This is a genomic window from Halanaerobium sp. ST460_2HS_T2 (genome assembly GCF_003337665.1).
In the GTDB taxonomy this organism is placed as follows: Bacteria; Bacillota; Halanaerobiia; order Halanaerobiales; family Halanaerobiaceae; genus Halanaerobium; species Halanaerobium kushneri.
Genome location: NZ_QPJF01000004.1, coordinates 1 through 57,671, shown reverse-complemented (window position 1 = coordinate 57,671; position 57,671 = coordinate 1). Strand labels below are relative to the sequence as shown.

Sequence of the window (57,671 nt, the reverse complement as noted above, 5' to 3'; positions counted from 1 at the left end):
CTAAAGAGATAAATGTAAAAATTGAAATTATTCAGAGCAACCATGAGGGCGAGATTTGTGATTATTTACATCAAAATTATAAAAATTTGGATGGTATAATTATCAATCCAGGTGGTTTGACTCATACTAGTGTTGTATTGAGGGATGCACTGGCTTCTGTAAGAATACCGGTAATTGAAGTGCATATTAGTAATATCCACCGCCGGGAAGAGTTTAGAAAGAAATCTATAACTGCCGAAGCGGCTGTTGGTCAGATTACCGGACTTGGAGTATATGGATATCTTCTGGCTTTAGATGCTTTAAAAGAGGTTTTGCGAAAGGAGAAATATTAGTGGAAAAACGTATAAATAAACTTAGAGAAAAAATGAAAGAAAAAGATATTGAGGCTTTTTTGGTTACGAAAAAAGAAAATGTTCGCTATTTAAGTCAATTTACTGGAACTGCAGGTAAGCTTTTAATTACAGAAACTGATAGTGTTTTTATTACTGATTTTCGCTATTTGGATCAGGCTGCAGAACAGACTGATGGCTGTGTAATTGAAGAAATTAGCAGTAATTTCATTGAGGGTTTTGCAGAGTTAATAAAAAGAAAAAAAATTAACAATTTAAGTTTTGAAAGTCAGGACCTTAATTTTAAAACATATCAGAAATTGAAGAATAAATTAGAAGTAGAAAGTCTAAATCCTGTTGAATCAGTGGTTGAAGACTTAAGAATGATTAAAGATTTAAATGAAGTAGATAAGATAAAAAAAGCTGTGGAAATTGCTGATAGAGCCTTTGATTTTTTACTCGAATTTATTGAAGTTGGTAAAAGTGAAAAAGAAATTGCGCTTGAGCTTGAATTTTTTATGAAAAAAAATGGTGGGGAGGCAAATGCCTTTGATTTTATAGTAGCTTCCGGTAAAAGAGGAGCATTACCTCACGGAGTTGCTTCAAAAAAGATTATAGAAAAGGGAGATCTGATAACCATTGATTTTGGTACAGTTTTTCAGGGCTATCATTCTGATATTACCAGAACAGTGGCTGTCGGGGAGCCTGATTCCGAACTTAAAGAAATCTATCAGCTTGTTTTACGGGCCCAGCAAAAAGTGATTTCTAAAATCAGCAGTGGAATGGACTGTATTGAGGCAGATAAGATTGCTAGAGATTTAATTAAAGAAGCCGGCTATGGAGATAACTTTGGTCATGGTCTGGGCCATGGAATAGGGCTTGAAATTCACGAAAATCCAAGGTTATCTTATACTTCGGACGGGATTTTGAAACCAGGAATGGTAGTTACGGATGAACCTGGTATTTATATTTCTGGTCTGGGTGGAGTTAGAATTGAAGATGATTTATTAATAACTGAAGAGGGATGTGAAGTTTTAAATTCAGCTCCTAAAGAACTGATTGTTTTATAAACTTATACGGCTGAAATTAAGCAAGAATTAATTTAATTAACTTAATATTGTTCAGTTTAATAATTTGTTTAAAAAGCTAATTTCTGCTATAATTGAACTGCAACAAAAAATAGTGGAGGTGCTTTAAATGATTTCAACAAATGATTTCAATACAGGTTTAACAATAGAGCTGGATGGAGAGGTTTATCAGGTAATTGAATTTCAACATTCAAAATCCGGCAGAGGTAGTGCATTTGTTAGAACGAAATTAAGAAATGTTGAGGAAGGTTATACAATTAGCAAAACTTTCAAGGCAGGAGAAAAGGTTGAAACAGCTCATGTAGAGAAAAAAAAGATGCAGTTTTTATACTGGGATGGTAGTGATTATATTTTTATGGATAATGATACATATGAGCAGTTTCATTTAAGTGAAGAACAGCTTGGAGATAAGGTGAAATATTTAAAAGAAAATATGGAACTTGATATAGCTGTCTATCAGGGTAGGCCGATCGATATTGAACTGCCAACTTTTGTTGAACTAAAAGTTGAAGATACTCAGCCAAATATTAGAGGTAATACTGTTTCCGGTGGAAGCAAACCAGCTACAATGGAAACAGGCCTTGTTGTTCAGGTTCCATTATTTATTGAAGAGGGAGATATACTTAAAATTGATTCTCGAAGTAATGAATATATAGAACGAGTTAACAGTTAAATATTTTTGAGGGGGGAATTTAAAGATGAATTATGTAATCATTGGCGCGGGAGCTGCTGGAGTTTCTGCGGCAAAAGAGATTTTGAAAAACCGGGATAATGGGGATCAAATTTCTATTTTTACAGATGAAAATTATCCTTTTTATTATAGACCTCGACTTATAGAATGTCTTTCCGGTGAGGTTCAAGTTGAAGATATTATTATTAATGATCAACAGTGGTTTGAAGATAATAATATCGATCTTTATCTCAATCAAAAGATCATCGAGATTGACAGCCAGAATAAATTGGTTAAGAGTGAAAAAGATCAATTTTTTTACGATAAATTACTGCTGGCAAATGGTTCTCACTGTTTTGTTCCCCCATTTACTGGCGTAGAGTTGGATAATATTTTCACTTTAAGAACGGCTGCTGATTTAAAAGAGATTAATAAAGCCGCAGAAACTGCCCAAAAAGCTGTTGTCGTTGGTGGGGGACTTTTAGGTCTGGAAATTGCTTATAATTTTGCTAAAGCGGACCTGGATACAACTGTGCTGGAAGTAGCACCTTATTTGCTGCCGATGCAGCTGGATAAAAAGGGCGGAGATCTGCTGGAAGCTAAATTGAAACAAAATAATGTCAAAGTTGTTACTGATGCTAAAACTAAAGGTTTTAAAGGTCAGCAGAATGTAGAAAAAGTAATTTTAGAAAATCAGGAGATTGAGGCTGATCTTGTTTTAATCTCGACCGGTGTTCGCTCTAATACTTCTTTAGTTGAAAATTTAGATATTGATAAAAATAGGGGAGTTATTGTTAATAAAAGAATGCAGACTTCAAATTCTGATATTTATGCAGCGGGGGATGTGGCAGAGTTTAATGATAAAATCTATGGGATCTGGCCTCCTTCGCTGGCCCAGGGAAGAGTTGCTGGTACAGTTATGAGTGGTGGTCAGGCTGAATTTGATGGTTATGTACCATCTCATAAATTAAAGGTTGCCGGAATTAATGTAGTTTCTCTGGGAGAATTAAATAAAGAAGGAGAATTTGAGGAAGAAATTCTGGAAGATAATGAAACCTATGTTAAAGTAATAAAGAATAAGGGAGAAAAAATTGGGGCTCTAATTGTTGGACAGTATTCAGAACAAAATCAAATTCTGGCTGACATAAAAAGATGATTATTTAGTAAAATGAGGGAGGTTAAATTATGAGTGATGAAGAAATTAAAGATATTAAAGCAGAAGAAGTAGAAGCAGAAGAAATTGATGAGGGCAGTATTAAGATCGCTGACGAAGTAGTAGGAATAATAACTGGTCTGGCAGCAACTGAAGTAGAAGGTGTAGCTGGTATGAGTGGTGGTCTTGCAGGTGGAATTGCTGATATGCTGGGTAGAAAAAGTTTGAGTAAAGGTGTTAAAGTTGAAGTTAGTGATGAAACAGCTTCTGTTGATGTTTATGTAATTATAGAATATGGTAATTCTATTCCAGATGTTGCCTGGAAGATTCAGGATAATGTAAAACAGGCTATTGAAGGAATGACTGGTTTAAATGTTAAAGCAGTTAATGTTCATGTTCAGGGGGTAAATTTTCCTGAAGACGAAAAAGAGGAAACGGAAAATAAAGTAGAGGAAGTAGAGACCGAAGAATAATTTATTCTTTGAAAATGATTGGAGGTTAAGCCATGAAAATTATACAAAATATATTTTCCTTTTTAATCGCTTTAATTCTCATCGTTTTAACAATTACTCTTTCTCTATATAGTTTTGGACTTTTATCTGCTAATTTTATTCCTGATCTAATATCTGGCAGCTATAATAACTGGCAAATTGGAGTAGTATATCTACTATTTCTTTTAATGGCGATTTTTGTAATCTATCCTTATTTTACAGACCGCCAATTTAAATCAACAAGATTATTAAGTTCAGAATCTGGAGATATTACTATAACAATTTCTGCTCTTTCTAATCTGATCAAAGATCGAGTTAAAGAAAAAGAAAAATTTGAGGATATAAGAATTAAACTGGAAGAAAAAGAAGAAGGTTTAAAAATTATATTAAGCGGAAAGCTAACGGTACCTGGAGATCTACCGGCTATTAGTGAGAATATCCAGCATGATTTAAAAAATTATATTAAACAGACCACGGGAATTCAGGTGGAAAAGGTTCAAATTAGAATTGATGATGTAAGAAAAGATAGTAAACTGCCTGAAAATGTGGAATGAGGTGGTCTATAAATGGATAAAAATCAACTGAAAGAAGAGTTAGTTCAATTAATATATGTGAATCGCAAAAAAATCACCGGAGCTGTGATTGGTTTAATTATTGGGATTTTATTTTTAACAGTTGGGTTTTTTAAAACATTATTACTCTGTCTGACTACTTTGTTCGGCTATTACTTTGGTTCTCGCTGGCGTTTTGAAGAAGATTTAAAAGATTTTATACTAAGAATTATTCCAGAAAGATTTAAATAGAGTTAGAAATGAGGTATTTTCTTTATGCAAAAAGTTTCGAGACACAAACAGAGGATCTGGGTACTCCAGATTCTTTACGGACTGGACATCAGAAAAAAGCTTGATCTTGAAAACTCAAAAAAAAGCTACAGAGATTTTATGAATGAAAAAAGTGCTTTGGCTGATGATTTATATGCTGAAGAGCTGCTTGATGGTATTATTATGGAACTTGAACTCCTGGATGCGCAGATTGATCAGTATGCTATAAACTGGAATATAGAAAGAATGTCTGCAATTGATAGAAATATTTTAAGAATTGCTGCTTATGAAATTCAGCATGATATTCCAACAAAAGTAGCTATTAATGAAGCTGTAAAGATTGCCAAAAAGTATGCAGATGAGAGTTCACCATCATTTATTAATGGGATACTGTCTAAATTTGCTTAAAAAGGGGGCTTAAAGCCTTCTTTTTTTGTTTTTTAAATATTTTTATGGTATATTTTATTTAGTAAACTATGGTAGTTAGAGCAATAAAAAGGTTTTGGTAACTGGAACTAATAAGATTAAATAAGTTAATGGGGTGTGGAGATGGAATATTCAGCAAGAATTGCAAAAATTGAAGAATCAAAGACAATCGCTGTCAGTACAGCCGCCAATAAATTGACAGCAGCAGGAGAAGATGTGGTAAGTTTTGGTGCAGGAGAGCCAGATTTTCCTACACCGGACTTTATTAAAAAAGCTGCAGCAGAAGCGATGAAAAAAGGATATACAGGTTATACCTCTGCTTCAGGGCTGCCAGAATTAAAACAGGCAGTAGTTAATAAATTTGCTTCTGATTATTCTTATAAATATTCTACAGAAGAAGTAATTGTCTGTAATGGTGGTAAGCAGGTATTATTTAATGGTTTATCAGCTATTTTAGCAGAAAATGATGAGGTTTTAATTCCTAAACCTTACTGGGTTTCATATCCAGAGCTAGTAAAATTAGCTGGTGGGAGACCTGTTCTGGTTGAAACAGAGGCTAAAAATAAATATAAATTAAAAGCAGCTGAATTGAGAAAAAATATTACTGAAAATACAAAAGCAGTTATTATTAATTCACCTTCTAATCCGGATGGACATTTTTATACTCAGTTAGAATTAGAAGAACTGATAGGTGTTTTGATTGAAAAGGATATTTTTGTTATTAGTGATGAAATTTATGATAAACTTTTATATGATGACAGAGAATTTAAATCAATGATTGAACTTTTCCCTCAGCTAAAAAATAGACTTTTAGTAGTCAATGGAATGTCTAAATCATATTCCATGACCGGCTGGAGGGTGGGTTTTGGGTTTGCAAATCAGGAGTGGATTAAAAATATGGCTAAAATTCAGAGTCATACTACTTCCAATGTAAATACCATTGCTCAGTATGCAAGTGCAAAGGCTCTGAATAATGATAAACTGGATCAAATTATTAAAAAGCGGAAAGATATTTATCAGCAGAGAAGAGATCTTACAGCCGAGTTGCTGGCTGATATTAAAGGTTTAAAAGCAATCAAACCTGCAGGAGCTTTTTATTTCTTTATTGATATTTCGGGATTAAAAAACAGAAAAATTAATGGCGAGAAAATTAAAGGATCACTCTCTTTTGCTGATTTACTTTTAGAGGAAAAGAAAGTAGCTGTAGTACCAGGAATTGCTTTTGGAATGGATAATTTTATCCGGATTTCATTTGCTCTGGGAGAAGAAAGGATTAAAGAAGGAATTAAGAGGATAGGAGATTTTGTAGCAAGTCTCAATTAGTTTTAAGTAAATAAAAAAAGAGCAGAGAAATCTGCTCTTTAAATTCATTATTAAATTAAAATGGTGCGAAAGGAGGGATTCGAACCCTCACGGTCGTGAGACCACTAGACCCTGAACCTAGCGCGTCTGCCAGTTCCGCCACTTTCGCACTGACAAATAATATTTTAACTTAAATATTTAAATTTGTCAAGGTGATTTTTTCAAATATTGTTTATGAAAATAAAATCTTACATTAAAACTTTAAGAAAAAAATAACTTGACTCCAGTTCGAATTATTTCTGAAATTAAGGAGGATTTAAGGGAGCGGTTAAAGAATAATATATAGAAGCAGGCTTTTTTTGCTCAAGTTTTAAAAATTCAGGAGGGAAAATATGTACGAAATTTTAGAAAAGGAAGTTCTGGCACCCACAATTAAAAAGTTAAAGGTTAAAGCACCTTTGATTGCCAAAAAAACTAAACCAGGTAATTTTATTATATTAAGAGTGGATGAAAAAGGGGAACGAATTCCACTCACTGTTGCAGATTACGATCGTAAAACTGGTGTAATTTCTATTATTTTTCAGGAAGTTGGTTATTCTACAAAATTATTAGGTAAGATGGATAAAGGTGATCAGATACAGGATATAGTTGGGCCTCTTGGTCATCATATTGATCTGGAAGGATATGAAAAGGTAGTATTATTGGGTGGTGGTTCAGGGACTGCTCTCTTATATCCTAAGGTCAGAGGTTTTTATGAGCAGGGAGCTGAAGTAATCAGCATTACCGGGGCCAGAACCAAAAATTTAATTATTTTAGAAGAAGAATTAGAGAAGTATAGTGACAGATTATTTATTGCAACTGATGATGGTAGTTACGGTCATCATGGCTTTGTGACTGATATTTTAAAAGATTTATTGGAAAAAGAAGATGACATAGATTTAGTAGTTGCCATTGGACCTGTGCCAATGATGAAGGCAGTGGCTGATTTGACTAAAGAGTATGGAGTAGAAACTATTGTTAGTTTAAATACTATTATGGTTGATGGGACAGGAATGTGTGGTGCCTGCAGGGTAACTGTCGGTGGAGAAAGGAAATTCACCTGTGTTGATGGACCTGCTTTTGATGCTCATCAGGTTGATTTTAATGAATTAATGAACAGGCTTAATTTTTATCAAAATGAAGAAGATTTAGTATATGATACAGCAGTCGAGGAGGATAATTAATGGCTTTACAAAAAAAGAAGACGCCGATGAAAGAGCAGGCGCCTGAAGAGAGAATTAAAAATTTTAAAGAGGTTCCTTTTGGCTATAGTGACAATGAAGCAGTTGTTGAAGCGGAAAGATGCTTACAGTGTAAACATCAACCCTGTGTTGAAGGATGTCCAGTTCATGTGCCAATACCCCAGTTTATCCAGGCTGTAATAGATGGTGATGTAGTTGAAGCAAATCAGATTATTAAAAGCAAAAATAATCTTCCAGCTGTCTGTGGACGTGTCTGTCCTCAGGAGGAGCAGTGTGAAGATGTATGTGTAATGGGAATCAAAAATGAGCCGGTAGCTATTGGTCGCCTGGAGCGTTATGTTGCAGATTATAATATGGAGCGGGGCACAGATAGTACCAGTGCGGAAGAGATAGAAAAAATGAAGGTACCAGAATTAGAAGGCAGAAAGGTTGCGGTAATTGGAGCCGGTCCTGCAGGTCTTACTGCGGCTGCTGATCTTGCAAAATATGGGCTTGAAGTTACAATTTTTGAAGCTCTACACGAAACAGGTGGAGTGCTGCGCTATGGGATTCCTGAATTCAGACTTCCCAAGGCTATTGTTGATCAGGAAGTTGAAGCAATCAAAGAACTCGGTGTAGATATTCAATTAAATGTAGTTGTTGGTAAGTCAATTACAGTTGATGAACTATTTGAAAAAGGCTATGAATCACTATTTATTGGTGTTGGTGCTGGTCTGCCGAGATTTTTAAATATTCCTGGTGAAAACTTAAATGGAGTTTATTCTGCCAATGAGTTTTTAACCAGAGTTAATCTGATGAAAGCCTTTAAATATCCAGAATATAAAACACCAGTAGTTGTTAAGGATAAAGTTGCAGTTGTTGGGGCTGGAAATGTTGCGATGGATGCAGCTCGAACTGCTAAAAGACTGGGAGCAGAAGATGTTTATATAGTATATAGAAGAGCTGAAGAGCAGATGCCTGCACGTAGTGAGGAAATACATCATGCTCGGGAAGAAGGGATTGAATTTAAACTTTTAAATAATCCGGTTGCAATTCATGGAAAAGAGGGCAGAGTTTCTCAAATGGAATGCCAGCAGATGGAACTTGGAGAAAAGGATGATTCAGGTAGAAGACGGCCAATTCCAATTGAAGGTTCTAACTGGATGCTGGATCTGGATACTGTAATAATAGCTATTGGTCAGAATCCAAACCCGCTTTTAACTTCTAATACAAAAGATCTAAAGACGAAAAGCTGGGGTGGAATAGAGGTCAATGAAGATCAGCAGACCAGTCGGGAAGGTGTATATGCTGGAGGAGATGTTGTTACTGGAGCTGCCACTGTTATTAAAGCAATGGGTGCCGGCAAAACAGCTGCAGAAAATATTAAGAATTACTTGTTAGAGAAATCTAAAAAATAGAGTGGTTGATTTTATGTCAGATTTATATCAGGATAATCTATTTACAAAAAAAGAAAAAAAGATCTATACAGTAGAGGAAATTACAGAGTATCTTCAGGCTTTAATTAAAGAAGATGCTCTTCTTTCTGACTTCTGGATAAGTGGTGAGATCTCTAATTTTTATCATCACAGTTCCGGTCATATGTATTTTACTCTAAAAGATAAAAATTCCCAGCTGAAAACAGTTATGTTTAAAGGCTATAATTCTTCTCTTGACTTTGAGCCTGAGGAGGGAATGCAGGTTGAAGCCAGGGGGAATTTAGATATTTATGCCCAGCGAGGAGAATATCAATTTTATGCCAGGGAAATGGAAAGAGCCGGCAAAGGAAAACTTTATCAAGCCTTTGAAAAATTGAAAGCCAGATTAGAAAAAGAAGGCCTCTTTGCAGAAAGCAAGAAAAAAGAAATTCCATTTCTGGCCAGCAAAATAGGAATTGTAACTTCTCCTACCGGGGCAGCAATTAGAGATATTCTTTCAGTGATGAAAAGGCGCTCTGGTAATTTTTCTGTCTTGATAGTTCCGGCTCATGTTCAGGGAGATCTGGCTAAGGGTGAAATTACAGCCGGGATTGAATATTTAAACAGCCGCGATGATATTGACCTGATTATTATCAGCCGGGGTGGAGGTTCAATCGAAGATCTCTGGCCCTTTAATGAAGAAGAGGTGGCCCGGGCGATTTATGCTTCCAGACTACCTGTAATCAGCGGTGTTGGTCATGAAACTGATTTTACAATTTCAGATTTTGTAGCTGATTTAAGAGCTCCGACACCTTCTGCAGCAGCGGAACTGGCAACTGCAAATCGAGAAGAAATTTTAAATAGGCTCAATAATTTATCACAGAGGCTTGTAAACAGCAGTGCTACTAAGCTTAGAGAATTAAAAAATCATTTAAAAGGTATTTCTGAACGCAGAATATTTGCCTCACCGGAAGAACTGTTTAGAGATTATGAACAGGAACTTGACAGTATAGAAACAAAATTAAACCATCAGATTGAAAGGAAATATAATGATTGGGAAAATAAATATCAATTATTTTATCAGAGGTTGAATAATTTAAGTCCACTTAAAACTCTGGACCGTGGTTATACCATTCTTCAGGATCAGAATAAAAAAACAATCAGCTCAATCAGGCAAACTGCTGCTGGTGATCAGCTTAGAGCACGCTTGAGTGATGGTCTTTTAGAACTGGAAGTAAAAGCTAGTAGAAAAGTTGGTGATATAAATGAGTGAAAATAAAAAGGAAGCTAAAATTAAAAAAGAAATTGAAGGAATTAATAGAGAAAAACTTGATTTTGAATCAGCTCTGGAGAAATTACAAAAAATTGTAGAAGACCTTGAAAAAGGTGGTTTATCACTGGATGAAACTCTGGCTGAATTCAGTCAGGGGATGAAGCTGCTTAAATTTTGCCATCAAAAACTTGATAAGGCGGAAAAGAAGATTGAATTAATGCTTAAAGATGATGGGGAGTTTACTGAGGAGATACCTTTTGAAACTGAGATTAAGGAGGATTAAATTTGCAGGCAATAAAAGAAATATTGAATCTAAAAGCAAAAGAAGTTGAAGCTACTTTAGAAGAGCTGATGAATTTAAGAGAAGAGATAGCTCCCCGATTAACGGAGGCGATGAAATATACTCTGCTTTCAGGTGGTAAAAGGATTAGACCGGTTTTATCACTTTTAACTGTGGAATTGCTGGAAGGGAATTACCAGGCTGCTTTAAAGGCGGGTTCTGCTCTGGAAATGATTCACAGTTATTCTTTAATTCATGATGATCTACCTGCAATGGATGATGATCAGCTGAGGCGGGGTAAAAAAACAAATCATCTTGTTTTTGGAGAAGCTACAGCAATATTAGCAGGTGATGCGCTTCTTACATATGCTTTTGAGCTTTTATCAGAACTTAAAATTGAGCCTGAAGCTAAAATAAGAATAATTGCGAATACTGCAAAATTTTCTGGCTATCAGGGAATGGTTGGTGGTCAGATTCTGGATTTAGAGGCTGAGAATAAAAAACTTAGTCTTGAAGAGATGCAGCAAGTTCACAGAGCAAAAACAGGTGCCTTGATTAAGGCTTCTGTCTTAAATGGACTTTACTGTTCTAAGTTTACTGAGCCAGAAAAAAAAGCACTGTTAAATTATGCAGAAAATATTGGTGTTTTATTCCAGATTGTTGATGATTTAATTGATCTTACAGGTGAAACAGAAAAAATGGGGAAGGTTGTTGGTAGAGATCAGGAGTTAAATAAAGCCACTTATCCTAAACTAATGGGAACAAAAGCTGCTCAAAAAGCCGCCCGGGAATATGCTCAGAAGGCAAAAGCAGAATTAAAAATTTTTGGTGATGAGGCTCAGAATTTAAAGGATTTAGTTGATTATATTCTGAACAGAGAGCATTAATTGAAGGGTTATTATAAATGTGTTATAATTAGTTAAAATGCAGATGGTGCAGTATTCTAGTCAGCATACTATCTTTGAAGGCGGGCCTAAAAATCCGTCAACGGGCATATCGATGAAGTTCTTTGTAATGGCTGCTGACGCCCAGTCGGGGGCCATTGCAGAGAGATAAGGGTTTGGGGCGATCCACAACGGCATGTGGGCGTTGACCCCTTTCTCGCGGAGGCCTGGTCGAGTTATATTAATGGATACATAGCAAGGCCAGGTTCACCTGTTTTTAACCGCAAGGTTAAACAGTGTAGCCTGCTTTGAAGTGGTACTGGAGACAGTAGCAAAACACAGGTGCCAGGATCCAGCTCTGGGTTGAACCTGCTGGAAACCAGTACTGCAAAAGAAGCTAGGAGATAGTTTAAATGCTGTCAAGGAAAACTTCTAGACTGTCTATAAAGGGATATAATAGGGATTAAAGTGTGTTCTGAGTGGTAATTCAGCTCTGTAGAGGGAGACCCTACAGCGGGAATTTAATGAGAAATCTCCTGGATGGTGACAGATGGGAATTCCCGGGGAAAACCTGCTGGACCTATGACACAGCATTTATCTATTATATTACCATCTGTTATTTTATTAATTGAGGTGAATATTTTGGCTAATTTAAAGAGCAGTATTATTATTGCTATTATGACTTTTTTTATTGCGGTAAGTGTCTCATCAGTCTCACAGACACAGGTACAGTTTGTACCATTACCGATGGCAGTAATAATACTGTTAATTATTATTATAATAGGTGTTTTGTCTGATATGGTTGGAGTTGCTGCTACAGTATCGCGAACTGAACCATTTAATGCTAAAGCTGCCAAAAAAATATTTGGAGCTAAAACTTCTTTATATCTTGCAAAAAATGGTGACAAAGTAGCAAGTTTAATGTGCGATATAGTTGGAGATATTTGTGGAACTATCAGTGGAGCAATTAGTGCAGTAATAGCTATTGATTTAATTAATTATTATGGTTTTTCAAATTTATGGACCAATCTGATAATAATTGGTCTGGCTTCCGCTTTAACTGTTGGTGGTAAAGCTTTTTTTAAGTATTATGGAATGAAAAACTCTACAAAAATAATTTTTCTGGTTGGCAGATTACTGGCGTTTTTTTATCTGTTTTATGATAAAATTTACGGTTTTTTAAAAAAGAGGTGGATTTAATGAGTGACTATTTAGCAAAAATAAATGGAATAGATGATTTAAAAAGATTAAAAGGATCACAGCTTAAAGAACTGGCGGCTGAAATTCGAGAGTTTTTACTAAATAATATTTCGGAAACTGGTGGTCATCTGGCTTCAAACCTGGGAACAGTAGAACTGACCATTGCTCTGCATCATTATTTAAATAGCCCCACGGATAAAATAATCTGGGATGTTGGCCATCAGGCTTATACTCATAAAATTTTAACTGGTCGCAAAGATTGTTTTGCAAATTTAAGGCAGAAAGATGGACTTAGTGGTTATCCTAAGTGTACTGAATCTCCTCATGATATAATAGGTGCCGGACACAGCAGTACATCAATTTCAGCTGCGGTCGGACTGGCTATGGCACGAGAAAACTTAAATCAAATGGGAGATATATATGCAGTAATTGGTGATGGAGCTCTAACCGGAGGGATGGCTTTTGAGGCTTTAAATCATGCCGGTCACATTGGTGCTGATATTAATGTAATTTTAAATGATAATGAAATGTCAATTTCCAATAATGTTGGAGCTATTTCTAATTATTTATCAACTTTAAGAAATGACCCTAAATTAAAACGAGTAAAAGAAGATATAGAATTTTTAATTAATAAAATTCCTCGTTTTGGTAATACTGTTTCGAATACGGTTGAGCGGGTTAAAAGTGCCTTAAAATATAGTTTTATTCAGGGTGTGCTTTTTGAAGAATTTGGCTTTAATTATTTAGGTCCTGTTGATGGTCATAATATTATTGAATTAATGAAACACTTTAAACAGGCGGAAACAATAGATGGACCTGTTCTTTTACATGTAATAACCAAAAAGGGAAAGGGTTATCCCCCGGCAGAAAAAAATCCAGACAGGTTCCATGGAGTTGGAGCTTTTAATATTGCAGATGGAAGTTCTCGAAAAACAAAGTCGAAAGCCAGTTACAGCAAAATTTTTGGTGAAACTCTAAGTAGGCTGGCTGCTGAAGATAAAAAGATTGCTGGAATAACTGCCGCTATGCCCTCTGGAACTGGTATGGAGATATTTGCTCAATCTTTTCCGGAAAGATACTATGATGTTGGAATTGCAGAACAGCATGCGGTAACAATGAGTACAGGACTGGCCAGAGGTGGAATGAAACCTGTCTGTGCGATTTATTCAACTTTTTTACAGCGAGCCTATGATCAGGTTATTCATGATGCTGCTATTCAGAATTTAGATTTAACTCTGGCTGTTGATAGAGCAGGTATTGTTGGTAATGATGGGGAAACACATCAGGGGTTATTTGACTACTCATTTTTGCGTCCGATCCCCAATCTTGTTATGATGGCTGCCCGGGATGCAGAACAGCTGCAGCATATGCTATTTACTGCTGTTAATTATAAAGGTCCAGCTGTTCTTCGCTATCCTAGAGGTGCAGCTGCTGGAGATTATATACCTCATCAGATAGCAGATTTAAAAAAATTAGAAATCGGCAAGGCAGAAGAGTTGATTAAAGTTGAATCAGAAATGGATCTGACAATCCTTGCTATAGGGTCAACAGTATATCCTGCTCAAAAAGCAGCCAGAATTTTAAATGAAAATGGCCATAAAACGGCTTTAATTGATGCCCGCTTTGTTAAACCTCTGGATGAAGAAATGATTATCAGAGCGATTAAAAATTCAAATAATGTTATTACAGTAGAGGAACAGGTTCTGGCAGGCGGTTTTTCCTCTGCAGTTCTCGAACTGGCTGCCGATAGAGGTGTCACTTTAAAAAACATTAAAAGAATTGGTGTTGGAGATGAATTTGTCAGTCAGGGTGGAATGGAAGAAATGAAAGAAGAATATCAGCTGGATGGTAGAGGTATTCTTGAAAATGCACTTTCTTTGCTGGCACCGGCTGAGGAGGTAAATAAGTTATGGCCAGAAAAGAAAGACTAGATGTTGTAGTAACTGAAAAGGGATTATTTAGGAGCCGTTCCCAGGCTAAAAGAGCAATTATGGCAGGTCTAGTTTTTGTTGATGGAGAAAGAGAAGATAAGGCGGGAACTCAGGTTGATCCCGAAGCAGATATCGAATTTAGAGGTGATAAAAACCCCTATGTGAGTCGCGGAGGTCTGAAGTTAGAAAAAGCACTGAAAATTTTTACTATTGATCCTGCAGGAAAAGAGGCAATAGATATTGGTGCTTCTACCGGAGGATTTACAGATTGTTTATTACAGCATGGGGCCAGTAAAGTATATGCAGTTGATGTTGGTTACGGTCAGCTGGCCTGGAAATTGCGCCAGGATGATCGAGTTGAGGTGCTGGAGAGATGTAATTTTCGTTATCTGGAAAAAGAACAATTGCCGGTCGAAGTTCCTTTAGTAGTTACTGATGTTTCTTTTATTTCTCTGAGATTAATTGTTCCTGGAGTTAAAAAATTTATCACTAAAAATGGAGATTTCATTGCTTTAATAAAGCCGCAATTTGAAGCCGGTAGAGATCGAGTCGGAAAAAATGGAGTGGTTAAAGATCCAGCAGTTCATTTAGATGTGATTGAAAATTTAAGTGATTTTTTTCTTAAAGAAGGATTTGAGCCGGCTGCTCTCGATTATTCACCAATTACCGGTGCTGCCAGTAAAAATATAGAATATTTAGTTCATCTGCGATATAGAGAAAAAATTGACGAGTTTAACCGACAAGACTGGCAGCAAAAGATTAATCAAACTGTCAGGTTTGCTCATACAGAGCTGGGAGGTTCTTAAAATGGATAAAGCTGCGTTAATAATTAATTTGGATAAAAAAGAAGCTTTTACTGTTGCTGAAAGAGCTATCGAATGGTTTAAAAATAAAGACAAAAAATTTTTAATTGAAAAAAGGGCTGCATTTCAACTGGATCAGAAGCAAAGAGCAGCTGATTATCAAAAGATAAAACGAGAAGCTGATTATATTATAATCATCGGAGGGGACGGAACTTTTTTACATAGTTCTCATCATTTTATTGGCAGCGAGATTCCTCTTTTAGGAATCAATGTAGGTCATCTTGGTTTTTTAACCGATGTAGAAACCGAAGAATTAACTAAAGCTTTAGAAATGATTGATAACAATAACTATAATATAGAAAAAAGAATGATGCTTCAGACAGAACATTATCGCAGTGAAAAAAAAATTAACAGCAGTTATGCTCTTAATGATTATGTGATCAATAGAGATCCCGATTCACAGATGCTTAAAATCGAACTTTATATTAATAATGAACTTGTTAATAATTTTAGAGGAGATGGTCTAATCATTGCTTCTCCAACTGGATCCACTGCCTACTCTCTTTCGGCAGGAGGCCCAATAATCAATCCGCGTCAGATTAAGGCAATATTAATAACTCCAATCTGCCCTCATAATCTTCATCTGCGACCAATGGTAATTTCACCTGAAGAAAGAATTAGGATTAGAGTTGACAGTGATGGTCGTTCTGTTAAGGGCTGTGCAGATGGCAGACAAAAAAATGAAATTATACCTGGGGATGAAATTTATATTAGTGGAGCAGATCAGGAATTGTCAATTATAAAATTGCCGGATAGAACATTTTATACAACTGTAAAAGAAAAAATGCATCTTGCCTAATTGAACTGACAGGAGGATAAAAATATGCTCAGTGATTTACAGGTTAAAAACTTTGCCTTAATTAATAAGGTCAATATCAATTTTAAACAGGGTTTAAACATTTTGAGTGGAGAAACCGGTGCCGGTAAGTCAATAATAATTGGTGCTCTTGATCTTCTGCTGGGTGCCAGAGCAAATAGTGATATAATTCGCAGTGGTAAAAAAGCAGCCTATATTTCTGCTTTTTTTCAGCCTGAAGAGCTTAAAATTATCAATGATATATTAACTGAAACCGGTATTGAACAGGAAGAAAATGGGATATTGATTGCCAGAGAAATTAGGGAGAATGGTCGCAATAGAACATTAATAAATGGTCAGCTTGCTACTCTAAAAATTGTTAAAAAAATTAGTCGTTATTTAATTGATATTCACGGTCAGCATGAACATCAATTACTTTTAGATCAGGGTTCTCATTTGATGATCCTTGATGCCTTTATTGGTGACAAGATAACTCACTTAAAAGCTGAAATTAATAATTTATACCAGGAATTACTTGATCTCAGAAATGAACTTTCAGAAATTGAAATAGATGATGCTCAGAGAGCCAGAGAGCTGGATATTATTAATTTTCAGATTGAAGAAATTGAAGCGGCGGGTCTTGAAGCTGGAGAATATGAAAAGTTAAAAGATGAATATAAAACATTATCTCACGGTGAAGAAATCTATCGAGTTATTACAGAAATAATGTCATCTCTAAGTGGTGATAACTATAAAGATCAGGGAATAATGGATCGCCTTTCTATTTTGAAAAATAAATTCGAAGAAGTCGAAGATTATAACCAGGAACTAAAAGAACTTAACAAAAAATTTACAGATATCTATTATAGTCTGGAAGAATTTAGCTTTGATCTGGCAGATTTTGAAAGTTCTTTTGCTTATGATGAAGAAAGAATATCAATACTAAGTGATCGCCTGGATTTGATAAATACACTTTTGAGAAAATATGGTGAAGATGTAGAAACTGTAATCTCTTATTTACAGGAACTTTATCAAAAAAGAGATAAATTAGAAAATGTTGAAGAAAAAATTGTCTCTTTAACCAAAAAAGAAGAAAATTTAATTCAGCGTTTAAAAGTAAAATCAGGCAAATTATCTGAGACCAGAAAAAAGCATGCTAAAAATTTAGAAGTTCAGCTTAAAAATGAATTAAAAGATCTGGCAATGGAAGATGTTAGATTTGAAGTTAGTTTTACCGAAAAAGAAATTTCGGCAGTTGGTACTGATCGGATTGAATTTTTGATTTCACCCAATAGAGGTGAGGATTTAAAACCACTTTCAAAAATTGCCTCTGGAGGCGAACTATCCCGAATAATGCTTTCTTTAAAAACCATTACAGCCGCTCTGGATCAGGTTGATACTTTAATTTTTGATGAGGTTGATAGTGGTGTTGGTGGTAAGACAGCAGCTAAAATGGCGGCAAAACTTACCCAGATCTCAAATGATCGCCAGATTATCTGTATTACACATTTACCACAGCTAGCCAGTGCAGCAAATCATCATTTTTTAATCAAAAAAGAAAAGGGAGAAAATAGGACTTTCACTAAGATTCATAGTTTAGACAGAGCCGAAAGAATTAGAGAGATTGCCAGGATGATCGGTGGGACAACGATTACTGACAAAACTTTGGCTCATGCAGAGGAGATGCTGTTACTGGCCAATAAATAGGGAGATATAATAATTTAGATTGGGAGCAAAAAAAATTTTCAGCAGGGACTGAAAATGTTTTTTTAAATAATTGAGGGGGAAATAAATTGGAGAAAACTATTGATGTTTTGATTGTTGATGATAATAAGGAATTTTGTCAGCTGCTGGCTGAATTCTTTTCTGAAAAAGACGATTTTAATGTTCTTGAAATGCTTTATGATGGTGAACAGGCTCTGGATTATCTCGAAAATAAAAAACAACCTGATGTTTTAATTTTAGACTTAATTATGCCTCATCTGGATGGTATTGGAGTTTTAGAAGAGTTAAACTCACAGGAATTAATAGATGAGATGAAGATTATTGCTTTAACTGCAATGGGTCATGATAAAATTATGAAAACAGTTCTTGAACTTGGTGTCCATTATTATATTATGAAACCTTTTGATCTTGATAGATTAAGTCAGCGAATAAAACAGTTAATGGATCAAAACACTGTAATAGCTGATAACATAAGAGTTCAAGAAGCAAAATTAGAAGTTGAAAATGGAAATTACAAACCACTAATTACTCAAATTATTCAGGAGCTTGGGATACCAGCTCATATTAAAGGTTATCGTTATGTAAGACAGGCTGTTGAACTTGTAATCAAAGATATGGATTTACTGGGAGCTGTTACAAAAGAGTTGTATCCCCAGGTGGCAGAAAACTTTGATTCTACTCCCAGCCGAGTGGAGAGAGCTATCAGACATGCAATTGATGTTGTCTGGCAGCGGGGTAATCAAAGAGCTCTGGAAAAATATTTTAAAAACAATATAAAAGAAAATGCTAAGCCAACCAATTCTCAATTTATTGCCAGAATTGCAGATAAAATTATGGTTGATTTAAAAGTTTCATAAATGGAGGCCTATAATGCAGATAAAAAAAGAAAAAAAGATTTCAGGTAAAACAATTTATGCGGGCAATATTTTAAAATTATACCGGGATGAAGTTGAATTTCCAAATCAACACAGATCCACCAGGGAAGTAGTTGAACATAGTGGAGGTGTTTCTATACTGGCAGAAAATGAAAAGTCTGAGGTTTTATTAATCAAACAGTATAGATATCCTGTTGATGAGGTTATTTATGAAATTCCAGCTGGAAAGTTGGAGCCGGCTGAAGAAATAGTGGATTGTGCCAAAAGAGAGCTGAGGGAAGAGACGGGTTATGATGCTGAAAAATTTACAAAACTATTTGAATTTTTCCCTACTCCCGGTTACAGTACTGAAACTATTTACATTTATCAGGCTGAAAATTTAAATTTTGTTGGTAGAGATTTAGAAGAGGGAGAATATATTGAAGTTGTTCCTAAAAGCAGAAAAGAGTTAAAGGAACTTCTTTTAAATGGAAAAATTAAAGATAGTAAAACTTTAATTGCAATAATGTATTATCTTGGTGATTTTTAATGTTAAAGAAATACTTTGCAGACTTACATATTCATATTGGCGGTGGCAGTGATGGGAGTCCGGTTAAAATTACTGCTTCCAGAAAATTAAACTTTCCTAATATTTTAAAAGAAGCAGCTTTTAAAAAAGGGCTTAATATTATTGGTATTATTGACTGTGCTTCTCCAGTGGTGTTAAACGATATTGATAAAATGCTGGCTGCAGGAGAAATGAGGGAGCTCTCCAGTGGTGGAATTCTTTATCAGGATCAGCTTTTGGTACTACCAGGAGCCGAAATTGAAAGTAGAGAAAAAAATGGTGGGCAGGTACATTATCTGGCTTTCTTTCCAAAGATAAAACAGATTAAAAATTTTAGTACCACAATGGATAACTATATTACTAATATAACTTTAAGTTCTCAGGCTGCAAGTTTGACAGGCAAAGAACTTTTAAAAATTATAGAATATCATGGTGGAATAATGATACCTGCTCACATATTTACCCCCCACAAAAGTTTTTACGGTAGAGCCTTTAGTAATTACAGAGAAGTTTTTACTGAAGCAGAATGGGATAAAATACCAGCAATTGAACTGGGACTTAGTGCTGATACTTTGATGGCGGATTTGTTGCCTGAACTAGGCAGCAAAACTTTCCTGAGTAATTCTGATGCTCATTCACTTCCTAAAATTGCTCGAGAATATAATATTATGGAACTAGAATCTCTAGATTTTGAATCGGTTCTAAAGGCACTCAAAAGAGAATCAGGAAATCGGATTAGCAAAAATTATGGTTTAAATCCTGAACTGGGGAAATACCACCGAACATACTGTGAAAAATGTGACACTATTTTTAGTGGTCCAGAGGCAGTGTTAGATTGTCCAGAGTGTGATTCTGATAAAATTATTACTGGAGTAAAGGATAGGATTTTAGAGATAGCAGAAAATAAAGTTCCCCAACATCCAGAGCACAGACCGGATTATATTTATCAGGTACCACTTCTGGATATTCCTGGTATTGGCAAAAAAACTGCAGCTAAACTTTTTGAAAATTGTGGTACAGAAATGGATGTTATTCATAATTTATCTCAGGCTGAACTGAAGGATTGTATGAGTTCCAGGATTTTTCAGAAAATAAAAAAAGCCCGTCAGCATGATTTTGATTTTAAATCCGGTGGCGGTGGAACTTATGGTCAAGTGATTTTTTGAGATTGATTATTATAAAATAAAGAAAGAAGGTTAAATGATGGCAGATAATAAATTAAGCAAATATGCCGAATTACTTGTTGATTATTCACTTGCAGTAAAAAAAGGTGATCAGGTTTTAATTCAGGGTGAAGATATCAGTCAGGATTTGATTAAAGAAGTTTATAAGGAAGTACTAAAAAAGGGTGGTCACCCGCTGGTAATAACTAAATTTGCCGAACAGGAAGAGTTGTTTTATAAATATGCAGCTGAAGAACAGCTTGACTACAGTGCTCCTTTTACTAAATACCTAATGGAAAATGTAGATGCCTCTTTAAGGATTCTGGGACATAATAATACTAAAAATCTGGCAGGAGTTGACCCTGAAAAAATTAAAAGACATTCGATTGCCCGCAAAGAGATTAGTGAAATTGTAATGAACAGAGCTGCAGAAGGTACATTAAACTGGAATATCTGTCAGTTTCCGACTCACGCTGATGCTCAGGAAGCAGGTATGTCTTTAGGTGACTATCGTGAATTTGTTTATCAGGCCTGTCATCTGGATAAAAAAGATCCAGTAGCTTATTGGACAGAATTTGGTAAAGAGCTGGAAAGAATAGCTAAAATTTTAAATCAAAAAGATGAACTTCATTTTATTTCTGAAGCGACAGATTTAAAATGCAGGGTTGGGGGCAGAACCTGGGTTGCAGATAAGGGTAAAGAAAATTATCCAGGTGGTGAAGTTTTTACCGGCCCAATTGAGGACAGTGTTGAAGGCAAAATTAGATTCTCTTTCCCCGGTATCTATAGTGGTAAAGAAATTGAAGATATTCAATTAGAATTTAAAAATGGCAAAGTAATCAACGCTTCAGCAGCTAAAGGCGAAAAATTGCTGCACTCACTACTGGATACAGACGAAGGATCTCGCTATGTAGGGGAAGTAGCAGTAGGCTGTAATAAAGGTATTACCCAGTTTACTAGAAATATGTTATTTGATGAGAAAATTGGAGGTACTATCCACTTAGCACTTGGCCGCAGTTATCCAGAGACAGGTGGGAAGAATATTTCTACAATTCATTGGGATATGCTCTGTGATATGAAGGATGGCGGAGAAATTTATGCTGATGGAGAATTGATCTATCGTGATGGTAAATTTATAATTTAATGGAGGTTTTAAAATGATTGAAGAGATAAAAAATAACGCTGAGATTATTACTGAGAAGATTGATTATAGGCCGGAAGTTGGACTTATTTTAGGTTCAGGCCTGGGAGTAATGGCTGAAGAAATTGAAAATCCTGTTTATATAGATTATGGTGAGCTTAATAATTTTCCGATTTCTACTGTAGAAGGACATGCTGGTCGCTTTGTAATTGGTGAGTTGGAAGGAAAAAAAGTTATCGCTATGCAGGGCAGAACCCATTATTATGAAGGTTATTCTATGCAGGAATTGGTAATGCCGGTTAGAATTATGAAGGAAGTTGGAATTGAAAAACTGATTTTAACCAATGCTGCAGGTGGAGTTAATGAAGAGTTTTCTGCGGGTGAGTTTATGATAATTTCTGATCATATTAATTTAATGGGAGATAACCCGCTAATTGGGGAGAATTTTGCTGAATTTGGTCCTCGTTTTCCTGACATGTCAGAGGCATATAACAAAGAACTGATCGAAGTAGCAGAAAATGTTGCCAGGGAAAATGGTATCTTAACTAGAAAGGGAGTTTATGCTGCCGAATCAGGTCCGAGTTATGAAACACCAGCTGAGATTAAATTTTTAAGAACAATTGGAGCTGATGCAGTTGGGATGTCTACAGTTCCGGAAGTTATTGCTGCAAACCATATGGGGCTGGGAATTGTTGGTGTATCCTGTATAACTAATATGGCAGCGGGGGTTTTGCCGCAGCCGCTTGATCATAAAGAAGTGGTAGAGATTGCAGAAAAAGTAAGACCTGATTTTATCAAATTAATGAGCGGTATTATTAAAAATATTTAGCAGGAGGGTTTAATGATGCGTGCATATGATATAATATATAAAAAAAGAGAAGGTCAAAAATTGAATAAAGAAGAACTGGAATTTTTAATCAATGGTTATGTTGCGGAAAATATTCCAGATTATCAAATGTCAGCCTGGGCAATGGCGGTTTATTTTCAGGGGATGGATGCTGAAGAGACAGCCAATTTGACCATGCTGATGGCTAAATCGGGTGATATGATAGACTTAAGTCCCATAAAAGGTACCAAGGTTGATAAGCACAGCACTGGAGGTGTGGGGGATACTACTACCCTTGTTTTAGCACCACTGGTGGCTTCAGCCGGAATTCCAGTTGCAAAAATGTCCGGTCGTGGTCTGGGCCATACCGGTGGAACAATAGACAAGCTTGAGTCAATTCCTAAATTTAATACTTCACTTAGTAGAGATAAATTTTTTGATAATGTAAATCAGCATGGAGTAGCTGTTGTAGGACAGACCGGTAATCTGACCCCAGCAGATAAAAAGCTTTATGCTTTAAGAGATGTAACAGCTACTGTCGAGTCTATTCCGCTGATTGCAAGCAGTATTATGAGCAAAAAGCTTGCAGGAGGAGCAGATGCAATTGTGCTGGATGTTAAAACAGGTAATGGTGCTTTTATGAAAGACCTTAAAAGTGCTAAAAAGCTGGCGGAAGCAATGGTTGAAATCGGAAAAGAGCTGGGAAGAGATACAGCCGCCTATATAACTGATATGAATCAACCATTGGGTAATGCTGTCGGTAATGCACTAGAAGTCAAAGAAGCAATTAAAACACTGCAGGGAAAAGGCCCGGAAGATTTAACCGAGTTATGTATTGAACTTGGTTCAGGTATGCTGCAGCTTGCAGGTAAGGTTAAAGATACAGAAGAAGGTAAAAATATTTTAAGAGAAAAATTAAATAACGGTCAGGCCTTAGCTAAATTTGCAGAAATGATAACAGCTCAAGGTGGTAATTCAGAGGTGGTAGAAGACTTATCACTGCTTCCAACTGCAGATGCTACTTTTGAAGTAAAAGCGGAAAGATCAGGTTATGTTTCGGAAATTAAAGCTTTAGATGTTGGAGTAGCTGCAATGATTTTGGGTGCTGGACGTGAAAATAAAGAATCTAAAATAGATCTCGCTGTTGGTTTAGAGCTTAATAAAAAAATCGGAGATCAGGTAAGTAAGGGCGATACTCTGGCTATTCTTCACTATAATAATAAGAAGAATCTGGAAGAAGCCAAACAAAAACTATTAAAAGCATTTACAATTACAGAGGCAGAAAAAGAGAAAAACAAATTAATATATGAGATAATTAAATAAGTATATTTTTAGAGGTGAGTTTATGACTATTTTTAATGGTGAGCGTCTGGAGACTGAATTATTCCAGTTAGACAGAAAAAGAATGGCCGAGGGCTGGTATTCAGATGTTTATTTTCGAAATATTGCAGGTATTTTAACTGCCTTATCTGAAGAAGGATATCAGTTTAAGGAACAGGATATTGGAAATATTGAAGTGGAAATGCAGATTTTCCCCAGACGACAGCCATTTTGTATTCTAGGTGGTATAGATGAGGCACTTTCAATTTTAAAAACTGCAACTGGTTATAAAGATGAAGCTGGAAACTTTGTAAATACTTCTTCAAATCTTGAAGTAGAAGCCTGTCATGATGGTGAGAAAGCTTATTATAAGGGTAATCCCCATAATGTTGATCCAGTTATTAAAATTAGAGGTAGGTATCGTGATTTTTCGATTTTAGAAACTCCTATGCTCGGTTCATTAACTGAGGCTTCGAGAATTGCTACAAATGTCTATCAGGTTATGGTTGCTGCCCGGGGAAAGGATATTTTATTCTTCCCGGCCAGATTTACTCATTATAAGTCGCAGGCTATGCATGGTTATGCTTATTCTTTAGGTGTTAATGCATATAATAATGAATATGGAACTAATACGCAGCGCTATATTTCTACAGATGAACAGGGAGCCTGGTGGGGAGGTAAGGGTGGAGGAACAATAAGCCATTCTTATGTAGCTTCATTTTTAGGGGATACTGCAGAAGCTATGCTGCAGTTTTGCCGTCTGATGCCGCTTAATGTAAATCGAATTGCTCTGGTAGACTTTGATAATGACTGTGTTAATACCAGTCTTGAGGTTCTAAAATCAATGTTTGATAAATACCTTGATTTGTTGAAAAATGGTCGGGAAGAAGAAGCAAAAAAATACAAATTATTTGGAGTCAGACCTGATAATTCTTCGGACTTAAGGGATAAGAGTGTTGAGCCTCTTGGAAAAAAAGAACTCGATAATGGTGTTAATGCCAGATTGATTTTTAATCTGCGCAATGCTCTGGATAATGCCTATAAGGACTGGGATTTAAGACCTGAGGATCTGGAAATGGCTAAAAATTACTGTCGGGAAGTAAAAATCATTGCAACTGGTGGTTTTAAACCAGCTAAAATTGACCGGTTTGAATCATCTCAAGTACCGGTTGATATTTATGGAGTGGGCAGCTGGCTTTTATCGAACTGTTCCTGTGAAGGTACAAAAAATGATTTTACAGCTGATGTAGTTAAGGTTAAAGTTGATGGAGAGTGGATTGATCTGGCAAAGGTAGGTCGTTCACCTGCAGATAATTCAAAACTGGAAAAAATCGATCTGAGTGAAATCCAATAAAGAGATAAAATTTGATTATAATTCAGGCTGTCTCTTTGGAGACAGTCTTTTAAAGTGGTGACTAATTATGAAAAATAAAAATGATTTGTTAAATAAGCTTCTTAATTCAATGGCCGAAGAATATTTTAGTTTTAATAATAAAATAATTAAGGTTAATAATTTAAAAGAAGTAGATTTTCAAAAGATTGCTCTTAAAATTGATAAAGAAGACCAGAAATATTATATAGAAAATAATTATCTAATTGATCAGGATAATGTATATTTTAATAAAGAAAGTGTAAATTTGTTAAAGTATAAAATTCAATTTTTAGGCAAGATTAAATCCGGTCAGCATAAAGTACCTTATCTTAATAACTACAGATATCAGAGTCTCAGTATTGATCTTGATAAAGGACTCGATTTATTAAAGAAATATCAAAAAAACAATCATAATCAGGCTTCATTTCTTCATTATAAATCAAATTTATTAGCAGAACTTCCGGAAGAAAGGAAAGAACTTTTACTGAAACTTGCTGCAGAAGCGGCCGAACTTGGCTATAATCTTTATCTGGTTGGAGGACAGGTAAGAGATTTATTGATTAATCTGCCTTTAAATAAAGATCTAGATCTTTTACTCGATGGTGATTTAAAAGAATTTTTTGATCATTTAGAAGAAAAATTTGGCTATCAGTATGATTATAATAATAAATTTTCTACTGGCTTTTTGCACAATGAATACGGATATTCTATAGATATAGCAAGCTGTCGAGAAGAAAAGTATCATTTTCCGGGTTCTTTGCCTCTGGTAGAAAAGGCTGATCTTTTTTCCGATCTTTTTCGTCGAGATTTTACAATTAATACTTTAGTAATAGATTTACATCCAGATCGAAAAGGAATATTATATGATTTTTTTGGTGGAATTAATGATTTAAAAAATGGCATTTTAAAAGTTCTTCATAATTATAGTTTTCGAGATGATCCCTTAAGAATTTTGAGAGGGATTCGTTTTCAAATATTAAAGGATTTTAAATTGAGTGCAGAAACAGTGGAATTAAGCAGACGTTCCTTAAAAAATTATGATTATCATAAACTTGCACTGGAAAGAGTTTTTACAGAACTGGCATATTTATTTGATTCTAAAAGAGATATTTCTCAGTTTTCTTCTATACTGCTAAATCAGATTCCAGTTTTAAAGTTAATAAAAGATAATTTTGAATTTAACAGCAGTATCGATGCTAATTTTCTTAAAGGAGAAAAAATGCTTGCTTTAAGTAGGGAAAAAGAAGTTGAAGTGAACCATTTTCTTGTCAGATTAATGATTTTGTTTTATAATAGTAAAGAAAGAATAATTAAATCCTGGCCACTTTCGATTCCTGAAAAAAAGACTTTTATTCGTAAAAATTGGCAGGATTTAAATGCTTCTGTTTTTGATCTTAAAGATCCTGCTTTAAGATTTAGAGAGCTGGAATCCTATCAGCCTGAGGAATTAATTATGTTTACTGTGCAAAATTTTAAACAGGAATATGTGGAAGAAATATTTAGTCATCTCCAGCAGAGAGATGAAATAGAAATCCCTATCTCCGGTCATGATTTACTGGAAATGGGAGTTGCTCAGGGCCCGGAAATTAGAGAGTATCTGCTGGAAGTGCGGGATCAGATACTCCGCAGGCAGATTAGTAGTCGCAGAGAGGCATTGGAATATTTAAAAGAGATTATATAAATTAGGTAGATTTTTTAAAAGCTAAATTTTGAGAGGTGAAATAATGAGTACAATTTATGAATTATTATTATTAATACCCGTGCTGTTACTTTCTTTATCCTTACACGAGTTTATGCACGGTTATATATCATATAAACTTGGAGATCCAACCCCTAAATCGCAGGGGAGATTAACTTTAAATCCACTGGCTCATTTAGATCCCATTGGTAGTCTGGTTTTAATTTTAACCAGACGTTTTGGCTGGGCCAAACCGGTTCCGATTAATCCGAATTACTATAAAAATCCAAGGCGAGGAATGATGCTGGTTAGTCTGGCTGGTCCAGGGTCAAATTTTTTTCTGGCAGCTTTATTTGCTCTAATAGCAAGAGTAATAGTATTCTTTAGTTCAGCCAGTTTATATCAACTGCAAGCAGCTGGCTATGGAAATCTTGTCCAGACATTTTTTGTTTTCTTTCAACTGGCAGTAATTATAAATTTAAGTCTTGGTTTTTTTAATTTATTACCAGTGCCACCACTGGATGGTTCGAAAATTTTAATGGGTATTTTACCACCTAAATTTGATAAATATATCCGCAAACTGGAAGGGCCTTACGGAATGGTTTTGCTATTGCTTTTGGCCTATACCGGCATTCTCTGGAGCATTATTGGTCCACTGGTTAATACAATCTACGGAATCTTACTCTAAGCGAAAGAGGTTAATTTATGGATTATAAACTAGTACTGGATGACTTTGAGGGACCACTTGAACTTTTATACCAGCTGGTCAAAAAAAATGAAATTGATATCAGTGAAGTCTCACTTGCTAGAATTACTGATCAGTATCTTGACTATTTAGATCAGATGCGGGAATTTGACATAGATCTGGCAAGTGAATTTCTAATTATAGCAGCAGAATTAATAGAGATCAAGATTAAAGCACTTCTGCCTCAGGAAGAGGAAAGTGAGGAAGAAGAGAGTGAACACGAATTAATTACCCGCCTCCGGGAATATGAATTATTTAAAAATATTGCTCAGATGTTAAAAGAATGGGAAGAAGAGGCTGGCAATCGTTACCGGGCCCAGGTGGATATAGAAGAATTAATGCCGGAAATGCTGCAGGTAGATCTGGAAATTTCTGTGTCTAAATTACATGAACTGGTTATTAAAGCATTAACTGCCGAAAAAGAAGAAGAAACAGAAGTTTTAAGAAACCCTAAACTGGAATATCTTAAAGAAGAAAAGTTTAATATCCGCAACAAGATTAGAGATATTTTGAAAGATATTAGGCGGGTCAACCAGGAAGTTTCATTTTTTCACTTAATAAAAGAAGAAAATAATCAGCTGGAAATAGTTGTTAGTCTCCTTGCTTTACTGGAACTGATGAAACGCAAAAGAATTAAGGTGGTTCAGGAAAATAATTTTTCTGATATCCGGATTAGTATGGAAAGGTGATTTAATGAGCGAAGACAATATAAGTTATCTCAGTGAAAAACGAAAAGAAAAAGCACAAAAAATACTGGAAAACCTTGGCTTTGAAGACTTAAAACCAAAGGATATCGCACTGGTAGAGGCCCTTATATTTAGCAGCAAGAAGAAACTTCCACGATCTGTAATTAAGGAGATAACTTCATTTTCAGAAGAAAAATTAGAAAGAGTAATTATATATTTAGAGCAAAAATATCAGGGGGGAGAATTTGGTATTCAGCTAAAGGAATATAATGACAGTTATTTATTCCAGACCAAAAAAGAGTTTGCCCGCGAGATAGAACAGCTATTTGATATCACTAAAGTATCTTCTCTTTCCACTGCTTCTATGGAAACCCTGGCAATTATTGCTTATAGACAGCCAGTAACACGTTCGGAAATTGAGGAAATTAGAGGAGTCAGTGTTGAGAGGACCTTAACTACTCTAAGTAAGTATGAGTTAATAGAAGAAGTTGGGAGAAAAGAAACTATTGGTAATCCGATTATTTATGGAACAACAGATCAATTTTTAGAATATCTGGATATTGAAGATTTAGCTGAACTACCAGAAATTGAAAGAGTAGAAAAATTATTTGCTGCAGAAATTGAAGAGGCAGCAGAAGAAGCTGCAGAAAAAAAGGAATTAGAAGCAGAGCAGGAAACAAACTAAAAAGTTTAAAATAATATAATTTTGAGGTGAAATAATGGAGAGACTGCAGAAAGTTATGGCCCATGCAGGGGTTGCTTCTCGCAGAAAATCGGAGGAAATTATAGCAGCAGGGAGAGTTAAAGTAAATGGACAAACTGTTACCGAAATGGGATTTAAGGTTGATCCAGAACAGGATGAAATAGTTGTTGATGGTGAGCTGATTAGTGAAGAGAAAAAAAGATATATTCTTTTAAATAAACCAGAAGGTTATATTACAACTGTATCTGATCCGGAAGGTCGACCTACTGTTATGGACTTAATTCCTGATTTAAAACAGCGTCTGTATCCAGCAGGAAGACTTGACTATGATAGTTCAGGACTCTTAATTATGACTAATGACGGTGATTTAACTTATAAATTAACTCATCCGAAAAAGGAAGTTGATAAAAAATATAGAGTTCTTGTGCAGGGAGAAATGAAAGAAGAAGATTTTAAAAAATTTGAAAATGGAATGATAATCGATGGACAAAAAACAGCACCTGCTAAAATATCAAATGTAAATCAGAAAAAAGATCAGACCGAGTTTGATATAATTATTCATGAGGGTAGGAACAGACAGGTTAGACGGATGGCCAAAATTGCTGGTTTTCCGGTCGTTTCACTGCAGCGAATTTCTTTTGCTTTTTTAACACTCAATGGTGTTAAAGAAGGTGAATTTAGATATCTAAATGACAGGGAAGTAACGAAATTGAAAAATATGCTTTAATTTAAGTAATAAAGAAGGAATAAGTACTTTAATCAAGAATTAAATAATTAGCTGTTTACATATTCTCAAGATTATTCTTAATAATCCTGAAGATTCTCCACCTGTTTTAAAAAATTATAATTACATTTAAGGGGGAGTTAAATTATTTATGGAAGAATTAAAGGTTTCATCAAATTCTGATCCAAAAGCTGTTGCTGGTGCTTTAGCAGCGGTTGTTAGGGAAGAAAAAAGGGTTGAGTTACAGGCGGTAGGAGCTGGAGCAGTCAATCAAACTATCAAAGCAATTGCGATTTCCCGGGGATATGTTGCTCCCAATGGAATGGACTTAATTATGATTCCTGCATTTGCTGAAATTGAAATCGATGGAGAAGAAAGAACAGCTATTAAATTTTTAGTTGAGCCGAGATAAATCACGATTTTTTAAAACCTATCCGTGAGGGTAGGTTTTTAAATGTAAAATCAGGCTACTTATAAGGTAGGTGGTTAATATTTTTCTTAAAAAAATTAGGCTTAAAGGATTTAAGTCTTTTGCCAGTAAAACTGATATAGAAATTGAAGAAAATATAACTGCTGTCGTAGGACCAAATGGCAGTGGTAAAAGTAATATTGTAGATGCTATCCGCTGGGTTCTGGGCGAGCAGAGTGCCAAAAATCTGAGGGGAAGCAGAATGGCTGATATTATTTTTTCTGGAAGTGAAGAATTAAACGCCAAAAAGAAAGCCAGTGTAACTCTATTTTTTGATAACTCCAGTGGAGACCTTCCTGTTGAAGGCAAAGAATTGACTTTAGGACGTGAGGTAAGAGATGATGGTCGCAGTGATTATTTAATCAATGGAGCTTCCTGCAGGTTAAAAGATATAGAAATGCTTTTAATGGATAGTGGTCTGGGTAGTGATGGTTATTCAATAGTTGGACAGGGAAGAATTGATTCAATCATTAAATCCAAGCCGGATAAAATGAGATTGTTTTTTGAAGAAGCTGCAGGAATTATGAAACATAAATCTCGTAAAGAAGAAGCCGAAAAAAGACTTGAAAATACTAATAATGATTTAAATAGAATTCATGATCTGGTGGATGAACTTGAAAAAAGACATGATCCTTTAAAAAATGCAGCTGAAAAAGCTAAAAAGTATAAAGGATTTAAAGAAGAACTTTCAGATTTAGAGATTAGCCTTTTAAATAAACAGTGGAAAAAAAATTCAGCTGAGTTCAAAGCATTGAGCAAAAATAGAGATGCTCAGCAGAAGACTTTAAATGAGAAACAGAGCTCCTATAATGCAATTTCTTATCAGCTTGATAATGATAAAGACAAGCTTAAAACTCTTAAAAATGAAAAGGAAGAGCTCAGTAATCGCTATTTTCAGAATCAGAATAAGGTTAATGAGATTAAAAATAACCTAAATGTTATGGAAGAAAGGAAAAATAATTACATAGAAAATAAAGAAAATCTAAAAAATAAAATTGCTGAGCTAAAAGAGGAACGACAAAGGCAGCAGGAAGAAGTTAAAGAGGCAGCAGAAAATTTTAAGCTGATAAATTCTGACCAGCAGAATATTGAAAATGAAATTGATAAATTAAAAAATAGCATTAGACAAAATCAGGAAAAAATTGAATCTCTAAAAAAGCAAATAAATTCTAAAGAAAATAAAATAGAAGCAAAAGAAATAAAAATACAGCAGGAAAATTCAGCACTGGAAAGATTAAAAGAAAGAGTTGAAATTTCTAATGATCGGCTGCAGGAAATATCTTTAGATCAAAATCAGATAGATCAAAAAATTGAAAAGGAATCTGCTCGTACCTCAAGAATCAAAGAAGAGCTGGCTTCAGTTAGAACTAAGATTGAAAAAAAGAAGCAGCTATTAGAAACTCTAAAAGAAAAAATCCGAAAAGAAGATCAGGCTCTGGAAGCAGGTAAAGATCAGCTTTTAGAGACAAAGGAGAATTATCAGCATTATAATTCTCGTCTGCAGTTAATGGAAGAAATGCAGGAAAGTTATGAAGGTTATTATAATGGTGTGCGCAGCATTTTAGAAAAACGAGAACAGTTTAGTGGTTTAATTGATGTAGTGGCCGAAATAGTCTCAGTTAAAGCCGAATACGAAGAAGCTATAGAAACTGCACTTGGAGCCAAAATGCAGAATATTATTGTCGAAGATGATCAGACAGCTAAAGATGCAGTAAGCTACCTAAAGAAAAATAACAGAGGGCGAGCAACTTTTTTACCACTTAATATGGTTAATGGTTCCCGGCTTAGTGATCGTTATTTAAATCAATTGAGAAATCAGAAAGGATTTATTGGTCTGGCAGTTGATCTGGTAGATTTTCCGGAGCGCCTGGAAAATATATTCAACTTTCTTTTAGGTCAAATTGTAGTCAGTGATAATCTTGACCATGCTGTTAAGATGGCGAAAAATATTAAGCGCAGTTTTCGAATTGTTACCACAGAAGGAGATGTTGTATATCCCGGTGGTGCTATTTCTGGTGGAAGCAGCTCCAGTAACAGCAGAGATTTAATCGGCCGCAGTCGAAAAATTGAAGAGCTAAAATTGCGCAAAAACAAACTGCAGCAAAAAGGAAAATCACTTGTCCAAAAACTGGAAAATAACAAAAAAGAACTTGACCAAAAAAGGGAAAAATTAGAGCTTTTAAAATCAGAACTTCAGTCTTTAAAAATGGAAGAAAACAATATTATAAATGATAAAAATAGAGCTGAAGAAAATTTAAAAGAATTAAAATCAGACAGGAATTTAAGACAGAATAATTTTTCTGAGTTGGATAATAGTCTTAAAGATAACAAAGAAACAATTAAAATTAAGCAGCAAAACATTGAAGAATTCAGAATAGAGATTAAAAATTTGAATAGTGAAATCAATGATCTAAAAGCCGCTTTTAAAATAAAAAAAGAAAATCTTGCAGAACTGGAACCTCAGTTAAAAGAATTAGAGCTGGATGGGGCCAGAATTTCGGAAAAAAGAAATAATGCGCAGGAAAAGTTGTCTGATAGAAAGCGCGCTTTAGAGTTAAAAGAGAAAGAAATAAAAGAGCGAAAAAAAGAGATTGATGAGATTAGCAGTGATCTGGAAAGAATCGCTGATCGTAAAATTAGACTTCAGCAGCAGAAAACGAAATTGGAGTCTGAGGGTGAAGAGCTGAAGCAGAAAAAAAATAATTTAACAATTGAAGTTAAAAATCTGGAAAAAAAAGTTGAAACCAAGGAAAAAGAAGCAAAAGAACTGCAGCAGCAGTTAAACAAGGTTAAAGATGATTTTCACCAGCTTGATTTAAAATATACCAAGCTAGATGACAAATTAGAAAACATTAAATCAATTTTAATTAATGATTATGAACTTAAACCGAATGAGATTGATGAAAATAAATTAATTGAAATTACAGATGAAGATGAGGCAGAAGCAGAGGCTAAAATTCATGATTTAAAAAAGAAGATGGACAGCCTGCATCCGGTTAATGAAGCAGCTGTAGAAGAATTTGCTGAACTAAAGGAAAGACTTGATTATCTGCATGAACAGCAGGCTGACTTAAAACATGCCCGGAATTCAATTGAACTTGTGATTTCGGATATTGAGGAATCTATGGAAAAAATGTTTGCAGATACTTTTTATCAGGTCAAGGAAGAGTTTTCTAAGGTTTTTAAAGCCCTTTTTCAGGGAGGGAAAGCAGAACTTAAGTTAACTGATCCAGACGAACTTTTAACAACAGGGGTGGAAATCCATGCTCAACCGCCGGGAAAGAGTTTAAAAAGTTTATCTCTGCTCTCAGGTGGTGAGAGGGCTTTAACAGCGATTGCCTTAATTTTCGCCTTTATTCAGGTTAAACCAAGTCCTTTTTATGTTCTGGACGAAATAGATGCTCCTCTGGATGATGTTAATATTGTTCGATTTGCCAGTTTTATTAAAAAGTATGCAAAGGTAGCACAGTTTATTATCATCACTCACCGACGTTATATGATGACTGAAGTTGATTCGCTTTACGGTGTGACTATGGAAAAATCTGGTGTATCTCGTCTGGTTTCTTTAAAGTTAGACCAGGCAGAGGAATTTAATGATAATTATATCAAGGAGGCTTTATAAGTGGGATTTTTACAGAGATTAAAGGATGGGCTTAAAAAAACAAAGGAAAGTTTTGTAAATCAGGTAACAAATATTTTTACCGGCAGAACAAATATTGATGATGAACTATTTGAAGAGTTGGAAGAGGTTTTAATTCAGGCAGATGTAGGTGTTAAAACCACTTTTACCTTAATTGAAAAATTAAAAGAAGATGTAGAAGAAGAAGAAATTACTGAACCAGAAGAACTAATGGATTATTTTCAAAAAGAACTGCAGAGTCTGCTGCAGAATGACGAGGGCGGCTTTAAATTCGATAAAGATCTTAATATTATCATGGTAGTCGGTGTTAATGGTGCCGGAAAAACTACTACAATTGCTAAAATTGCGGGCCGGCATAAAGAAGAGGGTAAAAAGGTAATGCTGGCAGCAGGTGATACCTTTAGAGCGGGTGCAATTGAACAGCTCCAGATCTGGGGAGACCGTCTGGGAGTTAATGTGATTGCTCAGCAGGAAGGTTCTGATGCAGCGGCAGTTGCTTATGATGCTGTCCAGTCTGCCAGAGCTAAAGAAGTAGATCTTTTAATTGTCGATACAGCCGGCCGCCTGCACACCCAGACTAACTTAATGGAAGAGCTCAAAAAAGTTAAAAGAGTAATCGATAGAGAGGCAGCAGAAATAAAAGCTGGAGTTGAAGTTCTGCTGGTATTAGATGCAACAACCGGCCAGAATGCTATTTCTCAGGCTAAATTATTTAATGATGCTGTAGAAGTTGATGGGGTTGCTCTAACCAAACTTGATGGAACTGCCAAGGGTGGTATTGTAATTGCAGTTAAAAATGAACTGGATATTCCAATTAAACTGATTGGAGTTGGAGAGGCAGCAGAAGACCTGCAGAACTTTGATCCAGAAGAATTTATAGAGGCACTTTTCAGCAGTGAAGAGTAGATAGGTCAGTTATTTAGAGTATTAGAGAAATAAAATATCTGCCTGACTTTCTCCTCCAGATATTTAAAAAGAGAGTTTTGCAAGCTTAAAATTTCAAAACTTAATTAAAAATTTAATTAAAGACAGGAGGTGCTGATCAAGAAGGTAGTCTGATTTTGAATGAATATAAATTTTTAGTGCTACAAAAAAGTTAATTTGGAGATTTAGATAATTTTTTCTGGGCTCAATCTTAACCTATTAAAAAATTTAAGGATGTTTTGAAATTTTAGCTTGACAAAAGCTCCAAAATATCATATACTATCACCTGTGTTAAGTAAATTAACTTTACAGGTGATTTTTTTGCTAAAGAAAACAATTAAAATTACAATGTTATTTGACTTTTACGGCTCTTTGCTGACAGAAAAGCAGCAAAAGATTATTAAAAGCTACTTCTATAATGATTTATCTCTTTCTGAGATTGCTGATAATATAGGGATCAGTCGTCAGGGAGTTTATGACCATCTACATAGAAGTGAGGAGAGCCTGGAAGATTATGAAGCCAAGCTCGGGCTTTTAAAAAAATATAATAAGATCAGAACAAATATAAATGATTTAGAAGAGATGATGACGGCTAAGGGTATTTTAGCTGCAGACCAGAATCAGGATCTGCGCAAAAAACTGGAATCGATTAAATCGATCCTCTAGAGGAGGTAAAATATGATTTTTTCAAATCTCGCTGAAAAACTGCAGGATACCTTTGATAAGTTAAGAGGGAAGGGTAAACTGACAGAAAAAGATGTTAAGACTGCTCTTAAAGAGGTTAAGATGGCCCTCTTGGAAGCAGATGTTAATTATAAAGTTGTAAAAAACTTTATTTCTAAAATTGAAGAGAGAGCTGTTGGTAAGGAAGTTATGGATAGTTTAACTCCCGGACAGCATGTTATTAAGATTGTTAATGAAGAAATGCAGGAACTAATGGGTGGCAGTAAAGAAGATATTGCTATTGCACCTGAACCACCTACAATTATTATGATGGTTGGTCTTCAGGGTTCAGGTAAAACTACCAGTGCTGGTAAACTGGCCCGTAAATTATCAAAGGATGGTAAGAGTCCTTTATTAGTTGCTGCAGATGTTTACCGGCCTGCTGCTATCAGACAGCTTCAGGTTCTGGGAGAAAGACTTGATTTACCCGTATTTTCGATGGGAGAAGACAGTGATCCGATTGATATTGCAAAGGGAAGTATTAACTATGCTTCTTCTCACAACTGTGATACTATTATTCTTGATACAGCAGGACGTCTGCATATTGATCAGGATATGATGGAAGAATTGGAGTCTATTAAGTCTACAGTTGAACCGGATGAAATTCTACTTGTTGTAGATGCAATGACAGGTCAGGATGCTGTAAATGTAGCTAAAAACTTTGATCAGCGCCTTGACGTAGATGGAATAGTTCTAACCAAAATGGATGGTGATGCCCGTGGTGGTGCTGCTTTATCTATTAAGGCAGTCACAGGTAAACCAATAAAATTTGCTGGTACAGGCGAAAAACTTGCTGATTTAGAAACTTTTCATCCAGATCGGATGGCATCACGTATTCTGGGAATGGGAGATGTTTTAAGTTTAATCGAAAAGGCAGAAAAGAGCATTGATAAGGAAAAGGCTCAGGCACTGGAAGAGAAGCTCAGAAAAAATGAATTCACTTTAGAAGATTTTATGGAGCAGATGGACCAGGTGAGAAATATGGGACCGATGGATGAAATACTGGGTATGATTCCCGGCTTAGGTGGAGCCAAACAGCTTAAAAATATGCAGGTTGATGATAAACAGCTTGATTATATCGAGGCAATAATTTCATCAATGACACCAGAAGAAAGAAGAGATCCTGAGGTTATTAATGGCTCACGCCGTAAGCGAATTGCTCAGGGTAGTGGAACCAGTATTCAGGAAGTAAATCGCCTTTTAAAACAGTTTAGGCAGACTAAAAAAATGATGAAACAGTTAAACAGCGGTAAAATGAAAAAAGGTGGAGGTTTCAATCTGCCATTTTTCAATTAAATAAATAGACTTGTAATTTTTATTATTAACGGAGGGAGGTGTTTGATAGATGGCAGTTAAGATTCGTTTAAAAAGAATGGGAAGTAAGCGTAATGCATCATACAGAGTTATTGTTTCTGATTCCAAGAGAGCTCCTCAGGGATACTTTGTTGAGGAATTAGGTTTCTATGACCCTACAACTGAACCAGAAACATATAATATTGATGAAGAAAAAGCACTCAAGTGGTTAAATAATGGTGCAAAGCCTTCAGATACAGTTAAGACTTTATTAAAGAAGTCAGGTGTTATGGCTAAGTACCACGGTAATGAGTAATTAAAAGGAGGTTTTCTCCATGGAAGAATTGATAAAATTTATTGCCGAATCCATAGTAGACAATCCTTCTGAAGTCTCAGTTAACAGGGTTGAAGATAACAATTCGATAACAATTGAGCTTTCGGTTGCAGATGAAGATATGGGTAAGGTCATTGGTAAGAGAGGCCGAATTGCAAAAGCAATTAGAACCGTTGTTAATGCTGCAGCTGCTAAAGAAGGAACAAAAGTAAGGGTTGATATTAAATAATTTTTCAGGCTGGTGAAATAATTGAGTGATAATTACTTAGTAATTGGAATAATTACTCGTTTCCAGGGAAATAAAGGAGAAGTTAGGGTTAAGGCAACCACCGACATTCCGGAGCGATTCTTTGATTTAGATACAGTCTATCTTAAAAGAGGAGATGAGCTTAAGGAACTGGAGATAGAGTATATTCGTTTCCATAAACAATTTGTAATAATAAAGTTTTTTGACATTAATTCAATTAATGAAGCAGAAGAACTTAAAAATTATCAGGTTTTAATTGATGAGTCTGAAAAATATTTACTTCCAGAAGATAACTTTTATGTCGATGATTTAATAGACTGTGAGGTCTATCTTGCATCCGGCAGCTATCTGGGAAAATTAATAGATGTTATTGACACTTCAGGCACAGATATTTTTTTGGTCAAAGGCAAGGATAAAGAATATATGCTGCCTGCCAGTCGGGAAATGATTTTAGAAATTGATCTTGAAAACAAAAAAATTATTGTTGATCCTATCCCGGGGATCTTAGATCTTTAGGAGCTGAATTTATGTTTTTTGATATTTTAACTCTTTTCCCGGAAATGTTTGCGGGACCTTTTAGTGAGAGTATTTTAAAAAGAGCCAGAGAAAAAGATTTGATAGATATAAAAACAGTAAACATCCGTGATTTTGCTGAGGATAAACATCATACAACAGATGAGCCACCATACGGTGGAGGAGCTGGAATGGTGATGAAGGCAGAACCGATCTTCAAGGCCTGGCAGAATACTCAGGATAAGAGAGGGCAAAAATCAAAAACTATTTTAATGAGTCCGCAGGGTGAAGAATTGACCCAGGATTTAGTTAAGGATCTAAGCCAGGAGCAGGGTTTAACAATAATCTGTGGCCGTTATGAAGGTGTGGACGAACGAGTCAGAGAAACAATTATTGACCGGGAAATTTCTATCGGTGATTATGTACTTACTGGTGGAGAACTGCCGGCAATGGTTCTTGTTGATTCAATTTCCAGACTTTTGAGTGGAGTACTGGGAGATGAAAATTCTTCTAAAAAGGATTCGTTTTATAATGGCCTTTTAGAACATCCTCATTATACCAGACCACGAGAATTTAATGGCCTCAAGGTTCCTGATGTATTACTAAGTGGTAATCATCAGTTAATTGAGCGATGGCGCAAAAAAGAGTCTTTAAAAAGAACTCTTTTAAGAAGAAAAGATTTACTGGAAGATAAAAAACTTAGTGATTTAGAAAAAGAATTACTTAAAGAAATTAAGCTGGAACTAAAGGGTGAAGTTGATGGCAAAAATTGAGGCAGATGTTTATCTTGGCTTAGTCCATAATCCTATTTATAATAAACTGGGTGAAGTTATAACAACAACTGTAACAAATTATGATCTACACGATATAGCAAGAGCTGCAAAAACCTATGATATCAATAAATACTATATTATCAATAATCTTAAATCACAGCAGGAATTGGTAGAAAGAGTCAGAGATTACTGGACTGGTGGTCGTGGTGCTGATTATGTTTATAACCGTCATCAGGCTTTTTCGGTGCTCGAGATTGCTTCAGAACTTGAGGAAGTAAAAGCAGAAATCCGAAAAGAAACCGGTCAGGAGCCTCTGCTGATTGCTACTGATGCTCGTGAATATCCAAATACAATATCCTATAAAGATATGCGCAGTGAATTACAGCAAATTGACCGCCCGTTTTTAATTATTTATGGAACCGGTTATGGTTTAACCAAGGAGATGGTTGCTGACTGTGATTATGTGCTTTATCCTATCTGGGGTAGGGGAGATTTTAATCATCTTTCAGTTAGAAGTGCTGCTTCAATTATTATGGATCGTCTGTTGTCTGATCCCTGGTGGGAGGCATAAAATTTAATTATTTTTTGAGAGGAGGTTTATAGATGAACATTATCAATGAAATAGAGAAAGAACAAATTCGTAATGATATCCCCGAATTTGCTGTTGGCGATACATTAGATCTAAAAGTATTAATCTCTGAAGGTGGAAAAGAAAGACTTCAGCCTTTTAAAGGGGTTGTAATTAGAAGAAATGGTGGTGGTTTAAACGAAACCTTCACTATTCGTAAAATTGCACACGGTGTTGGAGTGGAAAGAACTTTCCCATTACATAGTACTAAACTTGATACTATTAATGTGGTACGCCGTGGTGATGTTAGAAGATCTCGTCTTTACTATCTGCGGGATAGAAGAGGTAAGGCTTCTAGAATTAAAGAAAAAAGAGAAGAAAGAAAATAATTATTTTAAGGTGGGGGTTTTCTCCACCTTTTTTCAATATTTATGGACTTAAAAAATATTCAGAAAAAGTTTTAAGGAGTTTTGATTATGATACAGTGGTATCCCGGCCATATGGCCAAAGCAAAAAGAATATTAAAAGAGGATTTAAAGTTAGTTGATATTGTAATTGAGGTTGCTGATGCTCGAGTTCCGATTAGCAGTCAGAATCCTGACTTAAGAAAATTAATTAATGAGCAGGCTAAGGTTACTGTTTTAAACAAAAAAGATCTGGCTGATCCAGCTTATAATCAGAAGTGGATCAATTATTTTCAAAAACAAACCGGGGAAGATGCAGTTTTATTAAATTCATTAACTGGTGAGGGAGTTAGTGAATTAAAGAGTATTTTAAATAATACCTATGATCAAATAGCATCAAAACTATCTAAAAAAGGTAGAAATCCTCGCCGTCTGCGAGCAATGATTATTGGAATTCCTAATGTCGGAAAATCAGCTTTAATTAATCTTTTAGCCGGTTCTAATATTACTACTATTGGTAATAAACCGGGTGTAACCAGGGGGAGACAGTGGGTCAATGTCAGCAAAAAGGTGCGCCTGCTTGATACTCCCGGAATTTTATGGCCTAAATTCAGTAGTGAAGATAAGGCCTATAAGTTAGCTCTAACCGGTGCTGTGGATAATGACATTTTTGATTTTGAGCTGGCAGCTTACAAATTGATTAAATTCATTATTGAAATTAATGAGGATATTCTGCTTGATGCTTACAGTCTTGATTATTTAGAAGCTCATCCCTATGATATTTTGGCAGATATTGCCCGTAAAAGAGGATGTTTGATGACCGGTGGTAAGGTAGATCGCAACCGGGCAGCAGGAATTATAATTAATGATTTTAGAGATGGCAGGCTGGGCCAGATAACTTTAGAAAAGCCAGCAGAAGCTGAAAATTTAAAAGCAGCTGATCACAATGAAAAATAATGATTTGAATTTACCAGAATTCAGTCAGCTGACTGTTAAAGAAGTAAAAAAATTTACTTCTGAGCTGAAAGTTAAAAAGGAGATGCCTAAAATAATCGAAATTCTAAATCAGGATTCTCGTAAGGGAGTTCAAAAGATAGCTGCCAGGTTGGAGCGTAAAATAAAAAAGCAGCAAAAAATCAGGGCTAAGTGGGAGCAGATGAACCAGCTTGAAACTGAGCTTGCCGCTGAAGGCTATCAGGTAATTGTTGGTCTGGATGAAGCCGGTAGAGGACCCCTGGCAGGTCCTGTAGTAGCTGCTGCAGTGGTACTGGATCCTGAAGCGAAGATTTATGGTTTGGATGATTCTAAAAAGTTATCTAAAAAGAAAAGAGAAATCTTATTTTCAAAAATCAAAGCCAGAGCAAAGGTTGGGATTGGCCAGGCTTCAAGTAGTGAAATAGATAAGTATAATATTAGGGAGGCGACCTTTGTTGCTATGAAGAGAGCAGTTAAAGATCTGCTGCCAGAGCTGGATCAAAATCCTGAACTTCTACTTGTTGATGGAAATGCGGTTATCCCTAATTTAACAGTGGAGCAAAAAGCAGTTATTAATGGAGATGCAGATGTAAATGCTATTGCAGCTGCTTCAATTATTGCCAAAGTAACGAGAGATAATATTATTTTTGAATATGCAGAAAAATTTCCTCAGTATAATTTTAAATCAAATAAGGGCTACGGTACAGCTGAACATATTGCTGCTTTAGAAAAATATGGCTCTTCTCCAATCCATCGTAAATCCTTTGGCCGAGTTCCTGAATAGTATTGATTTTGATTTAAAAATTTATTATTTGTTTAAAATAGAAAGTTACAATTTTTTTGAAAGGAGATGAAAAATGAATACAAAAAGATTAGCCCGCGGTGCAGCTATTACTGCTCTATATGTAGTTATAACTTATTTTTTAGCTCCAATAAGTTTTGGTCCGATTCAGTTTAGAGCTGCTGAAGCTTTAACTGTATTGCCAATTTTATTTCCGGAAGCAGTTCCTGCTTTATTTTTAGGAGTACTGCTGGCCAATATTATTGGAGGGCTTGGTTTAGTAGATATAATTGGTGGTAGTCTGGTTACTTTGCTGGCGGCTTATGTTACCTACAAAAATAGTGATAATATTTTTGCCTATTTAAGTCCAATTTTATTTAACGCATTTTTGATCAGCATCTATCTTCATATTTTATTTGAACTGCCTTATTGGTTAAATGTAATCCAGATTGGTCTAAGTGAGGCAGCTGTTGTTTTAATCCTTGGTGTACCCTTAATTAGATATCTAAAGCAGCATTTCTGATTTTTCAGCATACCAGCGAAAGTCAATAGCTTTAATCAGATCGGATTCTGTAATTTTAGAATTGGAGTTTAAATCAGCAATAGTTCGGGCTACTCTCATTAGCCTTATATAACCACGAACACTTAATTTGAGGTTCTCATAGGCCTGGTTTAAAACTTTTTTACCTCTCCTGTCAGGCTGACAGTATTTTTCTATATCTTCTAACATCAATTCCGAATTTTTCTTTATTTTTGTTTTTTCATATCGTTGAGCCTGCATTAAGCGGGCTTTTTTTATTTTCTTAAGATAATTAACTTCTTTTTCGGGGATATTTTTAGTTAGGATTTCATCTTTTTTTAAAGGAAGAACTTCAATTTGTAGATCAATCCTATCTTTTAGTGGTCCTGATAGTTTCTGCTGATAGCGGACAATATCTCTTTTTGAACACTTACATTCTCTATCTTTAACTCCAGCAAAGCCACAGGGACAGGGATTCATTGCAGCTACAAACTGAAAATTTGCTGGGAAATAGTAACTTCCCTGCTGGCGGACAATTTTAATTTCCTTTTTTTCCAGTGGTTCTCTAAGATTTGCCAGAACAGAATTTTTGAATTCCGGCAGCTCATCCAAAAAGAGGACACCATTATGAGCCAGAGATATTTCTCCAGGTACTGGTATCTGACCTCCACCAATTAGAGCAGCCGAGGTAATAGAATGGTGAGGAGCGATAAAAGGACGGTATTTCTTTTCTAAATTGAGTTCTTTCAAGTTATTATTAATACTGTAGATAGAGGCTGTTTCCAGCAGTTCTTTTTTGTTGAGTGGGGCCAGCAATTTTACTATTGATTCTGCCAGAACAGTTTTACCGCAGCCCGGAGGCCCAATCAAAAGTAAATTGTGTCCGCCAGCTGCAGCTGTGATTAGAGCATTTTTAGCATTTTTTTGACCTCTGATCTGACTTAACTCTGGATAGTTTAGAGTAGAATTTTGATTTGAATCAGATATAAAATTATTTTTTTCTGCTGCTTCTAAATTATTAACATCACGCAGATGTTTAAGCAAAAATGGTGTTAAATTTTTAACCAGCAGGGCTTCTTTTTGATTTGCCTGAGGTATAATAGCCTGGAGATAATTATTTTCGGAAGCGGCAAGCAGCATGGAGAGTAGTCCTTTTACATGATTAATATTACCATTTAAATTTAATTCTCCAGCAAAAAATTTATTTTTTTTATTTTTAATATTAATCTGTCCCGAACATTCAAGCAGCACTGCAGCTATTGCCAGGTCAAAATGAGATCCATATTTATTAATATTTCCCGGGGCCAGATTAACAGTAATTTTTTTGACCGGCCATTCAAAACCAGAATTAATAATTGCTGAGCGGACTCTTTTAGCTGATTCTCTAACAGTTTTTCCGGCCAGACCTACAATATTAAAACTGGGTAGCCCTCTTGAAATATCTACTTCAACTTTTACCATTTCTGCTTTAACACCATAAATAACAGCTGAATAAAGATAGGAATACATTTAGATTTCTCCTTCCCAATAAATGTATATTATATTTTTAGTTACTTAAATTCTTATAATTTAATTTAGTCAATTATATTTTTAAAATGTTTCAATTTATCAATTCTTCTGGCAGCAGGATCAATTTTTAAAGCAATCAGGTCAAAACGGATTAAACTTAAATGGATGTTTTTTTCAGAGAAATAAAAGATAGCGGCTCGACGCAGGTGAGCAATTTGTTTATAATAAAGAGATTGGGCCAGCTCAATATAGTTTTCGGAGCTGCGGCTCTTAACTTCAATAAAAATTGTGTAATTATTTTTAGCAGCGATAATATCAATTTCTCCAAATTTATTTCTATAATTCCTTTCAATAATATAATAACCCTCCTGTCTTAAATATTTTACTGCAATATCTTCACCGATTTTTCCAATTTTATTGTGTAAAGCCATCAAAATACCTCCTTAAATAGAATATATTATATAATTATGTAAAAATATAGAAACTCCTGCATAAAAATTATTTTTTTATTATAATCTGGGAGAGGATAAATAATGACATATCTAAATAAGTAATTTCTATAATATTCAAAAGATAATTATTTTGCAATATTAAAAATTAATTAAAGGAATTCAGCTAAATTTAAAGAATATTATTTATTAGAAAAGAAAATAATGTTCTCTTTTTAGGTGCTTCTTTAAATTAGAAGATAATAGGGAATCAGGTGAAATTCCTGAACGGGTCCGCCACTGTTAATCAGTAGGCCGATTAATTACCACTCACTCATCAATAGTGCTGGGGAAGGTAAATCGGTAAAGCTGTAAAGTCAGGAGACCTGCCTGAAAGGATGGCAGCCATCTTCGAGACAGGACTGGTTGTGGGCTAACTATATCTATTATGACACCCTCAATGTATCCTTAGGGTGTCTTTTTCTATTTATTTAGCCTTTTTTGTCTTAGGTGGCTGTGAGCAGACAAAAACTTAAGGAGGAATTATTTATGTTAAGGAAAACAGTTTTAGTCATGCTTACAGCACTCTTGATTTTAGCAGTGCCGGTAAGTGCCCAGGAAGAAGTTATGGAATTGGATGAAATTGTTGTGACAGCAAGTCGTTATCAGGAAAGTATTATGGAGACTCCAGTCAGTATTGAAGTTATTGATCAGGAAGAGATAGAAGCTAGCAATGCCAGAAATTTAGCAGATCTTCTACAGGATGCTGGTGGAGTTTATATTAAAAATTTTAGTGGCTTAACTGGAAAAAAAGATGTAATAATTAGAGGAGCAAGACAGGATCAAATATTATACTTACTCGATGGACAGCCTTTAAATAGTCCTCAGGATGGGGTTATTAGGTTAGAGGATATACCAATTTCTATTATTAAACGAATTGAAATTTCTAAGTCTGCCTCATCATCAATTTATGGAGCAAATGCTATGGGTGGAGTAATTAATATTGTAACTCAAGCTGCCGATAAAGATAATGAAACAGAGGTTAATTTTGGTTTTGGCTCATATAACACTCAAAATTATATTCTGACAACAAATTATAATTTTGATAACTCTTCAGTATTTATTTCTTACGACAAATTGAGCAGTGATGATCATCGAGATGATCCTGATCAGAAGTCAGCTTTAGATCGGGACGATATTTTTATCAAGTACAAATATAATCTCAGTAAAAGATCTAACTTAAATTTTACATACAGATATAATAATACTGAATCGAATTATCCTGGTTCAGATGCAAATGATGATTATGGTTTTCGTGATGATCAGGATAAAAACATTAGAATCTCTTTAGATCAAAATTTAAAAAACAGAGACAGAACACTTTTAGTCTACAATAATGAGCGGGAGATGTATGATAAGACTAGATATCCAGCGTCAATGTTTGGACCAGCAGGTTATAATATAACTGATGTAGATATTTTAAAAAGAGGTTTAAATTATAAAGAAACTAATTATAATTTTGATAACCACACAATAAATTATGGTTTTGAAATAATAGAAAATGAAGTAGAAGATAATGAATTATCAACTAATAATACACATGAAAATCTTAACAAAGCCTTATATATTCAGGATAAGTTTAGATTAAATAATAATATTTTTGTTTATGGTGCTAGATATGATGATCATGATGAATATGGAGCAAATCTTAGCCCGAAATTTGGCTATATCTATGAATTAACTGATAACTGGAATTTTAATTTTAATTATGGAGAAGCTTATAGAGCTCCAACATTTCTTGATTTATATGGTTTTGGAGGTAATGAAAATTTAAAGGCAGAATCAGGAAAAACTTTTGATCTTGGATTTAAATATTTAGATTCAATCTGCAGAAGAGAAATTACATTTTTCCAAAGAAATTTTGAGCAGTTAATTACTTATAATTCTAATACATCTATGATGGAAAATATTGATGAAGCTGATATTAAAGGAATTGAGTTATTAACATCAAGAAGCTTTGATGATAATTGGACTATTGATTTTGCCTATACCTATTTAGAGGCTAGAGATGATAGTGTAGACGGTCAGTCATTAAATATGCCCTATAATCAGCTTGCATTAAATGTAAAGTACGACAAAGAAAATTATAATTTTGTATTAGACAATAGCTATGTTGATGAAACAAACTCTTATGGTGGAGGTAAAGTAGATTCTTATTTCATCTCTGATTTAAAATTAGTTACTGATTTAAGCGAAAGCAAAGAATTAGCTTTTGAAATTAACAATCTTTTCGATAAAGACTATGAAGTAGTAGATGGCTATCCAATGCCTGGTCGTAACTTTATGGTTAACCTCAGCACCAAATTTTAGTTAAACCTACAAATTAACCTATAGAAAGGATGATGATAATGAAGCAAAAATTAATATATCTAACTGCCTTCCTCTTATCATTATCCCTTATCCTGCTGCTGGAAGCCAGCTCTCTCAGGTTTCTAGCAGAGGATATAAAACCTTTAGACAAAAATGAGGTTAAGGTTGAACTATTATTATCTGCTTCTAATAATCCTGCCGAAAATACTCAGAATGAAGCTGACAGAGAAAGTTCAGCTGAAAATGCGCTGGCAGCAGAATTAGAGCCAGAAGAGGAAGTAGATAAAAATAGTTCAGAACCAAGAGACGAAGAAATTAGAGATAAAAAGAAAGAAAATGTCAAAAAAGTTGAAGCTCAAGAAAATATGGAAACTACAGAAACTACGGAGGCTCAAGAAATTGAGGAAGAGCTAGAGGTTCAGGAAAATCCGGAAGTTCAGAAAACTGATGCAGAAATTATAGAAGAGAAAGATCCACCAGCCAAAACAACTGAAGAAAAAGAAACTGCAGCAGATAATAGAGATGAGCCGCCGCCCTGGCTGCAGAATTCATCAAATAAGTTAGAAAAAGAAAAATCTGAGCAACCGGAAGCTAACAATCAAAAAGAAAAATTTGATTTAGATAGTTTTATAGCCAATTTGGAGGCGGATGCAGACGAAAATATTGATCAAACTGCAGAGAATAAGAATCAAGATAGAGAGGATATTCAATCAAATCAGGACAGCGTTTCTGAAGAAAAAAATAATAATAAAGCTCGTGATAAGGGTGTAACAGAAGATAAAGCTTCAGCTAATAGTCCTCTTAATTCTAATGAGGAGCAAAATAAAGTCAGTCAGGAAAATAAAGTTTATGATTTAAGAAAAGACAGATCAAATTCAATTAAAAAACCAGGAATAATAAATTATTCTCAGCCAGAATATCCTTCTAACTTGAGGAAAAGAAATATTGAAGGTGAAGTAATAATGTCTTTGCGAATAGATAAAGCTGGTAAGCCTCATGATTTAAAAATCAGTCAGAGCTCGGGTTATGATTCTTTTGATCAGGCTGCTCTTGGTGCAGTTTCCAACTGGAGATTTGAAGCTGCAGAAAAAGATGGTAATAAAGTTGAGGTAATTGTTAATCTGCCAATTCGTTTTAAGTTAAATTAAATGGAGGTAAAATTTATGATTACAGAGTTTATTGAAACTGCAGGTATTGCTGCATACCCACTACTTTTAGCAGCATTTTTAATGATTTTTATAGTTTTTGAGAGGAGTATAATATTTTTTTTAAATTATAGACAGATTAATAAGGATAAATATTTAGAGGCAGTTCTTAATTTTAATGATAATAAACAAAAAGCCAGTATTTTAAATAATAAAAAAGGAATAGCTGCTGAGATTTATAGTAATACTTTAACTAAAAAGCCAAAAAATAGAGAAGAGTTTAACTTATATCTCGATGCAGAAGAAGTTGATAAACTACCACAGCTTGAAAAACATTTAGGATTTTTAAATTTTATTGCTCAGGTTTCACCAACCATAGGTCTGCTGGGGACAGTGAGCGGGATGATCAAAACATTTCAGGTTTTAGGTGTTGGGGGCAGTCCGGAGCAGATGGCAGTAGGAATCTCAGAAGCTTTATTTACCACTGCTGCTGGCTTAATTATATCAATACCTGCTGCGGCTTTTTACCACTATTTTTATGCTAAAATAGAAAAACTCCATAATCAGCTCAATAACTTAAGATTAGAAAGTGAGAGTATTCTTTATAAAAAAGAGATTAAGGAGCTGAATAATAATGAAATATCAGTCTAAAAAGAAAAGTTCAACTTTAAATCTGGCTCCAATGATAGATATTGTTTTTCTGCTTTTAATTTTCTTTTTAGTATCTTCTACACTGCAGGGAGAAGAAGCCCTATATAATATTACCATACCGGACAGCAGTATCGGTCAGAGTTCTGAGCAGAAAAGTATAAGTATCTTTTTGGATCAACAAAACCAGATATATTATCAGGAAAATGAATACACCAGGCAGCAGCTGGATAAATTATTTGCTGAATTAAATGCTGGCCCGGTAGAAAAAGTTAAAATCTATGCTGACCAGGAGAGTAATTTTGCTTCACTGGTATTTCTTATAGAAAAATTTAAAAATAACGGCTATCAAAATATTTCTTTTGCTCTTCGAGAAAAAAATAAAAAAGGATTTTACCAATCTTATTAGAATTATATAATTAAGAGATTAGTTAATAAGCAAATAAAGAGCATTATTAGTAAATGGAGGGGTAATTTATGAACAGAAATGTAGGTATGTTTTTAGTTTTTATAGCTTTAATTTTATTATCAGTGATAGTAGTTAATGGTCTGTATTTTAATACTCCAGCTGTAGAAAAAGCAGAAAAAGAAACATCAGTAGAAAAAGTAGATCAAGATTATATTACTACTAATTTAAGTATCAGCCAGCAGCAGGAATATGATCCTGATATTGTAGATGTTGTACTTGGATTTGAAAATGAAGACACAGAGCAGTCAGCTGCTGTAGAAGCAAATAATAAAATAATGAGTAATCTAATGACTATTTTAGAGGCGCAAGAACTGGAAAAAATAGAAACACAGGGTTTTAGAGTTTATCCCTATACCAGATATGTAAAACAGGACGAAGAAAATGTTGAAAAAAAAGTAACCTATTATCAGGTGAAAAATCAGATAAAATTTAGTTCAAAAAATTTAGGAGAATTGCCTGTTCTTCTTGGTAGATTGCTGAATGCAGGGGCAAATAGAGTTGTTAATGTAAACTATCGTTTAGAAAGTAATGAAAAAGCATTAGAGGAAGTTACAGCAGCGGCCTTGAGCAGCCTTAAAGAAAAAGCCTCCTTCATGGCAGAAAATTTGGGCAAAGAAAATTACAGAATAAAAGAGCTTAATTTTAGCCAGCAAAATATTTATGGCAGTGATGCTTTAAGGTCATTAAGTAGAAGTTCAGAAGCAGCAGATTTTTCTGAAGTGCCTCTTGCAGAACAAAAAGTTAATATTAGTGTTTCACTTTCAGCTGAATTAGAGTTATATTAAAAAAAGAAACTGAGTGCAGCAACTGCACTCAGTCTTTTTATTTATTTAAAAGGAAATCAGCAGCGCTTTCCATATCATCTTTTGAGGCGACCAGAAAAACCTGGTTGCCAGCAAAAATTTCTCTATTTCCTCTTGGAACAATATATCTGTCCTGAGCTTTGTCATAAATTCCTGCGATTACACAATTTTCAGGAAAAGTTTTTTGACTTACTATATCAGAAATTTTCATTCCTGAAATTGGAGATTCCGGGGGTATAGTTAAAATTGAAACTTCAGCTTTGCCATCTCCCAGTGATGCTACTTTGCGGACATCAGGTTCTTCAATGTCTGTAATAAAACGATCCACAATCAACTCCATTGTAGCTGCGATATTTGTAGCTCCAGCCATCTGATAAGCATTTTCGTACTCAGGTTCTCTCATTCTCACCAGAATTTTATCAACTCCAAAATTTTTGGCTAAAAGTGAAAAAGAAAGGTTATCTGCATCATCTCTCATAACAGCTATTGCCACATCGCATTTTTCTATTCCAGCTTCTTTTAAGATATCGATTCTGGTGGCACTACCCAGTACAGTTACTGCCCCATATCTACTGTATATTTTTTCTGCAACACTCTGTTCTTTTTCAATCACAATTACATCGTGCTTTTGAACAAGATTTTTAGTAAGATTTCTACCTGCAATACCTCCACCAGCAATAATTATATACATATAAATACCTCCATTTTCAAAATAATATAAAGATTATTTCTCCCAGGCTTTTTTAGTAAATAAAATAATTATCGGTAAAATTTCAAGCCTTCCGGCCAGCATTCCTATTATATAAGTCATTTTTATAATTGGAGAGAGTGAAGCCATTTTTTCTACTGAAAAGAAAAAAGGACCAATATTTCCCATGGCTGAAAACATGCCTGAAAAAGCCTGCCAGCCATCCAAATCAGAAAAGATAGAAGTAATAATACCTCCTACTACAATTAAAACCAGCCAGAAAGAAAACAAACCTGTTAGTTTATTTATTTCATCACTATCAATAATACCCTGATCAAGTGTTACCGGTAGAACAGCATGATCTGGCAAATAAATTTTTTTAATTTCTCTTTTAAATAAGCGTCCCAGGATATTTAGTCGCATTACTTTAATACCACCAGCAGTAGAGCCAACACTACCCCCAATTAGCATAAAAACTAGAAAGATCTGTCTGGCTGCTGCCGGGAAAAAAGTAGAGTTAATATCATGAGTTCCAAAACCTGTAGTAGTTATAATAGAAGTAACCTGAAATAAAGTTTTTCTAAAGATTTCTTCAGCGTTAAAATTACCAGCAGTATTTAAAATAATAATCAAAATAGTAATAAAAATTGTCGAATAAAGAATTAGCTTGATAAAAGTTTTTAATTCACTGTTGTTTTTAATACTTTTGTAATTTCCAGTAAAGAATCTAAAATGAAGCAGAAAATTGACTCCGCCTAAAAACATAAAGAAAGTAATTATATATTCAATTAAAATATAATGAGAATAACCACTATTAGCATAATGGGCAATGCTTGCATCATAATGAGAAAATCCTCCGGTAGAAAGTGTAGTAAAACTGTGAGTAAAAGCATCAAAAACAGATAGGCCCAAAAAAATTAGAATAATACTTTCTAAAAACATAAAGCCTAAATAAATCATCCAGAGAATCTTTACAGTTTTAAAGATATTTGGAACCGGCCGCGAAACATTAATTTTATGACTTTCCGCACTAAAAAGCTGCCAGGTTTCTCCCTGAGCTCGAGTAGAAATTAAAAGAAAAAAAGTTAAAATTCCAAGTCCTCCCAGGAGCTGCATTAAACTGCGCCAGAAAATTATAGATTTTGGCATTAAATCAAGACCGGTAAAAACGGTAATCCCAGTAGTAGTAAACCCACTTACAGCCTCAAAAAAAGAATCAATGAATGATTTTTCGATGCCAATCATAAAAGGAAGAGCCCCAAGTAAGGAAACAATAATCCAGCCTGTAGCACAGAGCAGCATGGCGGTAGTTAAATCAATATATATATTTTCTGGATCTGTTGGTAGTTTTAGAATTGTACCAGTAATTAAAGAAATTATAATCGTATAATAAAATGCCTGATAAATATTATTACCATCCTGATAGATAAAAGCTAGAATTAGAGGTATAACTATAATAAAAGCCATAATAAAGGCTAGAATACTTAAAAAATATAAAATAGTATTATACTTAGTAGATTTTAGCAATAAATTTACCTCCTTTAGATTTTTGATAATTTCTGTTAATTATATTATTCAAGGATCGAGGGTTATTTCCTTTTTTAACTTAGATATAATTGATTGAAACAAAAATTGATTTTAGTATTTTTTAGGTATATAATATAATTAAAACTTAGGAGGTAAAATATGGATATAAATGCTGCTGTAATAATTTTTTTAAATCAGTTAAGTGGTTTTGGACCGCGAACGATAATTAACTTAACAAATAAACTTGAGAATCTGGAAAAACTGTGGTCATTAAATAAAAGATATTTAAAAGAGCTTGGTCTGACAGATTCTAAAATAAAACATTTCAATCGAAAAAAGAAAAAATTTGATGCCGTAAAAATTTTAAAAAATTTAAAAAAAGAAAATATAAATTATCTTACCTTAACCGATAAAGATTATCCAGACAGATTAAAGGAAATATACGATCCCCCTCCTGTTATTTTTTATCGAGGCTGCTTAAACTTTCAGTTGCCAGCAGTGGCAGTGATTGGTTCCAGAAATTCGACTATTTATGGCCGCAAAGTGGCAGCAAAAACAGCTGAAACTCTGGCTGATAAAGGAATTAATATAATTAGTGGGCTGGCAAGGGGTATAGACAGTACAGCCCATCAAGGTGCCCTGAAGGCGGATTATGGTATAACAACGGCTGTTCTCGGAAATGGCTTCAATTATCTTTATCCTTCTCAAAATAAGTTATTATCAAAAAAAATAATAAAGCGGGGATTGATGCTGACAGAATTTAATCCTAATATTGCTCCCAGGGCAAAAAATTTCCCCAGAAGAAATAGAATAATTAGTGGATTAGCGGATTTAATTCTGGTGGTAGAAGCCGGAGAGAAAAGCGGTACTTTAATCACAGTAGATTATGCTCTAGATCAGGGCAAAGATATCATGGCAGTACCGGGAAATATTGACCGCCCTGCTTCGATTGGTTGTAACAGATTAATAAAAAAAGGGGCAGCTATCTTTACAGATATAAATGATATAATTGATTATTTAAGCAGATACTTACAAAAAAACAAATGTCATCATAATGAATTTATAGATGATAATAAGCAAATTGCTTCTGTTTATCCAGAATTAAATAGGGAGGAAATTACTGTTTTAAAACTTTTTCAGCATGAAATAGAAATATATTATGATGATTTATTAAAATTAAGTAATTTGACTACAGAAAAATTGGATCAAATACTGGTAAAATTAGAACTGATGAACCTGATAATTCGTTTAAAAGGGAAAAAATATCAGTTTAAGGGTTTACAAAATCTCCTTAAACCAATATAATAATATACTAGTTAAAGATTTTCTTATGGTAGGGAGGTCTAAACGGCAGAAATGCCAGAATAATATGAATAAAAAAGTTATAGAAATCTTAAGCATTCTTATTCAGAAAATGCTCCATGATGAGGATCTCTGGCGAAAACAGGACGATATTATAATTGAACTTGAAGATCAGGGATATACAATTGAAGATATTAGTGAGGCATTTGAAGTTATATTTAGTGAAGTTATTTCAGTTGAAGATCGTGATTTTTATATAGACTACGAAATGAATAGTGGCTATAATAGAGTATTTACTAAAGTAGAGAGCTTTTATTTTAGTAATGAAATAAAAACAATAATTTATAAACTTAATAGACTTGGTATTTTATCAGCAGATGAACTGGAAATAATAATTTATAGAATGATGCAGGTTGCATCAGTAGATGATTTAAGAGCTGATCTTGTCTGGGATATAATAAATGATGTTGTAGATGATTCTGAATTAATGATTACAATATCAGCTGAAATTAACGAATTTGATGGAAATTTTTCAAAACAGCAGAGAGTAAACTAAGAGTTTACTGGAGGTATCAATTTAATGGCAAAGAAAAAAAAGAATCTAGTGATTGTTGAATCACCAGCAAAGGCAAAGACTATAAAAAAGTTTTTAGGCAGAAATTATAAAGTGGAAGCTTCTATGGGACATGTTCGTGATTTACCTAAAAGTAAATTAGGTATAGATTTAGAAAATGATTTTGAACCAAATTATATAACGATCAGAGGTAAAGGTAAGACTTTAAATAAATTAAGAAAAGCAGCCAAAAAAAGTGAAGATGTTTATCTTGCGACTGACCCTGATAGAGAAGGAGAGGCTATTTCCTGGCATTTAGCTTATGCTTTAAAGTTATCTGATACAGAAAATAACAGAATAGAATTTAATGAAATTACCAAAAATGCGATTCAAAATGCAATCAAAAACCCACGTTCAATTAATAAAGATCTGGTCGATGCACAGCAGGCGAGAAGATTATTGGACAGACTTGTGGGGTATCGTTTAAGTCCCTTACTCTGGAAAAAAGTTCGTAAAGGTTTAAGTGCTGGTAGAGTGCAGTCAGTTGCTGTAAGAATCATCTGTGAGAGGGAAGAAGAAATTCGCAATTTTGAAGAAGAAGAATACTGGACTTTAGAGATTTTTCTTAAAAATGAAAATGGTGAAAAGCTTAAAGCAGATTTATATAGAATTGATAATAAAAAGTTTAATCTGGAAAGTAAAGAAGAGGTTGATCAGGTAATAGCTGATATTAAAAAAGAAGAGTTTGAGATAGTTAAAGTTAAAAAGCGAAAAAGAAGACGTAATCCTAAATCACCTTTTACAACTTCAACTTTACAGCAGAGAGCTTCTAATAAGCTTAATTTTACTGCTAAAAAGACTATGTACCTGGCTCAGCAGCTTTATGAAGGTATAGATATCGGCAGTTCAGGTACAGTAGGTCTGATTTCTTATATCAGAACTGACAGTACCCGACTTTCTAATGAAGCAAAAAATGGAGCTAAAGATTATATTTTAAATAAATTTGGTGATAAATTTTTAAAGAGTTCTAAGAAAAAATCAAAGAATAATAATAATGCTCAGGATGCTCATGAGGCTATTAGACCTACTGATACTCAGAGAACTCCTGAGAAGATGAAAAAGCATCTTTCCAAGGATCAGTATAAATTATATAATTTAATCTGGAAAAGATTTGTAGCCAGTCAGATGAGTCCAGCTCTTTATGAAAGTATTTCAGCTCAGTTTAAGGCTGGAGATAAATATAAATTTAGAGTCAGCGGTTCTCGACTTTTATTCCCAGGTCATTTGATTTTAACTGGTAAAGAAAAGGAAGATGATATTGATCTTCCAGTTTTAAAGGAAGGTGACGGCTATAGTTTAATAGATACAAATCCCGAGCAGCATTTTACTACACCACCTCCCAGATATTCTGAGGCAACTCTGGTAAAAACACTGGAAGAAGAAGGTATAGGACGTCCGAGTACCTATGCGCCTACACTTTCAACTATAGAATCTCGAGATTATGTAAAAAAAGATGGTCGTTATTTTGAACCAACAGAACTTGGGGAGACTGTAACTGAGCTGTTGACTGAATATTTTCCGGATGTAACAGATGTTGAATTTACTGCTGAACTTGAAAAGAGACTTGATGAAATAGAAAATGGAAATGAAGACTGGAAAAAAATCTTAAGAGATTTTTACGAACCTTTTTATGAGAGACTTGAAAATGCAAGAGAAAATATGGAAAATGTTCAAATAGTTGAGGAAACAGATGAAGTCTGTGATAAATGCGGTAGCCCAATGGTTGTCAAATACGGGCGTTATGGTAAATTTTTAGCCTGCTCAAGTTATCCAGAATGTAAAAATACAAAACCCTATTTGATTAAGACAGGGGTTGACTGTCCTGAATGTGAGGATGGAGAGATTATAGAAAGAACTTCCAAAAAAGGTAGAACTTTTTATGGATGTAGTAATTATCCTGACTGCAATTTTATGAGCTGGAATAAACCGGTTAAAAAACCATGTCCTGAATGCGGCAGTTTAATGGTGGAGAAAACTACCAAGGCTAAAGGTAAACATTATAAGTGTACTAATAAAGAATGTGGACATACAGAAAAAGCAGACTAATTAACCAGAAAAATTAGCTTTCTCCAGATTGATTAGCGTTATTTCTGGAGAAAGCTTTTAGAAACCTTGTTAGGAAAGCGTTTGCAATAATAATGATAACTAATAAAACTAAACGCTGCCTATGTAAAAGATTAAAAATTGATTAAAATATTGTGAAATTTAGAGCGATAACTTGACTTTTTTGATCTTTTCATGGTAATATAAACAAAATAGATTAAAATATTTTGAATCATGTGACAATTTAAAAAATATAAGCTTATAAGTAAAGGAGGTTCTAAATTGTCAATTACAGATTTTGATGCAACTACCATAGTTGCTGTGAAACATAATGGTTGTATGGCTTTAGCTGGAGATGGTCAGGTCACTCTGGGCAATACAGTTATGAAGAGTACAGCCAGAAAAGTCAGAAGATTATATAATGGTGAAATTTTAGCTGGTTTTGCCGGGACATCTGCAGATGCTTTTACTCTGTTTGAAAAATTTGAGGGTAAACTGGAAGAATATCATGGAAGTCTGCAGCGGGCAGCTGTTGAGCTGGCCAAAGAATGGCGGACAGATAAAATTTTGCGAAAACTTGAAGCTTTGCTAATTGTTGCGAATCTGGAGGAAATCCTTATAATTTCGGGTAATGGTGATGTGATTGAACCTGATGGCAATATTACTGCTATTGGTTCTGGTGGCCCTTATGCACGTGCGGCTGCTACAGCACTTTCAGAACACAGCCAGGGTCTGAATGCCGGGGATATTGCCAGTGAAGCACTTAAAATAGCGGCTTCTATTTGTATTTATACCAATGAAAATATTACTTTAGAGGAGTTGGATGGAGGTGAGTCTGAAACAGGTGATTAATCAATTAACCCCACAGGAAATTGTTGCTGAACTTGATAAATACATTATTGGACAGAATAAAGCTAAAAGATCAGTTGCAATAGCTTTAAGAAACAGATACAGAAGAAAACTGGTTAAAGATGAGATGAAAGATGAAATCATTCCGAAAAATATTTTGATGATTGGACCTACTGGAGTTGGTAAAACTGAAATTGCACGCAGACTTGCTAAAATTGCCAGAGCTCCATTTATTAAAATAGAAGTGACTAAATTTACAGAAGTAGGTTATGTTGGCCGTGATGTTGAGTCTATGATTAGAGACTTAACTGAATCAGCAATCAGAATGGTAAAGGAAGAAAAAATGGAATCAGTCGAAAAGGAGGCTGAAAAACAGGCGATCCAGCGAATTGTTAATCATATGTTCCCTGCTAAATCAAAAGGGAAAGATGATTATTATTCGAACTTGGTTGATGATATTAATGCTTCTAACTCTGATACTGACGATCGGGTTGCTGCCAGAAGAAAAAGAATGTTTAAAAGAATTAAAGAAGGTAAGTTAGATGATCAAAAAATAGAAATCGAAGTAGAAGAAAGTAATTCTCAGATGATGGAAGTTTTTTCTGAATCTGGTGTGGAACAGATGGGAATTAATTTTCAGGATATGCTGGGCAATATTTTTCCAAATAAAAAGCAGAAAAAGAAAGTTACTGTTGCTCAGGCAAAAGAGATGCTTAAAGATGAAGAAGCACAAAAATTAATTGATATGGATCAGGTTAAGTCAGAAGCGATTGAAAAAGTAGAAGAAGATGGAATAATCTTTTTAGATGAAATTGATAAAATAGCAGGAAGAGAATCAAATTCGGGGCCTGAGGTTTCTCGCCAGGGTGTTCAGCGTGACATTTTACCGATTGTTGAAGGATCAACTGTAAGTACCAAACATGGTTCAGTAAAGACCGATCATATTCTCTTTATTGCTGCAGGAGCTTTCCATGTATCTTCGCCGGCTGATTTAATACCAGAACTTCAGGGGAGATTCCCTTTACGGGTGAATTTAGATAGTCTCAGTCGCGATAATTTTAAAGATATACTGTTACTACCTCAGAATTCTCTGGTTAAACAGTATAAAGCCTTACTTGAAACAGAGGGTATAAAAATTAATTTTACCGAAACTGCAATAGAGGAAATTTCCAGCTTTGCTTATGATATTAATGAAGAGACAGAAAATATAGGAGCCAGAAGGTTGCACACAATAATGGAAAAATTGCTTGAAGATCTTTCCTTTGAGGCTCCAACTATGGCAGACAAAAAAATTGATATTGATGTAGATTATGTAAACGAAAAACTGAAAGATGTAGTTGCAAATAAAGACTTAAGTAAATATATTCTATAAAAGACTTTCCCCATTTTTTAAAATAGCAAAAACTATCCGTACTGTCACAAGGGTAAAGAAAGCCTTAAATTCTTTTGTGATCGACGTTTTTTGT

General features: G+C 34.6%; 59 protein-coding genes, 1 tRNA gene and 1 riboswitch (1 of these 61 running past the window's edge). Of the genes, 55 read left to right on the top strand and 5 right to left on the bottom strand.

Annotated features, from left to right (window positions below):
* From aroQ to DFR80_RS02900, 9 genes are all read left to right on the top strand, one after another.
* Nucleotides 1-332: the 3' portion of a type II 3-dehydroquinate dehydratase gene (gene aroQ, locus DFR80_RS02940; protein ID WP_114489162.1), read on the top strand. The gene continues 115 nt to the left of window position 1, outside the view; 332 of the gene's 447 nt are visible here — the last part of the coding sequence; its start codon lies off the left edge, out of view; it ends in the stop codon at nucleotides 330-332.
* Nucleotides 332-1,399: a Xaa-Pro peptidase family protein gene (locus DFR80_RS02935; protein ID WP_114489161.1), complete on the top strand. Its 1,068-nt coding sequence runs from the start codon at nucleotides 332-334 to the stop codon at nucleotides 1,397-1,399. The genes aroQ and DFR80_RS02935 overlap by 1 nt, the downstream gene beginning before the upstream one ends.
* Nucleotides 1,400-1,526: 127 nt before the next feature.
* Entirely contained in the window at nucleotides 1,527-2,090 is a 564-nt protein-coding gene (gene efp / locus DFR80_RS02930; protein WP_076543604.1) for an elongation factor P, read from the top strand.
* Between the two features lie 25 nt (nucleotides 2,091-2,115).
* Nucleotides 2,116-3,243 carry an NAD(P)/FAD-dependent oxidoreductase gene (locus tag DFR80_RS02925; protein WP_114489160.1) on the top strand — a complete coding sequence of 376 codons (1,128 nt, stop codon included), beginning with the start codon at nucleotides 2,116-2,118 and terminating at the stop codon, nucleotides 3,241-3,243.
* Nucleotides 3,244-3,272: 29 nt separating this feature from the next.
* Nucleotides 3,273-3,713: an Asp23/Gls24 family envelope stress response protein gene (locus tag DFR80_RS02920; RefSeq protein WP_076543602.1), complete on the top strand. Its 441-nt coding sequence runs from the start codon at nucleotides 3,273-3,275 to the stop codon at nucleotides 3,711-3,713.
* 32 nt (nucleotides 3,714-3,745) lie between these two features.
* Complete coding sequence (amaP, locus tag DFR80_RS02915) at nucleotides 3,746-4,285, top strand: alkaline shock response membrane anchor protein AmaP (RefSeq protein ID WP_114489159.1); 540 nt, start codon at nucleotides 3,746-3,748, stop codon at nucleotides 4,283-4,285.
* A gap of 12 nt (nucleotides 4,286-4,297) precedes the next feature.
* Complete coding sequence (locus DFR80_RS02910) at nucleotides 4,298-4,534, top strand: DUF2273 domain-containing protein (RefSeq protein ID WP_114489158.1); 237 nt, start codon at nucleotides 4,298-4,300, stop codon at nucleotides 4,532-4,534.
* Between the two features lie 24 nt (nucleotides 4,535-4,558).
* Nucleotides 4,559-4,960 carry a transcription antitermination factor NusB gene (gene nusB, locus DFR80_RS02905; RefSeq protein WP_076543599.1) on the top strand — a complete coding sequence of 134 codons (402 nt, stop codon included), beginning with the start codon at nucleotides 4,559-4,561 and terminating at the stop codon, nucleotides 4,958-4,960.
* Between the two features lie 141 nt (nucleotides 4,961-5,101).
* Nucleotides 5,102-6,301: a pyridoxal phosphate-dependent aminotransferase gene (locus DFR80_RS02900; RefSeq protein ID WP_076543598.1), complete on the top strand. Its 1,200-nt coding sequence runs from the start codon at nucleotides 5,102-5,104 to the stop codon at nucleotides 6,299-6,301.
* Nucleotides 6,302-6,362: 61 nt separating this feature from the next.
* Here the strand turns inward: DFR80_RS02900 and DFR80_RS02895 are convergent.
* Nucleotides 6,363-6,449: transfer RNA gene (locus tag DFR80_RS02895), tRNA-Leu, on the bottom strand.
* A gap of 223 nt (nucleotides 6,450-6,672) precedes the next feature.
* Between DFR80_RS02895 and DFR80_RS02890 the strand changes: the two genes are divergently transcribed.
* The 36 genes from DFR80_RS02890 to DFR80_RS02715 all read left to right on the top strand — a co-directional run bounded on the left by DFR80_RS02890 (nucleotide 6,673) and on the right by DFR80_RS02715 (nucleotide 41,814).
* Nucleotides 6,673-7,503 (top strand): sulfide/dihydroorotate dehydrogenase-like FAD/NAD-binding protein, encoded by an 831-nt coding sequence (locus DFR80_RS02890; protein ID WP_076543597.1) that lies wholly within the window; start codon nucleotides 6,673-6,675, stop codon nucleotides 7,501-7,503.
* Entirely contained in the window at nucleotides 7,503-8,918 is a 1,416-nt protein-coding gene (gltA, locus tag DFR80_RS02885) for an NADPH-dependent glutamate synthase (RefSeq protein WP_114489157.1), read from the top strand. Before DFR80_RS02890 ends, gltA begins: the two co-directional genes overlap by 1 nt.
* Nucleotides 8,919-8,931: 13 nt before the next feature.
* Nucleotides 8,932-10,188 carry an exodeoxyribonuclease VII large subunit gene (gene xseA / locus DFR80_RS02880; protein ID WP_114489156.1) on the top strand — a complete coding sequence of 419 codons (1,257 nt, stop codon included), beginning with the start codon at nucleotides 8,932-8,934 and terminating at the stop codon, nucleotides 10,186-10,188.
* On the top strand, nucleotides 10,181-10,471 hold the full coding sequence (xseB, locus tag DFR80_RS02875) for an exodeoxyribonuclease VII small subunit (RefSeq protein WP_114489155.1): 291 nt from the start codon (nucleotides 10,181-10,183) through the stop codon (nucleotides 10,469-10,471). The genes xseA and xseB overlap by 8 nt, the downstream gene beginning before the upstream one ends.
* A gap of 2 nt (nucleotides 10,472-10,473) precedes the next feature.
* Nucleotides 10,474-11,355 (top strand): polyprenyl synthetase family protein, encoded by an 882-nt coding sequence (locus DFR80_RS02870; protein WP_114489154.1) that lies wholly within the window; start codon nucleotides 10,474-10,476, stop codon nucleotides 11,353-11,355.
* 630 nt (nucleotides 11,356-11,985) lie between these two features.
* A complete protein-coding gene (locus DFR80_RS02865; protein WP_233493697.1) occupies nucleotides 11,986-12,552 on the top strand; it encodes a hypothetical protein in 567 nt (188 codons plus the stop codon).
* Nucleotides 12,552-14,483, top strand: coding sequence for a 1-deoxy-D-xylulose-5-phosphate synthase (gene dxs, locus DFR80_RS02860; protein ID WP_114489153.1), 1,932 nt, complete (start codon nucleotides 12,552-12,554; stop codon nucleotides 14,481-14,483). Before DFR80_RS02865 ends, dxs begins: the two co-directional genes overlap by 1 nt.
* The gene (locus tag DFR80_RS02855) at nucleotides 14,462-15,289 is read left to right on the top strand and encodes a TlyA family RNA methyltransferase (RefSeq protein WP_076543592.1); all 828 of its coding nucleotides are present in this window, start codon (nucleotides 14,462-14,464) and stop codon (nucleotides 15,287-15,289) included. The genes dxs and DFR80_RS02855 overlap by 22 nt, the downstream gene beginning before the upstream one ends.
* A gap of 1 nt (nucleotide 15,290) precedes the next feature.
* On the top strand, nucleotides 15,291-16,145 hold the full coding sequence (locus DFR80_RS02850; protein ID WP_076543591.1) for an NAD(+)/NADH kinase: 855 nt from the start codon (nucleotides 15,291-15,293) through the stop codon (nucleotides 16,143-16,145).
* A gap of 24 nt (nucleotides 16,146-16,169) precedes the next feature.
* Nucleotides 16,170-17,849, top strand: coding sequence for a DNA repair protein RecN (gene recN, locus DFR80_RS02845; protein ID WP_076543590.1), 1,680 nt, complete (start codon nucleotides 16,170-16,172; stop codon nucleotides 17,847-17,849).
* Nucleotides 17,850-17,935: 86 nt separating this feature from the next.
* Entirely contained in the window at nucleotides 17,936-18,724 is a 789-nt protein-coding gene (spo0A, locus tag DFR80_RS02840; RefSeq protein WP_076543589.1) for a sporulation transcription factor Spo0A, read from the top strand.
* Between the two features lie 13 nt (nucleotides 18,725-18,737).
* Nucleotides 18,738-19,271 (top strand): NUDIX hydrolase, encoded by a 534-nt coding sequence (locus DFR80_RS02835; protein ID WP_076543588.1) that lies wholly within the window; start codon nucleotides 18,738-18,740, stop codon nucleotides 19,269-19,271.
* The gene (locus DFR80_RS02830) at nucleotides 19,271-20,455 is read left to right on the top strand and encodes an endonuclease Q family protein (RefSeq protein WP_114489152.1); all 1,185 of its coding nucleotides are present in this window, start codon (nucleotides 19,271-19,273) and stop codon (nucleotides 20,453-20,455) included. The genes DFR80_RS02835 and DFR80_RS02830 overlap by 1 nt, the downstream gene beginning before the upstream one ends.
* Before the next feature lie 37 nt (nucleotides 20,456-20,492).
* The gene (locus DFR80_RS02825) at nucleotides 20,493-21,596 is read left to right on the top strand and encodes an aminopeptidase (protein ID WP_076543586.1); all 1,104 of its coding nucleotides are present in this window, start codon (nucleotides 20,493-20,495) and stop codon (nucleotides 21,594-21,596) included.
* A 13-nt stretch (nucleotides 21,597-21,609) separates the two neighbouring features.
* Nucleotides 21,610-22,422, top strand: coding sequence for a purine-nucleoside phosphorylase (locus DFR80_RS02820; protein ID WP_076543585.1), 813 nt, complete (start codon nucleotides 21,610-21,612; stop codon nucleotides 22,420-22,422).
* 15 nt (nucleotides 22,423-22,437) lie between these two features.
* Complete coding sequence (locus DFR80_RS02815) at nucleotides 22,438-23,742, top strand: pyrimidine-nucleoside phosphorylase (protein WP_114489151.1); 1,305 nt, start codon at nucleotides 22,438-22,440, stop codon at nucleotides 23,740-23,742.
* Between the two features lie 22 nt (nucleotides 23,743-23,764).
* Entirely contained in the window at nucleotides 23,765-25,093 is a 1,329-nt protein-coding gene (locus tag DFR80_RS02810; RefSeq protein WP_076543583.1) for a nicotinate phosphoribosyltransferase, read from the top strand.
* Nucleotides 25,094-25,160: 67 nt separating this feature from the next.
* Entirely contained in the window at nucleotides 25,161-26,792 is a 1,632-nt protein-coding gene (locus DFR80_RS02805; RefSeq protein ID WP_114489150.1) for a CCA tRNA nucleotidyltransferase, read from the top strand.
* 43 nt (nucleotides 26,793-26,835) lie between these two features.
* Nucleotides 26,836-27,477 (top strand): site-2 protease family protein, encoded by a 642-nt coding sequence (locus DFR80_RS02800; protein ID WP_076543581.1) that lies wholly within the window; start codon nucleotides 26,836-26,838, stop codon nucleotides 27,475-27,477.
* A gap of 17 nt (nucleotides 27,478-27,494) precedes the next feature.
* On the top strand, nucleotides 27,495-28,223 hold the full coding sequence (locus DFR80_RS02795) for a ScpA family protein (RefSeq protein ID WP_076543580.1): 729 nt from the start codon (nucleotides 27,495-27,497) through the stop codon (nucleotides 28,221-28,223).
* A gap of 4 nt (nucleotides 28,224-28,227) precedes the next feature.
* Nucleotides 28,228-28,905, top strand: coding sequence for an SMC-Scp complex subunit ScpB (gene scpB / locus DFR80_RS02790; RefSeq protein WP_084566042.1), 678 nt, complete (start codon nucleotides 28,228-28,230; stop codon nucleotides 28,903-28,905).
* A gap of 34 nt (nucleotides 28,906-28,939) precedes the next feature.
* A complete protein-coding gene (locus tag DFR80_RS02785; protein ID WP_076543579.1) occupies nucleotides 28,940-29,650 on the top strand; it encodes a pseudouridine synthase in 711 nt (236 codons plus the stop codon).
* Nucleotides 29,651-29,798: 148 nt separating this feature from the next.
* Nucleotides 29,799-30,059, top strand: a complete 261-nt coding sequence (locus DFR80_RS02780; protein WP_076543578.1) for a stage V sporulation protein S — start codon at nucleotides 29,799-29,801, stop codon at nucleotides 30,057-30,059.
* A 70-nt stretch (nucleotides 30,060-30,129) separates the two neighbouring features.
* Nucleotides 30,130-33,738 carry a chromosome segregation protein SMC gene (smc, locus tag DFR80_RS02775; RefSeq protein ID WP_114489149.1) on the top strand — a complete coding sequence of 1,203 codons (3,609 nt, stop codon included), beginning with the start codon at nucleotides 30,130-30,132 and terminating at the stop codon, nucleotides 33,736-33,738.
* Complete coding sequence (gene ftsY / locus DFR80_RS02770; RefSeq protein WP_114489148.1) at nucleotides 33,739-34,662, top strand: signal recognition particle-docking protein FtsY; 924 nt, start codon at nucleotides 33,739-33,741, stop codon at nucleotides 34,660-34,662.
* Nucleotides 34,663-35,001: 339 nt separating this feature from the next.
* The gene (ylxM, locus tag DFR80_RS02765) at nucleotides 35,002-35,346 is read left to right on the top strand and encodes a YlxM family DNA-binding protein (RefSeq protein WP_076543575.1); all 345 of its coding nucleotides are present in this window, start codon (nucleotides 35,002-35,004) and stop codon (nucleotides 35,344-35,346) included.
* 12 nt (nucleotides 35,347-35,358) lie between these two features.
* The gene (ffh, locus tag DFR80_RS02760) at nucleotides 35,359-36,699 is read left to right on the top strand and encodes a signal recognition particle protein (protein ID WP_076543574.1); all 1,341 of its coding nucleotides are present in this window, start codon (nucleotides 35,359-35,361) and stop codon (nucleotides 36,697-36,699) included.
* A 49-nt stretch (nucleotides 36,700-36,748) separates the two neighbouring features.
* Nucleotides 36,749-37,012, top strand: a complete 264-nt coding sequence (gene rpsP, locus DFR80_RS02755) for a 30S ribosomal protein S16 (protein WP_076543573.1) — start codon at nucleotides 36,749-36,751, stop codon at nucleotides 37,010-37,012.
* A 19-nt stretch (nucleotides 37,013-37,031) separates the two neighbouring features.
* Nucleotides 37,032-37,259 carry a KH domain-containing protein gene (locus DFR80_RS02750; protein ID WP_076543572.1) on the top strand — a complete coding sequence of 76 codons (228 nt, stop codon included), beginning with the start codon at nucleotides 37,032-37,034 and terminating at the stop codon, nucleotides 37,257-37,259.
* Nucleotides 37,260-37,280: 21 nt separating this feature from the next.
* Nucleotides 37,281-37,793, top strand: coding sequence for a ribosome maturation factor RimM (rimM, locus tag DFR80_RS02745; RefSeq protein WP_076543571.1), 513 nt, complete (start codon nucleotides 37,281-37,283; stop codon nucleotides 37,791-37,793).
* Nucleotides 37,794-37,804: 11 nt separating this feature from the next.
* Nucleotides 37,805-38,563, top strand: coding sequence for a tRNA (guanosine(37)-N1)-methyltransferase TrmD (trmD, locus tag DFR80_RS02740; protein ID WP_076543570.1), 759 nt, complete (start codon nucleotides 37,805-37,807; stop codon nucleotides 38,561-38,563).
* The gene (locus DFR80_RS02735) at nucleotides 38,550-39,134 is read left to right on the top strand and encodes an RNA methyltransferase (protein ID WP_114489147.1); all 585 of its coding nucleotides are present in this window, start codon (nucleotides 38,550-38,552) and stop codon (nucleotides 39,132-39,134) included. The genes trmD and DFR80_RS02735 overlap by 14 nt, the downstream gene beginning before the upstream one ends.
* A 32-nt stretch (nucleotides 39,135-39,166) precedes the next feature.
* Complete coding sequence (rplS, locus tag DFR80_RS02730) at nucleotides 39,167-39,520, top strand: 50S ribosomal protein L19 (RefSeq protein WP_076543568.1); 354 nt, start codon at nucleotides 39,167-39,169, stop codon at nucleotides 39,518-39,520.
* Nucleotides 39,521-39,607: 87 nt separating this feature from the next.
* The gene (gene ylqF, locus DFR80_RS02725) at nucleotides 39,608-40,492 is read left to right on the top strand and encodes a ribosome biogenesis GTPase YlqF (protein ID WP_084566041.1); all 885 of its coding nucleotides are present in this window, start codon (nucleotides 39,608-39,610) and stop codon (nucleotides 40,490-40,492) included.
* Nucleotides 40,482-41,294 (top strand): ribonuclease HII, encoded by an 813-nt coding sequence (locus tag DFR80_RS02720; RefSeq protein WP_114489146.1) that lies wholly within the window; start codon nucleotides 40,482-40,484, stop codon nucleotides 41,292-41,294. Before ylqF ends, DFR80_RS02720 begins: the two co-directional genes overlap by 11 nt.
* Before the next feature lie 73 nt (nucleotides 41,295-41,367).
* Nucleotides 41,368-41,814 carry a QueT transporter family protein gene (locus tag DFR80_RS02715; RefSeq protein ID WP_076543566.1) on the top strand — a complete coding sequence of 149 codons (447 nt, stop codon included), beginning with the start codon at nucleotides 41,368-41,370 and terminating at the stop codon, nucleotides 41,812-41,814.
* On the opposite strand, the gene DFR80_RS02710 is transcribed toward DFR80_RS02715, so the two are convergent.
* Nucleotides 41,797-43,320 carry a YifB family Mg chelatase-like AAA ATPase gene (locus DFR80_RS02710; protein ID WP_114489145.1) on the bottom strand — a complete coding sequence of 508 codons (1,524 nt, stop codon included), beginning with the start codon at nucleotides 43,318-43,320 and terminating at the stop codon, nucleotides 41,797-41,799. The genes DFR80_RS02715 and DFR80_RS02710 overlap by 18 nt on opposite strands.
* 65 nt (nucleotides 43,321-43,385) lie before the next feature.
* Entirely contained in the window at nucleotides 43,386-43,751 is a 366-nt protein-coding gene (locus DFR80_RS02705; protein WP_076543564.1) for a YraN family protein, read from the bottom strand.
* A 218-nt stretch (nucleotides 43,752-43,969) separates the two neighbouring features.
* Nucleotides 43,970-44,157: riboswitch (cobalamin riboswitch) on the top strand.
* A 140-nt stretch (nucleotides 44,158-44,297) separates the two neighbouring features.
* Here DFR80_RS02705 and DFR80_RS02700 point away from each other — a divergent pair.
* The 5 genes from DFR80_RS02700 (at nucleotide 44,298) to DFR80_RS02680 (ending at nucleotide 49,165) form a co-directional block, all read left to right on the top strand.
* The gene (locus tag DFR80_RS02700) at nucleotides 44,298-46,118 is read left to right on the top strand and encodes a TonB-dependent siderophore receptor (protein ID WP_114489144.1); all 1,821 of its coding nucleotides are present in this window, start codon (nucleotides 44,298-44,300) and stop codon (nucleotides 46,116-46,118) included.
* A 38-nt stretch (nucleotides 46,119-46,156) separates the two neighbouring features.
* On the top strand, nucleotides 46,157-47,266 hold the full coding sequence (locus DFR80_RS02695; RefSeq protein WP_158537672.1) for an energy transducer TonB: 1,110 nt from the start codon (nucleotides 46,157-46,159) through the stop codon (nucleotides 47,264-47,266).
* A 15-nt stretch (nucleotides 47,267-47,281) separates the two neighbouring features.
* Complete coding sequence (locus DFR80_RS02690) at nucleotides 47,282-47,914, top strand: MotA/TolQ/ExbB proton channel family protein (protein ID WP_076543561.1); 633 nt, start codon at nucleotides 47,282-47,284, stop codon at nucleotides 47,912-47,914.
* Complete coding sequence (locus tag DFR80_RS02685) at nucleotides 47,898-48,320, top strand: biopolymer transporter ExbD (RefSeq protein WP_076543560.1); 423 nt, start codon at nucleotides 47,898-47,900, stop codon at nucleotides 48,318-48,320. Before DFR80_RS02690 ends, DFR80_RS02685 begins: the two co-directional genes overlap by 17 nt.
* Before the next feature lie 68 nt (nucleotides 48,321-48,388).
* Nucleotides 48,389-49,165, top strand: coding sequence for an SIMPL domain-containing protein (locus DFR80_RS02680; protein WP_076543559.1), 777 nt, complete (start codon nucleotides 48,389-48,391; stop codon nucleotides 49,163-49,165).
* Nucleotides 49,166-49,202: 37 nt separating this feature from the next.
* Here the strand turns inward: DFR80_RS02680 and DFR80_RS02675 are convergent, their stop codons facing one another.
* Both DFR80_RS02675 and DFR80_RS02670 read right to left on the bottom strand, forming a co-directional pair.
* Nucleotides 49,203-49,874 carry a TrkA family potassium uptake protein gene (locus tag DFR80_RS02675; RefSeq protein ID WP_076543558.1) on the bottom strand — a complete coding sequence of 224 codons (672 nt, stop codon included), beginning with the start codon at nucleotides 49,872-49,874 and terminating at the stop codon, nucleotides 49,203-49,205.
* A 33-nt stretch (nucleotides 49,875-49,907) separates the two neighbouring features.
* A complete protein-coding gene (locus DFR80_RS02670; RefSeq protein ID WP_076543557.1) occupies nucleotides 49,908-51,398 on the bottom strand; it encodes a TrkH family potassium uptake protein in 1,491 nt (496 codons plus the stop codon).
* Nucleotides 51,399-51,557: 159 nt separating this feature from the next.
* Between DFR80_RS02670 and dprA the strand changes: the two genes are divergently transcribed.
* The 5 genes from dprA to hslU all read left to right on the top strand — a co-directional run bounded on the left by dprA (nucleotide 51,558) and on the right by hslU (nucleotide 57,577).
* Nucleotides 51,558-52,703, top strand: coding sequence for a DNA-processing protein DprA (gene dprA, locus DFR80_RS02665; protein ID WP_076543556.1), 1,146 nt, complete (start codon nucleotides 51,558-51,560; stop codon nucleotides 52,701-52,703).
* A gap of 64 nt (nucleotides 52,704-52,767) precedes the next feature.
* On the top strand, nucleotides 52,768-53,256 hold the full coding sequence (locus tag DFR80_RS02660; protein WP_076543555.1) for a DUF494 family protein: 489 nt from the start codon (nucleotides 52,768-52,770) through the stop codon (nucleotides 53,254-53,256).
* 24 nt (nucleotides 53,257-53,280) lie between these two features.
* Nucleotides 53,281-55,359 (top strand): type I DNA topoisomerase, encoded by a 2,079-nt coding sequence (gene topA / locus DFR80_RS02655; RefSeq protein WP_114489142.1) that lies wholly within the window; start codon nucleotides 53,281-53,283, stop codon nucleotides 55,357-55,359.
* A 279-nt stretch (nucleotides 55,360-55,638) separates the two neighbouring features.
* Complete coding sequence (hslV, locus tag DFR80_RS02650; RefSeq protein WP_076543553.1) at nucleotides 55,639-56,208, top strand: ATP-dependent protease subunit HslV; 570 nt, start codon at nucleotides 55,639-55,641, stop codon at nucleotides 56,206-56,208.
* A complete protein-coding gene (gene hslU, locus DFR80_RS02645) occupies nucleotides 56,180-57,577 on the top strand; it encodes an ATP-dependent protease ATPase subunit HslU (RefSeq protein WP_199505763.1) in 1,398 nt (465 codons plus the stop codon). Before hslV ends, hslU begins: the two co-directional genes overlap by 29 nt.
* Nucleotides 57,578-57,671: the final 94 nt, after the last annotated feature.

What these genes read in the sequence shown, in the direction of transcription:
- efp (WP_076543604.1), top strand. Translation starts at nt 1,527, where the DNA reads ATGATTTCAACAAATGATTTCAATACAGGTTTAACAATAGAGCTGGAT.
- DFR80_RS02925 (WP_114489160.1), top strand. Translation starts at nt 2,116, where the DNA reads ATGAATTATGTAATCATTGGCGCGGGAGCTGCTGGAGTTTCTGCGGCA.
- DFR80_RS02920 (WP_076543602.1), top strand. Translation starts at nt 3,273, where the DNA reads ATGAGTGATGAAGAAATTAAAGATATTAAAGCAGAAGAAGTAGAAGCA.
- amaP (WP_114489159.1), top strand. Translation starts at nt 3,746, where the DNA reads ATGAAAATTATACAAAATATATTTTCCTTTTTAATCGCTTTAATTCTC.
- DFR80_RS02910 (WP_114489158.1), top strand. Translation starts at nt 4,298, where the DNA reads ATGGATAAAAATCAACTGAAAGAAGAGTTAGTTCAATTAATATATGTG.
- nusB (WP_076543599.1), top strand. Translation starts at nt 4,559, where the DNA reads ATGCAAAAAGTTTCGAGACACAAACAGAGGATCTGGGTACTCCAGATT.
- DFR80_RS02900 (WP_076543598.1), top strand. Translation starts at nt 5,102, where the DNA reads ATGGAATATTCAGCAAGAATTGCAAAAATTGAAGAATCAAAGACAATC.
- DFR80_RS02890 (WP_076543597.1), top strand. Translation starts at nt 6,673, where the DNA reads ATGTACGAAATTTTAGAAAAGGAAGTTCTGGCACCCACAATTAAAAAG.
- gltA (WP_114489157.1), top strand. Translation starts at nt 7,503, where the DNA reads ATGGCTTTACAAAAAAAGAAGACGCCGATGAAAGAGCAGGCGCCTGAA.
- xseA (WP_114489156.1), top strand. Translation starts at nt 8,932, where the DNA reads ATGTCAGATTTATATCAGGATAATCTATTTACAAAAAAAGAAAAAAAG.
- xseB (WP_114489155.1), top strand. Translation starts at nt 10,181, where the DNA reads ATGAGTGAAAATAAAAAGGAAGCTAAAATTAAAAAAGAAATTGAAGGA.
- dxs (WP_114489153.1), top strand. Translation starts at nt 12,552, where the DNA reads ATGAGTGACTATTTAGCAAAAATAAATGGAATAGATGATTTAAAAAGA.
- DFR80_RS02855 (WP_076543592.1), top strand. Translation starts at nt 14,462, where the DNA reads ATGGCCAGAAAAGAAAGACTAGATGTTGTAGTAACTGAAAAGGGATTA.
- DFR80_RS02850 (WP_076543591.1), top strand. Translation starts at nt 15,291, where the DNA reads ATGGATAAAGCTGCGTTAATAATTAATTTGGATAAAAAAGAAGCTTTT.
- recN (WP_076543590.1), top strand. Translation starts at nt 16,170, where the DNA reads ATGCTCAGTGATTTACAGGTTAAAAACTTTGCCTTAATTAATAAGGTC.
- DFR80_RS02835 (WP_076543588.1), top strand. Translation starts at nt 18,738, where the DNA reads ATGCAGATAAAAAAAGAAAAAAAGATTTCAGGTAAAACAATTTATGCG.
- DFR80_RS02830 (WP_114489152.1), top strand. Translation starts at nt 19,271, where the DNA reads ATGTTAAAGAAATACTTTGCAGACTTACATATTCATATTGGCGGTGGC.
- DFR80_RS02825 (WP_076543586.1), top strand. Translation starts at nt 20,493, where the DNA reads ATGGCAGATAATAAATTAAGCAAATATGCCGAATTACTTGTTGATTAT.
- DFR80_RS02820 (WP_076543585.1), top strand. Translation starts at nt 21,610, where the DNA reads ATGATTGAAGAGATAAAAAATAACGCTGAGATTATTACTGAGAAGATT.
- DFR80_RS02815 (WP_114489151.1), top strand. Translation starts at nt 22,438, where the DNA reads ATGCGTGCATATGATATAATATATAAAAAAAGAGAAGGTCAAAAATTG.
- DFR80_RS02810 (WP_076543583.1), top strand. Translation starts at nt 23,765, where the DNA reads ATGACTATTTTTAATGGTGAGCGTCTGGAGACTGAATTATTCCAGTTA.
- DFR80_RS02805 (WP_114489150.1), top strand. Translation starts at nt 25,161, where the DNA reads ATGAAAAATAAAAATGATTTGTTAAATAAGCTTCTTAATTCAATGGCC.
- DFR80_RS02800 (WP_076543581.1), top strand. Translation starts at nt 26,836, where the DNA reads ATGAGTACAATTTATGAATTATTATTATTAATACCCGTGCTGTTACTT.
- DFR80_RS02795 (WP_076543580.1), top strand. Translation starts at nt 27,495, where the DNA reads ATGGATTATAAACTAGTACTGGATGACTTTGAGGGACCACTTGAACTT.
- scpB (WP_084566042.1), top strand. Translation starts at nt 28,228, where the DNA reads ATGAGCGAAGACAATATAAGTTATCTCAGTGAAAAACGAAAAGAAAAA.
- DFR80_RS02785 (WP_076543579.1), top strand. Translation starts at nt 28,940, where the DNA reads ATGGAGAGACTGCAGAAAGTTATGGCCCATGCAGGGGTTGCTTCTCGC.
- DFR80_RS02780 (WP_076543578.1), top strand. Translation starts at nt 29,799, where the DNA reads ATGGAAGAATTAAAGGTTTCATCAAATTCTGATCCAAAAGCTGTTGCT.
- ffh (WP_076543574.1), top strand. Translation starts at nt 35,359, where the DNA reads ATGATTTTTTCAAATCTCGCTGAAAAACTGCAGGATACCTTTGATAAG.
- rpsP (WP_076543573.1), top strand. Translation starts at nt 36,749, where the DNA reads ATGGCAGTTAAGATTCGTTTAAAAAGAATGGGAAGTAAGCGTAATGCA.
- DFR80_RS02750 (WP_076543572.1), top strand. Translation starts at nt 37,032, where the DNA reads ATGGAAGAATTGATAAAATTTATTGCCGAATCCATAGTAGACAATCCT.
- trmD (WP_076543570.1), top strand. Translation starts at nt 37,805, where the DNA reads ATGTTTTTTGATATTTTAACTCTTTTCCCGGAAATGTTTGCGGGACCT.
- DFR80_RS02735 (WP_114489147.1), top strand. Translation starts at nt 38,550, where the DNA reads ATGGCAAAAATTGAGGCAGATGTTTATCTTGGCTTAGTCCATAATCCT.
- rplS (WP_076543568.1), top strand. Translation starts at nt 39,167, where the DNA reads ATGAACATTATCAATGAAATAGAGAAAGAACAAATTCGTAATGATATC.
- ylqF (WP_084566041.1), top strand. Translation starts at nt 39,608, where the DNA reads ATGATACAGTGGTATCCCGGCCATATGGCCAAAGCAAAAAGAATATTA.
- DFR80_RS02720 (WP_114489146.1), top strand. Translation starts at nt 40,482, where the DNA reads ATGAAAAATAATGATTTGAATTTACCAGAATTCAGTCAGCTGACTGTT.
- DFR80_RS02715 (WP_076543566.1), top strand. Translation starts at nt 41,368, where the DNA reads ATGAATACAAAAAGATTAGCCCGCGGTGCAGCTATTACTGCTCTATAT.
- DFR80_RS02710 (WP_114489145.1), bottom strand. Translation starts at nt 43,320, where the DNA reads ATGTATTCCTATCTTTATTCAGCTGTTATTTATGGTGTTAAAGCAGAA.
- DFR80_RS02705 (WP_076543564.1), bottom strand. Translation starts at nt 43,751, where the DNA reads ATGGCTTTACACAATAAAATTGGAAAAATCGGTGAAGATATTGCAGTA.
- DFR80_RS02700 (WP_114489144.1), top strand. Translation starts at nt 44,298, where the DNA reads ATGTTAAGGAAAACAGTTTTAGTCATGCTTACAGCACTCTTGATTTTA.
- DFR80_RS02695 (WP_158537672.1), top strand. Translation starts at nt 46,157, where the DNA reads ATGAAGCAAAAATTAATATATCTAACTGCCTTCCTCTTATCATTATCC.
- DFR80_RS02690 (WP_076543561.1), top strand. Translation starts at nt 47,282, where the DNA reads ATGATTACAGAGTTTATTGAAACTGCAGGTATTGCTGCATACCCACTA.
- DFR80_RS02685 (WP_076543560.1), top strand. Translation starts at nt 47,898, where the DNA reads ATGAAATATCAGTCTAAAAAGAAAAGTTCAACTTTAAATCTGGCTCCA.
- DFR80_RS02680 (WP_076543559.1), top strand. Translation starts at nt 48,389, where the DNA reads ATGAACAGAAATGTAGGTATGTTTTTAGTTTTTATAGCTTTAATTTTA.
- DFR80_RS02675 (WP_076543558.1), bottom strand. Translation starts at nt 49,874, where the DNA reads ATGTATATAATTATTGCTGGTGGAGGTATTGCAGGTAGAAATCTTACT.
- dprA (WP_076543556.1), top strand. Translation starts at nt 51,558, where the DNA reads ATGGATATAAATGCTGCTGTAATAATTTTTTTAAATCAGTTAAGTGGT.
- DFR80_RS02660 (WP_076543555.1), top strand. Translation starts at nt 52,768, where the DNA reads ATGAATAAAAAAGTTATAGAAATCTTAAGCATTCTTATTCAGAAAATG.
- topA (WP_114489142.1), top strand. Translation starts at nt 53,281, where the DNA reads ATGGCAAAGAAAAAAAAGAATCTAGTGATTGTTGAATCACCAGCAAAG.
- hslU (WP_199505763.1), top strand. Translation starts at nt 56,180, where the DNA reads ATGGAGGTGAGTCTGAAACAGGTGATTAATCAATTAACCCCACAGGAA.